This is a genomic window from Mucilaginibacter dorajii (genome assembly GCF_024808255.1).
Taxonomy (GTDB): domain Bacteria; phylum Bacteroidota; class Bacteroidia; order Sphingobacteriales; family Sphingobacteriaceae; genus Mucilaginibacter; species Mucilaginibacter dorajii.
Genome location: NZ_JANTYS010000002.1, coordinates 230686 through 288356, shown reverse-complemented (window position 1 = coordinate 288356; position 57671 = coordinate 230686). Strand labels below are relative to the sequence as shown.

General features: G+C 42.0%; 49 protein-coding genes (2 of these 49 only partly in view). 34 read left to right on the top strand and 15 right to left on the bottom strand.

Annotated elements, in window-relative coordinates:
• From asnB to FHS10_RS03210, 4 genes are all read right to left on the bottom strand, one after another.
• Positions 1-462, bottom strand: the beginning of a protein-coding gene (asnB, locus tag FHS10_RS03225; RefSeq protein ID WP_259087607.1) for an asparagine synthase (glutamine-hydrolyzing). 1326 nt of this gene lie to the left of the window's left edge; 462 of the gene's 1788 nt are visible here — the first part of the coding sequence; the start codon lies at positions 460-462; its stop codon lies beyond the left edge, outside the window.
• A gap of 146 nt (positions 463-608) precedes the next feature.
• Positions 609-1124 (bottom strand): UpxY family transcription antiterminator, encoded by a 516-nt coding sequence (locus FHS10_RS03220; RefSeq protein ID WP_259087606.1) that lies wholly within the window; start codon positions 1122-1124, stop codon positions 609-611.
• A 17-nt stretch (positions 1125-1141) separates the two neighbouring features.
• Positions 1142-3562: a GumC family protein gene (locus FHS10_RS03215; RefSeq protein WP_259087605.1), complete on the bottom strand. Its 2421-nt coding sequence runs from the start codon at positions 3560-3562 to the stop codon at positions 1142-1144.
• Complete coding sequence (locus tag FHS10_RS03210) at positions 3562-4341, bottom strand: polysaccharide biosynthesis/export family protein (protein ID WP_259087604.1); 780 nt, start codon at positions 4339-4341, stop codon at positions 3562-3564. The genes FHS10_RS03215 and FHS10_RS03210 overlap by 1 nt, the downstream gene beginning before the upstream one ends.
• 101 nt (positions 4342-4442) lie before the next feature.
• Here FHS10_RS03210 and FHS10_RS03205 point away from each other — a divergent pair, with 101 nt between their 5' ends.
• The 3 genes from FHS10_RS03205 to gap all read left to right on the top strand — a co-directional run bounded on the left by FHS10_RS03205 (position 4443) and on the right by gap (position 7465).
• Complete coding sequence (locus FHS10_RS03205) at positions 4443-5180, top strand: glycosyltransferase family 2 protein (RefSeq protein WP_259087603.1); 738 nt, start codon at positions 4443-4445, stop codon at positions 5178-5180.
• A gap of 78 nt (positions 5181-5258) precedes the next feature.
• The gene (locus FHS10_RS03200) at positions 5259-6362 is read left to right on the top strand and encodes an MraY family glycosyltransferase (protein ID WP_259087602.1); all 1104 of its coding nucleotides are present in this window, start codon (positions 5259-5261) and stop codon (positions 6360-6362) included.
• Between the two features lie 101 nt (positions 6363-6463).
• Entirely contained in the window at positions 6464-7465 is a 1002-nt protein-coding gene (gene gap, locus FHS10_RS03195) for a type I glyceraldehyde-3-phosphate dehydrogenase (protein WP_259087601.1), read from the top strand.
• Here gap and FHS10_RS03190 read toward each other — a convergent pair whose 3' ends face one another.
• Positions 7466-8065 carry a hypothetical protein gene (locus FHS10_RS03190; protein ID WP_259087600.1) on the bottom strand — a complete coding sequence of 200 codons (600 nt, stop codon included), beginning with the start codon at positions 8063-8065 and terminating at the stop codon, positions 7466-7468. It abuts the gene before it with no gap.
• A gap of 197 nt (positions 8066-8262) precedes the next feature.
• Between FHS10_RS03190 and FHS10_RS03185 the strand changes: the two genes are divergently transcribed.
• The 3 genes from FHS10_RS03185 (at position 8263) to FHS10_RS03175 (ending at position 10483) form a co-directional block, all read left to right on the top strand.
• Positions 8263-8697 carry a GNAT family N-acetyltransferase gene (locus tag FHS10_RS03185; RefSeq protein WP_259087599.1) on the top strand — a complete coding sequence of 145 codons (435 nt, stop codon included), beginning with the start codon at positions 8263-8265 and terminating at the stop codon, positions 8695-8697.
• 100 nt (positions 8698-8797) lie between these two features.
• Positions 8798-9988 (top strand): phosphoglycerate kinase, encoded by a 1191-nt coding sequence (locus FHS10_RS03180; RefSeq protein WP_259087598.1) that lies wholly within the window; start codon positions 8798-8800, stop codon positions 9986-9988.
• Positions 9989-10063: 75 nt separating this feature from the next.
• A complete protein-coding gene (locus FHS10_RS03175) occupies positions 10064-10483 on the top strand; it encodes a GNAT family N-acetyltransferase (RefSeq protein ID WP_259087597.1) in 420 nt (139 codons plus the stop codon).
• A gap of 45 nt (positions 10484-10528) precedes the next feature.
• Here the strand turns inward: FHS10_RS03175 and FHS10_RS03170 are convergent, their stop codons facing one another.
• Complete coding sequence (locus FHS10_RS03170) at positions 10529-11767, bottom strand: endo-beta-N-acetylglucosaminidase H (protein ID WP_259087596.1); 1239 nt, start codon at positions 11765-11767, stop codon at positions 10529-10531.
• A 378-nt stretch (positions 11768-12145) separates the two neighbouring features.
• On the opposite strand from FHS10_RS03170, the gene FHS10_RS03165 reads away from it, so the two are divergent.
• Together FHS10_RS03165 and FHS10_RS03160 are read left to right on the top strand one after the other, a co-directional pair.
• Positions 12146-14011, top strand: a complete 1866-nt coding sequence (locus tag FHS10_RS03165; protein ID WP_259087595.1) for a CocE/NonD family hydrolase — start codon at positions 12146-12148, stop codon at positions 14009-14011.
• 490 nt (positions 14012-14501) lie between these two features.
• Complete coding sequence (locus FHS10_RS03160) at positions 14502-14915, top strand: hypothetical protein (protein ID WP_259087594.1); 414 nt, start codon at positions 14502-14504, stop codon at positions 14913-14915.
• A 3-nt stretch (positions 14916-14918) separates the two neighbouring features.
• On the opposite strand, the gene FHS10_RS03155 is transcribed toward FHS10_RS03160, so the two are convergent.
• The gene (locus FHS10_RS03155) at positions 14919-16229 is read right to left on the bottom strand and encodes a polysaccharide deacetylase family protein (RefSeq protein WP_259087593.1); all 1311 of its coding nucleotides are present in this window, start codon (positions 16227-16229) and stop codon (positions 14919-14921) included.
• A gap of 190 nt (positions 16230-16419) precedes the next feature.
• On the opposite strand from FHS10_RS03155, the gene FHS10_RS03150 reads away from it, so the two are divergent.
• The 3 genes from FHS10_RS03150 to FHS10_RS03140 all read left to right on the top strand — a co-directional run bounded on the left by FHS10_RS03150 (position 16420) and on the right by FHS10_RS03140 (position 20407).
• The gene (locus tag FHS10_RS03150; RefSeq protein WP_259087592.1) at positions 16420-18891 is read left to right on the top strand and encodes a TonB-dependent receptor; all 2472 of its coding nucleotides are present in this window, start codon (positions 16420-16422) and stop codon (positions 18889-18891) included.
• Between the two features lie 71 nt (positions 18892-18962).
• The gene (locus FHS10_RS03145; RefSeq protein ID WP_259087591.1) at positions 18963-20171 is read left to right on the top strand and encodes a PepSY-associated TM helix domain-containing protein; all 1209 of its coding nucleotides are present in this window, start codon (positions 18963-18965) and stop codon (positions 20169-20171) included.
• Between the two features lie 35 nt (positions 20172-20206).
• A complete protein-coding gene (locus tag FHS10_RS03140; protein WP_259087590.1) occupies positions 20207-20407 on the top strand; it encodes a hypothetical protein in 201 nt (66 codons plus the stop codon).
• A gap of 23 nt (positions 20408-20430) precedes the next feature.
• Here the strand turns inward: FHS10_RS03140 and FHS10_RS03135 are convergent, their stop codons facing one another.
• Both FHS10_RS03135 and FHS10_RS03130 read right to left on the bottom strand, forming a co-directional pair.
• Positions 20431-20595, bottom strand: coding sequence for a hypothetical protein (locus FHS10_RS03135; protein WP_259087589.1), 165 nt, complete (start codon positions 20593-20595; stop codon positions 20431-20433).
• A gap of 32 nt (positions 20596-20627) precedes the next feature.
• A complete protein-coding gene (locus FHS10_RS03130; RefSeq protein ID WP_374759820.1) occupies positions 20628-21074 on the bottom strand; it encodes a DUF6934 family protein in 447 nt (148 codons plus the stop codon).
• A gap of 181 nt (positions 21075-21255) precedes the next feature.
• Between FHS10_RS03130 and mraZ the strand changes: the two genes are divergently transcribed.
• The 15 genes from mraZ to FHS10_RS03055 all read left to right on the top strand — a co-directional run bounded on the left by mraZ (position 21256) and on the right by FHS10_RS03055 (position 39175).
• Positions 21256-21720 (top strand): division/cell wall cluster transcriptional repressor MraZ, encoded by a 465-nt coding sequence (mraZ, locus tag FHS10_RS03125; protein WP_259087587.1) that lies wholly within the window; start codon positions 21256-21258, stop codon positions 21718-21720.
• A complete protein-coding gene (gene rsmH, locus FHS10_RS03120; RefSeq protein ID WP_259087586.1) occupies positions 21713-22615 on the top strand; it encodes a 16S rRNA (cytosine(1402)-N(4))-methyltransferase RsmH in 903 nt (300 codons plus the stop codon). Before mraZ ends, rsmH begins: the two co-directional genes overlap by 8 nt.
• A complete protein-coding gene (locus tag FHS10_RS03115) occupies positions 22612-23028 on the top strand; it encodes an FtsL-like putative cell division protein (protein WP_259087585.1) in 417 nt (138 codons plus the stop codon). The genes rsmH and FHS10_RS03115 overlap by 4 nt, the downstream gene beginning before the upstream one ends.
• Positions 23018-25120 (top strand): PASTA domain-containing penicillin-binding protein, encoded by a 2103-nt coding sequence (locus FHS10_RS03110; RefSeq protein ID WP_259087584.1) that lies wholly within the window; start codon positions 23018-23020, stop codon positions 25118-25120. The genes FHS10_RS03115 and FHS10_RS03110 overlap by 11 nt, the downstream gene beginning before the upstream one ends.
• Positions 25117-26577: a UDP-N-acetylmuramoyl-L-alanyl-D-glutamate--2,6-diaminopimelate ligase gene (locus FHS10_RS03105; RefSeq protein WP_259087583.1), complete on the top strand. Its 1461-nt coding sequence runs from the start codon at positions 25117-25119 to the stop codon at positions 26575-26577. The genes FHS10_RS03110 and FHS10_RS03105 overlap by 4 nt, the downstream gene beginning before the upstream one ends.
• Positions 26578-26689: 112 nt before the next feature.
• Entirely contained in the window at positions 26690-27049 is a 360-nt protein-coding gene (locus FHS10_RS03100; RefSeq protein ID WP_259087582.1) for a four helix bundle protein, read from the top strand.
• Positions 27050-27146: 97 nt separating this feature from the next.
• Positions 27147-28391, top strand: a complete 1245-nt coding sequence (mraY, locus tag FHS10_RS03095; protein WP_259087581.1) for a phospho-N-acetylmuramoyl-pentapeptide-transferase — start codon at positions 27147-27149, stop codon at positions 28389-28391.
• An 87-nt stretch (positions 28392-28478) separates the two neighbouring features.
• On the top strand, positions 28479-29870 hold the full coding sequence (gene murD, locus FHS10_RS03090) for a UDP-N-acetylmuramoyl-L-alanine--D-glutamate ligase (RefSeq protein WP_259087580.1): 1392 nt from the start codon (positions 28479-28481) through the stop codon (positions 29868-29870).
• Positions 29871-29959: 89 nt separating this feature from the next.
• Positions 29960-31108 carry an FtsW/RodA/SpoVE family cell cycle protein gene (locus tag FHS10_RS03085; protein ID WP_259087579.1) on the top strand — a complete coding sequence of 383 codons (1149 nt, stop codon included), beginning with the start codon at positions 29960-29962 and terminating at the stop codon, positions 31106-31108.
• A 68-nt stretch (positions 31109-31176) separates the two neighbouring features.
• Positions 31177-32319 (top strand): undecaprenyldiphospho-muramoylpentapeptide beta-N-acetylglucosaminyltransferase, encoded by a 1143-nt coding sequence (gene murG, locus FHS10_RS03080; RefSeq protein WP_259087975.1) that lies wholly within the window; start codon positions 31177-31179, stop codon positions 32317-32319.
• Between the two features lie 53 nt (positions 32320-32372).
• Positions 32373-33728, top strand: coding sequence for a UDP-N-acetylmuramate--L-alanine ligase (murC, locus tag FHS10_RS03075; protein WP_259087578.1), 1356 nt, complete (start codon positions 32373-32375; stop codon positions 33726-33728).
• Positions 33721-34581 (top strand): cell division protein FtsQ/DivIB, encoded by an 861-nt coding sequence (locus FHS10_RS03070; RefSeq protein WP_259087577.1) that lies wholly within the window; start codon positions 33721-33723, stop codon positions 34579-34581. The genes murC and FHS10_RS03070 overlap by 8 nt, the downstream gene beginning before the upstream one ends.
• Before the next feature lies 1 nt (position 34582).
• Positions 34583-35926, top strand: a complete 1344-nt coding sequence (ftsA, locus tag FHS10_RS03065) for a cell division protein FtsA (RefSeq protein WP_259087576.1) — start codon at positions 34583-34585, stop codon at positions 35924-35926.
• A 127-nt stretch (positions 35927-36053) separates the two neighbouring features.
• The gene (gene ftsZ, locus FHS10_RS03060) at positions 36054-37679 is read left to right on the top strand and encodes a cell division protein FtsZ (protein WP_259087575.1); all 1626 of its coding nucleotides are present in this window, start codon (positions 36054-36056) and stop codon (positions 37677-37679) included.
• 248 nt (positions 37680-37927) lie between these two features.
• A complete protein-coding gene (locus FHS10_RS03055) occupies positions 37928-39175 on the top strand; it encodes an aminotransferase class I/II-fold pyridoxal phosphate-dependent enzyme (protein ID WP_259087574.1) in 1248 nt (415 codons plus the stop codon).
• Positions 39176-39469: 294 nt separating this feature from the next.
• Here FHS10_RS03055 and FHS10_RS03050 read toward each other — a convergent pair whose 3' ends face one another.
• A complete protein-coding gene (locus FHS10_RS03050) occupies positions 39470-40093 on the bottom strand; it encodes a LysE family transporter (RefSeq protein ID WP_259087573.1) in 624 nt (207 codons plus the stop codon).
• 267 nt (positions 40094-40360) lie between these two features.
• Here FHS10_RS03050 and FHS10_RS03045 point away from each other — a divergent pair, with 267 nt between their 5' ends.
• Together FHS10_RS03045 and FHS10_RS03040 are read left to right on the top strand one after the other, a co-directional pair.
• Positions 40361-41287 carry a cobalamin-binding protein gene (locus FHS10_RS03045; protein ID WP_259087572.1) on the top strand — a complete coding sequence of 309 codons (927 nt, stop codon included), beginning with the start codon at positions 40361-40363 and terminating at the stop codon, positions 41285-41287.
• Positions 41288-41550: 263 nt separating this feature from the next.
• The gene (locus FHS10_RS03040; protein ID WP_259087571.1) at positions 41551-44127 is read left to right on the top strand and encodes a family 20 glycosylhydrolase; all 2577 of its coding nucleotides are present in this window, start codon (positions 41551-41553) and stop codon (positions 44125-44127) included.
• 269 nt (positions 44128-44396) lie between these two features.
• On the opposite strand, the gene FHS10_RS03035 is transcribed toward FHS10_RS03040, so the two are convergent.
• The gene (locus tag FHS10_RS03035; RefSeq protein WP_259087570.1) at positions 44397-45398 is read right to left on the bottom strand and encodes a DUF8457 domain-containing protein; all 1002 of its coding nucleotides are present in this window, start codon (positions 45396-45398) and stop codon (positions 44397-44399) included.
• A 183-nt stretch (positions 45399-45581) separates the two neighbouring features.
• On the opposite strand from FHS10_RS03035, the gene FHS10_RS03030 reads away from it, so the two are divergent.
• Both FHS10_RS03030 and FHS10_RS03025 read left to right on the top strand, forming a co-directional pair.
• Positions 45582-46154 carry a thymidine kinase gene (locus FHS10_RS03030; protein ID WP_259087569.1) on the top strand — a complete coding sequence of 191 codons (573 nt, stop codon included), beginning with the start codon at positions 45582-45584 and terminating at the stop codon, positions 46152-46154.
• A 169-nt stretch (positions 46155-46323) separates the two neighbouring features.
• The gene (locus FHS10_RS03025; RefSeq protein ID WP_259087568.1) at positions 46324-46698 is read left to right on the top strand and encodes a response regulator; all 375 of its coding nucleotides are present in this window, start codon (positions 46324-46326) and stop codon (positions 46696-46698) included.
• Positions 46699-46842: 144 nt separating this feature from the next.
• Here FHS10_RS03025 and FHS10_RS03020 read toward each other — a convergent pair whose 3' ends face one another.
• Both FHS10_RS03020 and FHS10_RS03015 read right to left on the bottom strand, forming a co-directional pair.
• Positions 46843-49023: a TonB-dependent receptor family protein gene (locus tag FHS10_RS03020; RefSeq protein WP_259087567.1), complete on the bottom strand. Its 2181-nt coding sequence runs from the start codon at positions 49021-49023 to the stop codon at positions 46843-46845.
• A gap of 101 nt (positions 49024-49124) precedes the next feature.
• Positions 49125-49676: a hypothetical protein gene (locus FHS10_RS03015; protein WP_259087566.1), complete on the bottom strand. Its 552-nt coding sequence runs from the start codon at positions 49674-49676 to the stop codon at positions 49125-49127.
• Positions 49677-50268: 592 nt separating this feature from the next.
• Between FHS10_RS03015 and FHS10_RS03010 the strand changes: the two genes are divergently transcribed.
• The 3 genes from FHS10_RS03010 to FHS10_RS03000 all read left to right on the top strand — a co-directional run bounded on the left by FHS10_RS03010 (position 50269) and on the right by FHS10_RS03000 (position 52965).
• Positions 50269-50448, top strand: coding sequence for a helix-turn-helix domain-containing protein (locus tag FHS10_RS03010; RefSeq protein WP_259087565.1), 180 nt, complete (start codon positions 50269-50271; stop codon positions 50446-50448).
• A 238-nt stretch (positions 50449-50686) separates the two neighbouring features.
• Complete coding sequence (locus FHS10_RS03005; protein ID WP_259087564.1) at positions 50687-52624, top strand: alpha-amylase family glycosyl hydrolase; 1938 nt, start codon at positions 50687-50689, stop codon at positions 52622-52624.
• A 149-nt stretch (positions 52625-52773) separates the two neighbouring features.
• Positions 52774-52965 carry a cold-shock protein gene (locus FHS10_RS03000; protein WP_090652398.1) on the top strand — a complete coding sequence of 64 codons (192 nt, stop codon included), beginning with the start codon at positions 52774-52776 and terminating at the stop codon, positions 52963-52965.
• Between the two features lie 294 nt (positions 52966-53259).
• Here the strand turns inward: FHS10_RS03000 and FHS10_RS02995 are convergent, their stop codons facing one another.
• On the bottom strand, positions 53260-54120 hold the full coding sequence (locus FHS10_RS02995; RefSeq protein ID WP_259087563.1) for a sigma-70 family RNA polymerase sigma factor: 861 nt from the start codon (positions 54118-54120) through the stop codon (positions 53260-53262).
• 332 nt (positions 54121-54452) lie between these two features.
• A complete protein-coding gene (locus FHS10_RS02990) occupies positions 54453-56945 on the bottom strand; it encodes an AsmA family protein (RefSeq protein ID WP_259087562.1) in 2493 nt (830 codons plus the stop codon).
• A gap of 489 nt (positions 56946-57434) precedes the next feature.
• On the opposite strand from FHS10_RS02990, the gene FHS10_RS02985 reads away from it, so the two are divergent.
• Positions 57435-57671, top strand: partial view of a contractile injection system cap protein gene (locus FHS10_RS02985; RefSeq protein WP_259087561.1) — the 5' portion only. 336 nt of this gene lie beyond the right edge of the window; the window shows 237 of its 573 coding nt (coding positions 1-237); its start codon is at positions 57435-57437; its stop codon lies beyond the right edge, outside the window.

Below are 57671 nucleotides of genomic sequence, written 5' to 3'. Positions count from 1 at the left end.
TATAAAATAGTAAACCGGTTTTACGCCGGCCGTATCACGTACCAGGTAGGTGAGCGATTTAACGGTATCAAATAAGGCAAATGCAAACATCCCTCTAAGTTTTGAAAACGCGGCAGTACCCCAATGTAAATATGCCGAAAGGATAACCTCGGTATCGGTGGTTGAGGTAAATGTAGCACCTTGTTTTAAAAGCTCACTTTTGATTTCCTGGTAGTTATAAATTTCGCCATTAAAAGTTATCCAGGCTTTTTGCCCTGTATCTGCCATTGGCTGGTGGCCGTTGTTGCTCAGGTCAATTATTGATAGCCTGCGGTGCCCAAATGCAAGATGAGCGGTGTCATCATAAAATATACCTTCATCGTCTGGGCCGCCATGCCGCAACTCAAAGCACATAGCCTTCACTTTTTCGCGAATAAGCTCGGGCTGTAATCGATTATTAATTATTCCCGCTATACGGCACATTTTTGCTTGTATATGTTCACAGCTTCGCCCGGTAAGTCACAAATTTATTTGTAACTTATTGTTTTACAGTGCTTTGTTTTAATGTTAACACTGTGTTCTTGTCTGCTATTCAGGGCAAAACTGCCCTGTTGTATGTTTTAATAAAATTAAAAACGTTCAATATAAGATGCCATAGCGTTAACTATGATAGAGTGTCCTATACTTTCGAGTCGTAATATTAATTGCTTTTGCGATTTATGTGATATAACCTCCCCCGTCATTCCTTTTAGTGGCCCGGCTTTAATAACAATTTTTTCTCCGGGTTGTAAATTTTCTTCGGTTACTTCCAATTCATATGGGCTGGCCATCAATAGCTTTAGTTCGGTTATCTGGCGGGTGGGCATTGTTGCAGGCTTGCCCGAGAAATATAGAAAACGCGCTATGCCTTTTGTCATCAATACATCTGCCTGCTCATGTGGGGCAATGTTAACAAATATGTATGATTTAATGAAAGGTTCTTCAACCCATTTTTTACGATCACTCCATTGTTTTAACTGCCGGTGCAATGGCAGGTATGCTTCGATATTTTTGGTGATCAATGCCTGGTGCGCTTTTTTTTCGGCGCGGGGCTGAGTATAAACCGGATACCATTTTTTAGCTGTTGGCCCTGTCTTAAAATCCATATTTAAATAAGTTCATTTTATTTAAACCACTGCCTGATGTCCCACCATTTATTCTTTTTATCATCCAGGTAATAGCCAGATCCCGAGTAACCATTGTAGTCAGAATAATAATAATACCGCGAACCCGAATTATCACCGGTAAACTTGGTGGTATAATACCTTGAATGTAACAGATCTTCCTCGTAAGCATTTAATACTATCACGGTGTTATCCAGGTGGTACTCCTGCGATATTCGTTGCGGAACTGCTGCCGCATAAAATTTTGATTTACCAGATCGGATCACAAAAACATTAATGTCGCTCATCCTTATTAGTGGTATGGCATCAGATACCAGGCCAATAGGGGCTGTGTCTATCATGATTACATCATATTTTAGTTTTAACTGGGCAATTAAAATTATCATTCTCTCGCTATGCAGTAACTCGGATGGGTTAGGGGGGACAGGGCCAGATACGATGAAATCGAGATTTTCTACGTCTGAACGAAGTATGATCTCGTCAAGGCTGTTTTGGTGCGCAAGGTAGTTGCTTAATCCAAGATCGTTTGGTACATGGAATGTTTTATGCAACCTCGAACGTCTTAAATCGGCTCCAATAAGTATAACTTTTTTATCAATGAGGGATAGTGTGCTGGATAGATTTACTGCAACAAACGATTTACCTTCGCCCGCCACTTCGGATGTTATACAAATAACTTTACTTGCTTTTTCTGACGCCAGGAAACTCAAATTGGTACGTACCGAGCGAACAGACTCTGCAAATATTGATTTCGGTTTGCTAATTGCTAAAACCTGCCTGCTGTTTTCGTCAACCAATTCTGGATACTTTCTAATAACACCAATGATAGGTATAGCAGTAAGACTTTCTATGGTTTCTTTGTCATAAATGAAAGGGTTTAGCACCCGTATAAGTACAATCATACCAAGGCCTATGGCCAGGCCAATAATTATCGCTGTGCGATGAATATCATGTTCATCTGGCGATACCGCGGTAAAATTAGGCTGTGCATATTCAATCACAGTTGCACCCGGTAGTATCCCCGCCCTGCTTATTTGGGCTTCCAGCTTTTTTTCGGATAAGAAAGAGTATACCTTATCGTTTATTTCAAAATCTCTTTGCAAACTTACCATGTCTCGCTGTGCCGCCGGCAAGGCTTGTATGGTTTGGTTTATTTGGGCTAACTGGCTATCAAGGTAAGCTATGTTTTTTTCAAGACCGTTACGAATAGACTTTATATTGTTTAAAGCCGTAAGCTTTGCCTGTAATATTTGCTGATTAACATCCAGCACCTGTTGTGAGGTAGGAATATACGTTTTTAACAGTAAAGTCCTTTGAGATATCAATCCGTCAAGCTTGCTTACCAGGGTATTTAGCTCCGGTAAATCACTTCCGCCTGTAATGAAATTTAAGGTAACATTATCTTTTTCTTTTGTAATTTGATCACTTAACTGATCAAGCGCGATGATCTGAATTTTTAATAACGATCTTTTGGAATCAACTTCTGCAGCTTTTGTTGCTGATGTATTTGACGCAGTTGTTACATCCAATATTTTGGTTTTATTTTTATACTTTTCAATAGAGTTTTCTGAGCCTTTAACCTCGCTGGATAAAAATGAAAGTTGACTGTCAATAAAGTCGATCATTTGTGAGGCCGATTGTGCTTTTTGAATCCGGTCAAAAATCACATATTCCTTCATTATGTTATTAAGAATATCGGCTGCAAATTGCGGGTTGGAGTCTGTTTCCTGTAACGAAATGATGTTAGTATTTTTCCCTGTTTCGCCTGCTCTAAACCCGCCCTGTACCCTGCCTATATAATCTTCAGCGTTGTTGAATTTAAAAAGATAGATAGTGTTTTTGTCAATTGCACCGGGATATCTTATTGTAAAGCTTGTATTGCCAACTGTTACAGGCTCATTATAGTTGTATTTGTTTTCAATTTCCTTTTTTCCTGTCTGGTAGCTAAGGCTAAAGGTTTGCTTGTTAATAGGTTTGTAGGTTAGCAGATCATGATAAAAATTTAAACTGTCAAATTTTATCAATTGAATATTGAGCGGTTTTGATGGATAGGTTTCTGTGGTGCGTACCCTGCCCGATAGGTAAAAGCTTACCCGGTAATCCATATCCTTTATAGCGCTTAAAACAACATTATGGCTTTGTAAAACCGATATAATGCTTTGAATTTTTGATGGGCCGCGCTCTGGTACGGCCATCACGGTAATAAGATCTGACACTTCAGATTTTTTTTCTTCGGCTTTAAGCGTGCCGTATGTTGAATAGGTTTTGGGAGTATACCAAAGGTAGGTATAGGATATAATTGTTGTTAAAGCAACAGACGCAACTATCCAATACCATCGACTTAATAATATTTTACAAATTTTAAAATAATCAATTTCCTGGTTGGGCAGCTTTCTTTGAATTTTTTCTGTCTCTTCCATTAGCGATGGGAAAACGATATGATAAGCAGGGCGGTGTTGATTAAAAGTAACACTGGCTGCGCAATGCTTGTAATGTTTTGTAAGTTTTCGTTACGTATTGAGCGTTTGTTTTGCGCTATGTAAATAATGTCGCCGCTTTGAAGTATAGCCCGGGGATCGTTTATTGAACTAACATCTCTTAGATTAATTACTGTAATCTGCGGATTGCTCTGATCGCCACGTATAATTTTTATATTAGTTTCATTTGCATTTTTAGTAAGGCCTCCTGCCTGACCTATCATTTCAACCAGGGTTGTTTTATCCTTTATGAGCGGGAAGTTCCCTTGTCCTGTAATCTCGCCAAGCATTGTAACTTTAAGATTTGTAATTTTCAATTCAATAATGGGATCTTTTAAAAGATTTTTACGGTAAAGGTCTTCAACAAGTTTTGCAGCCTGCGAGCGGGTAAGCCCGGCAACAGCAACATGCCCTATAACAGGGAGGGCTACAGAGCCATCCTCATCAACCTGGTAAGTTTGGATTGCCCCACCACCTCCAACGCTTGTTCCATTACCTGTTTGAGGCGCATCAACCACATAGCTGATATTTTGAAGGTTTCTGATCTGCAACAGATCCTGGGGTTTAATCCGGTAGGCGCTTAAATCACCGGTAGTTTTTCGTGATGTGGTATCGGTATTAGCCGTTTTTTGTTCAAAAAGAGTTTGGTACTGCTTGCCAGAGCACGATGTTAAAACAAGAAGTAAGAAAATAAAAGAAGAAATATAGGTTAGTATACGCATAGTGACGGTAACTTCTGCTTAATGTTTTTATTTTTGGACATTAAACCCAAAAATACATAATTTGCGGGTATTAAGCCGTTGTATTTTCCATTTGTTAGGGTTTGAAGATTTCATTAATTACTGTTGTTTATAATGCCCAGGATACCATAGCCAGCTGTATCGAGTCTGTCATCGGTCAAAATTATCCCCATATTGAGTATATTATTGTTGATGGTGGGTCAACAGATAATACACTTCAAATCATCGATCAATATCGTCATGTTATTAGTTTAATTATTTCTGAACCAGATCAAGGCATATATGATGCCATGAATAAGGGGCTGAAATTTGCCACCGGCCAGGTTGTTGGTACGCTTAACGCCGATGACAAGTTAGCCGATAGCCAGGTTTTATCGGCAATAGCACAGGCATTTGTAAGTTCAAACGTCGATGCCGTTTATGGAAATTTAAACTTCATAAATCAACAAGGCAATATAACACGTAAATGGGTATCAGGTAAGTGTGTAATAAATTCCTTTAATTGGGGTTTTATGCCCCCGCATCCTACGTTTTACTGCAGGACTGCACTATTTAAAAAAATGGGATTTTATAGCCTTGAGTATGGTTCTGCCGCCGACTATGAGTTAATGGTAAGGTTTATGTATTTGTACAAAATCGATTGCTACTATTTAAACAAAGTTTTGGTGCACATGCTTACCGGGGGGGTAAGCAACAAAAGCCTCAAAAACCGACTAAAGGCCTGGGGCTTTGATTTAAAGGCAATGCGTAAAAACCATATTAAATTCCCTTTATTGACATTGTTGCTGAAGCCACTTAGAAAAGTATATCAATTTTTTTAACTTAAATGATAACTTTTTTTAGGCTGTTGCGTATAAAAAATGGCAATTAAAATGAACTGATTAATACAATACGTTAGTATGATTCAACTTTTACATTCGTCTCATTTTATTTACAACATTTTGATAGTAGCGTTTTCAACGTTAATCACATTATTATCTATTCCTTCTATCCTGCATGTTGCACGCTCAAGGCACCTTTATGATGATGTAGGCCATTTCAGAAAACAGCATGATCACGGGATTCCACGTTTGGGTGGCGTAGCCATTTTTGTAAGTTTTACTATCACTATACTATTATTTAGCATTATTGACAAGGCTTTGCCCATAAGTTATCTTTTAATAGCTTGTATTATTCTGTTCACAATGGGTTTAAAGGATGATTTATCCGGCGTAAACTCAAGTACTAAGTTTCTTATACAGTTTGTAGTAGCTGCTATCCTGGTGTTACTTGGCGATATCCGGATCACAAGTATGTACGGCGTTTTTGGCATCACCACATTACCTTATATCCCAAGCGCAATATTTTCGATATTGTTGATCATGCTCATCGTTAATTCCTTCAATCTCATCGACGGTATAGATGGCTTAGCGGCCATTACCGGTATTATTGTTAATGGTACGTTTGCGGGTTTGTTTATTTATCTTAAGCAATATGAGCTGGCGGCAATTTCGTTTGCTATGGTAGGCGCAATTGCGGGTTTTTTAAGATATAATATTACACCTGCAAAGATATTTATGGGCGATACCGGCGCATTGTTAATAGGCCTTATATCGGCTGTAATGGCTGTTAAGTTTATTGAGGTGAGTAAAATTACACATGCCGGGGTACCTGTTATCAACTGTGTTCCTGCTTTAACCATAGCCATATTAATAGGTCCTGTGTTTGACACTTTAAGGGTTTTTACTTTGCGTATAGCAAGCGGTAAATCGCCTTTTGAAGCCGATAGAAATCATATGCATCACCGCATTTTAGGCCTTGGCCTTAATCACCTGCAAACAACTATATGTTTATCTGTTATAAACTTGCTTTCGATAGGAATGGTGTTTGTTTTCAGCGATCTAAGTAATTCTTTGCTTATTGTGCTTATTGTTTCTGTTTCCATTATTTCTAACTGGATTATTACATTTAGTTTACGTTCAAAAGAGCGTGAGCGCGTAGCGCTTCGTAATTTTTTTGCGTAACATCTGAACTCACCTTTAGTAGTTGAAAAGTCATTACCTTTTCATTACGTCAATAACCACCCATCTTCATTAACTTTGCTGCTGTTATAAAACATGTGCAGATGAAGATTGCTATAAATGGTTTTGGCCGCATAGGTCGTATATTTTTAAGGAATATTTTAGCGCGGCCGGGTATTCAGGTTGTGGCTATTAATGATCTTACCGATACCCAAACCCTGGCCCATTTATTTAAATATGATTCGGTTCACCGGGGCTTTAAAGGCGAAGTAACCTTTGATGCCGAAAATCTTTTCATCAACAGAAAACAGATAAGAGTATTCTCCGAGCGCGACCCACTTGCATTACCGTGGAAAGATCTGGATATTGATTTGGTTATTGAATCAACCGGGAAATTCACCTCAAGACAAGGCGCTCAGATGCACCTTACTGCCGGCGCCAAACAAGTAATCATATCTGCACCATCAAGCGATAAAAGTGTTCCCACAGTAGTGCTTGCTGTTAATGACGAGCAAATTGATTTATCGGCCCCTGTATTATCCAACGCCTCATGTACTACAAATAATGTGGCTGCCATGGTGAAGATACTCGATGAAAATTGGGGTATTATTGATGGCTATATTACCACAGTACATTCCATGACCGGCGATCAAAATTTGCACGATGCACCGCACAAAGATTTGCGGCGTGCAAGAGCGGCATCAGCATCAATTATCCCCACCACAACCGGCGCTGCAAAAGCCATCACCGCTATATTTCCGCATTTAGATGGGCGTTTAGGCGGGGCGGGAATTCGTGTACCGGTGCTTAATGGCTCGCTGACGGATTTTACCTGTAGCCTAAAAAAACAACCTACAATTGATGAGATCAATAATGCATTTAAACTGGCCGCCAATGGCCCAATGAAAAATGTATTAGAATACACCGAGGATCCAATTGTATCAACCGATATATTAGATAATCCGCATAGCTGTATTTTTGATGCACAGCTTACTTCGATTGTTGGCGGCCTGGTAAAGGTTGTTGGCTGGTATGATAACGAAATGGGTTACAGCAGCCGCCTTGCCGACCTGGTGGAAAAGATATCAATACTTGAAAAGGTATAATTAATCGCCCTTTGAGTATACCAATGTCGCGGTGGTAACCACAGTCGTAGAATTTTTCTGATCGTAATAATAGTAGGAAGAAAAGCTGATCTTATCTGTTTTAATAGCCAATACATCGGTCTGCGCCTCGGTTGCTAATTGTGCTAATTTATAGGCTTTATAAAATATAAAGTCGCGTTTTAAAACCAGTTTAGTGAATTTTGTACCCTCAACAGTAACTGTAGAGGCAGTAATAAACGGAACATTATTATTCATGTTGTCGTCAACAGAATTGTAACGATAAACTTGGTCTTCATTCAATATTTTGTAATCATATACAGTTAAACCCGATTTGCTGAAATCTTCTTTTAAATGTAAAGCGGAAGCTTTTTGATAGTCGGTAGGATTGACCAGTAATGTTGCAGTTTCATGAAAAGTTAAATACAATGTATCGTGTTTAATGGTTGTAACTACAGATTGATCTGCAACATCAAATTTAACAGCATATGATCCGGTGGTATTGGTGCCATCTGTTTTTGTTGGCGTTGGGTTATTGTCAGATATTTTGTGACATCCCGAAAAAATGGCAACCAATATTAATAGGCTTATATATTTGTACATGTTATTCATATATTATAATGTTTAATACATGTTGCGACAGGCAATAAGCATGCCCTTGGCTTTAGATAGTAGGAAATAAACATAAAGGTTTTAAGATATTTGTAACAAAAACAATAATCCTTCGTATGGGCGGGCCTTTTTTACTGCGTGCTCAAAATTGTGTGGGGAACTGTTTAGGGAATTAATTACCCCGTTTTATGATAAAATTTATTGAAGTCGAAAATCTATTGCCCATTCGTAACTCGGTTTTACGCGAAGGCAAACTCACATTGGATGAATGCCGTTTCCCTACCGATAAAATTGAAGGAGCATTTCATTTGGGATATTATGCTGATGACCAATTGGCCTGCATTGTGTCATTCCATCCCCAAAATTACAGCGGATTTGGTGAAAGTGGTTATCAATTGCGTGGAATGGCCACCACCGAAAATTACCGCGGGCAGGGGATGGGTAACCAGTTGGTTAATTTCGCGCTTACTTACCTGCGTGGGCAAAAAATAAACTATGTATGGTGTAATGCCCGCAAAAAGGCTGTCCCGTTTTACCACAACACTGGTTTTGAGATCGTATCGCCTGAGTTTGAGGTTCCTGGTATTGGACCTCATTATGTGATGTATGTTAAATTAAGATGAAATCTTAAGGGGCGGTAAACACCTTTTTTACTTTTGTGTTCAGAATTTAGAATAAAATGCTGAATTTGCGCGCCTTACATAAAACGACCCATATAATCATATGAAAACCGTAGATCAAATTAGTTTTGCAGGTAAAAAGGCCCTTATCAGGGTTGATTTTAACGTGCCTTTGGATAAAGATTATAATATTACCGATGATAACCGGATGACAGCCGCGTTACCAACTATAAAAAAGATATTAAAAGATGGCGGTAAAGTTATCTTAATGTCGCACCTGGGTCGGCCAAAAAATGGCCCTACAGAAGAGTTTTCTTTGAAACACCTGGTACCACATCTGTCAGATCTGTTAGGTCAGCAGGTTGAGTTTGCTGATGATTGCATTGGCGAGCAGGCAATTGAAAAATCAAAGAATTTAGGTAATGGCGAAGTTCTTTTATTAGAAAACCTTCGTTTTTATAAAGAAGAAGAAAAAGGTGACGTAGCTTTTGCCGAAAAGCTTTCAAAATTAGGCGACATCTATGTAAACGATGCTTTTGGTACCGCTCACCGTGCACACGCTTCTACAGCCATCATCGCCCAGTTTTTCCCTGATGCTAAATACTTCGGCTATCTGATGGCCGGCGAATTAGCCAATGCCGAAAAAATCCTTAACGGCGCTGATAAGCCTTTTACCGCTATTATGGGCGGCTCAAAAGTTTCCGATAAAATTTTACTGATCGAAAAATTACTGGATAAGGTGGATAACCTGATCATTGGTGGCGGTATGGCTTATACTTTTGCTAAAGCCGATGGTGGTAACATTGGTACCTCATTGGTTGAAGCTGATAAACTTGATCTTGCAATTAGCCTGAGACAAAAGGCTAAAGATAAAGGTGTAAATCTTTATTTGCCTATTGATAACGTTATTGCTGATGCTTTCTCAAACGAAGCCAAAACCGCCATTGCTAAAACAGGTGAAATTCCTGACAACTGGATGGGCCTGGATATCGGCCCCGAAACGGTAAAATTATTCAGCAAGGTAGTTGAAGAATCAAAAACCATTTTGTGGAACGGCCCAATGGGGGTATTTGAAATGGAAACATTTTTAGTAGGTACCAAAGCTATTGCCGAAGCAGTTGTTAAAGCAACAGAAAACGGTGCTTTCTCACTAATTGGTGGTGGCGATTCTGCAGCCGCAGTCGCCAAGTTTAACCTTACCGACGAAGTGAGCTACGTATCAACCGGCGGTGGTGCTTTGTTAGAGTACATGGAGGGTAAAGAGTTGCCAGGTGTAAAAGCAATAAACGAATAACACTTTTTGTTAAATGATAAAAGAAAGTTCGACCGGTAAAACGGTTGGACTTTTTTGTTTTAATGCATTTTTTAAATGATCATCCGGGATTTTAGCGAAGACGATAGGAATGCACTCCGTAATATTTACCTGGTAAGCCGCAGGCAAACTTTTAGCTGGTTTGATACATCTGGCTATACATTAAATGACTTTGATAAAGATACCGAAGGCGAACGGATACTGGTTGCCGATAAAGATGGCGCTATTTTAGGATTTATATCCTGTTGGTTACAGGATAATTTTATCCATCACCTTTTTGTTCATCCGGCTTATATAAATCAAGGTGTAGGGAAAGCTCTTTTAAGTGAAGCTATAGCCATGCTCAATAAGCCGGTTACGCTCAAGTGCCTTAGGCGGAATGAAAACGCGTTAGCCTTTTACCGCACACAAGGCTGGCAAATTGAAGAGAAAGGCGAAGGGAAACCTGGCGATTATTTTTTGATGAGTTATCAATAGTATTTAAAATCGGGGCTTCCTGGTTAAGAAGCCCCGATTTACATTTTAATTTATTTTAACCGATGATACCACATCATTCGCGTTTGGCGATAGCGTGGTGAAGTTGGTGGTGTTTGACGTTAACGTCCATGATGTGCCGGTAAAGTTATCATTGCTATACATGGTTACCGACCACCCGCTTGGGATTTTCATTGACGATGCCCAATCGTTCACAAAGCCATAGGCTTGTAATTGCGCCAGCGTGTAGCTTCCCTTTGGAATAGCGCTTGTGGCGGTGCCTGTGTAATTAATATCCTGGTAAAAATTTACACCTGTAGCCGGTGTGCCCGTATTAAACGTGGTTGCCTTACCGTAAAGCGCGTTAGATACACTGCTCAAATAAGTATGCGAATCGGCATTGGGCAGGTTATAATATAGATATATGCCGTAGCTGTTATTTACAGTTTGTGTGGCCAACGATGCAGCGGTTGACGAGCTGGTGCTTTGAATATCAATAGCTGCCGGGCCAAGGTTGCTGGCAGCAAGCCCTGGTACGCTTGGAACCGAATACGTACCATAAATAGCATTCCAACTGTAATCAACCTTTGAGCCTACTGTAACCCCGTTAAAACTTAAACGCGAAGCTGCCGGACCGTAAAAGTAAAACGAAATTATTTTGGTTGGCATTAACTGGCGCAGCGCGGTAACCAGGTACACAAACGAACTTGAATTAGGTTGCCCCGTACCATTGGTGCCATAATCGGCATACTCATCATCAAAGTCTATCCCGTCAAGGCCATAGGTGGTAACGGCGTTGCTCAGCAGCTGGGCATAGGCGGTAGCCGAAGCCTGGTCTGGAAAATTACTGATCCCTGCCCCCTGGTGGTTGCCTAAAATGGATAGTAACACCTTAATGCCTTTGGCTTGTAAAGGCTGAATATAGGTTGCTTTATTGCTGAGTACGTTGGTAACCTGTGTGTTAAAAAAAAGTTCGGCTTTTTGAGTGGTGGTGTTGTAGTTGATATTGGCAGCAAAAATAATAGAGATATCAAACAGTTGCTGCCCTGTTGATAGATAGTAGTTCCCCACGTTGCGGATATCATTATTGTTAACCTCCACATAGCATACGCCTTTAGGCCCGCTTACGCCAATGGCATTGGTACTTAATTTGGTTGTTGATACCGGATTGACAGCCTCGACAGGCACGGGGGCTTCACCCTTTTTACAGGCCGAGGTAATAAGCAGAAGCCCGCCAAACAGGGCTGATAAGGTTTTGGTAATTGACGAATTAAAACTTGTTCTCATAAGTAATTGTTTTTAATTGATGAATAAATAGAATTGTATAAAGACCTTGTTCAGCGGCCATAAAATGGCTGATAGCTGGTTAAGTTTAGCATCATCTTTTATTTATCTTATTTAGGTAATAGGTTCACAATTTGGGTTTTGTAAACAACAGGTTTATTGGTTTATATAGTTAAGACAATTAAACGGGAGAAATTGCCTACAGGTTTTAATTTTTATTTTATAAAATTTAAACATCGGTTAATGAAAAATAGCTTAATAGTTTATTTTGAAGCCAGTGGCCTGTGCTTTGTAACAAACGCATATGTTTTAACAATTCCGTACGGACTGGGTTGACCATTTTACTTAATTCGAGTACTTTTAGGGAACTATTAACATTTTATGAAAAAAACTTTCCTCATAGCAGTTTGCTTTGTGCTCTCGTTCGTTTTTGTTAAGGCGCAGCCTAAGGGCCCCGATGCCGATTATATCAAAGCCAATTATACCAAGTACGAGTACCAGGTACCCATGCGCGATGGTAAAAAGCTGTTTACATCGGTTTACGTACCTAAAGATCAAACCAAAAAGTATCCCATCATGATGGATAGGACACCGTATAGCGTTGCCCCTTATGGTGTTGAGGCTTATAAAACCGGCCTTGGCCCATCATCATTATTTGTGCACGATGGTTACATATTTGTTTACCAGGATGTACGCGGCCGCTGGATGAGTGAAGGCATTTTTGAGGAAATGACGCCCGAAAAGGAAGTTCATAAAACCAAAAACGATGTTGATGAAGGCACCGATACCTATGATACTATTGATTGGCTGCTGAAACACATCCCCAACAACAGCGGTAAAGTGGGTGTTTGGGGTATCTCTTATCCCGGCTTTTATACCACTACATCTTTGTTGAGCCGTCACCCTGCGTTGGTGGCTGCATCGCCACAGGCTCCAATGGCCGATCTTTATCGCGATGATGCTTTTCACAACGGCGCGTTTATGCTTACGGCTAACTTTGGTTTTTACCCGTTTTTTACTAACCGCCAGGATGATAAGCCTACACAGCGCCGTGGTAACGGCTTTAACGCAGGCACTAACGACGGTTACGACTTTTTTATGCGGATGGGATCGGTACAAAATTCCAACACCAAATATTATAAAGATACCATCCGTTTATGGAACGAGATGCTTGATCACCCCAATTATGATCAGCATTGGAAAGATAGAAATGTGCTGTACCACCTGCACGATATTAAAACCGCGGTACTGGTTACCGGTGGCTGGTACGATGCTGAAGATTTGTATGGTGCTATCAACACCTACAAAACACTGGTTAAAGAAAATCCTAAAACCCCGGTTTACTTTACCATGGGCCCCTGGGTACACGGCGGCTGGGCACGCGGCGATGGAGATCATTTAGGCGATGTAGACTTTGGTGGCCCGACCGGTCCGTTTTATCGTGAAAAAATTGAGTTCGCTTTCTTTAACCACTATCTGAAAGGTGGGGAGTTAAGCCTGGAGCCGATCTCGACCTTTGAAACAGGTGTTAATGAGTGGAAAACCTACAAAACCTGGCCGCCAAAAGAAGCTGCCGAAAAGAACCTGTATATGCTGGCAAATGGGAAGTTATCATTCGATGCGCCTGCTGCTGGCGATAGTTTCGATGAGTTTATATCAGATCCTAACAAACCGGTTCCGTTCATCAATACCATTGATAATGATATGAAACGCGAGTACATGACCGGCGATCAGCGTTTTGCCGCCCGTCGCCCTGATGTGCTTACTTACGAAACTGAGGTGTTGGATAAAGATATTACCCTTGCAGGCAACATTTGGGCAAATCTTAAAGTGTCAACCACGGGTACCGATGCCGATTGGATTGTGAAAGTAATTGATGTTTATCCCGATTCGACCAAGAACAACAAGTTTACCGGCAAGGATGTATACCTGAGTGGTTATCAGCAAATGGTACGAAGCGAGGCCATGCGCGGTAAATTCCGCAATGGTTTTGATAAACCGGAACCATTTGCGCCTGGTAAGGTAACCCCGGTTAATTTCGAATTGCAGGACGTGTTGCACACTTTTAAAAAAGGTCATAAGCTGATGGTGCAGATCCAAAGCACCTGGTTCCCGCTTATCGACAGGAATACACAGCAATTCCAGGACATCATGAAAGCGAAGGATACCGACTTTAAAAAGGCCACACACAAAGTTTATACATCTAAAGATGAACCAAGCTTTTTAAAAATTAGGGTGATAGAATAATAGTCAAAATCCGAGGCCTCTGAAAGTAGAAATGAAGTAAATTGAGGTTCTCTACCCTGTCATGCTGAGTTGTAAAATTCCGCGAATCTCTGAAGGTGGGATGACAATACAAAGCTATGTCATTGCGAGTTGTAAAATCCGCGGACTGTGAAGGTGGAAATGACGTAAGAACTACCCTCTCCACCCTGTCATTCTGAGGCACGAAGAATCTTCTTCACTACGTTCAGGATGACAATATTTTTTATAACTTGTCATGAGGATGAGGAATGCCGAAGCAATCCTCGTGATAAGTTTTAGAACCAGACTTACGAAGTTTTTAAAACTTCGTGAGTCTCTCGTCGTCTTGCCATTTCAACTTTAACAGTCCGCGAGATTTCACGATTCCCAATGAAGTTTTTTTTACGTGAACAACCGCAACAAATTCCCGCGTGCTCTTGTAGCATTTAAACCCTTTGGCCCGTAACGATATTATAACCAAACTGGCCAAGAAATGAAGAAGATTTTACTCGCGCTGCTAATTATATCATGTGTTGCCTGCAATAAAACCCAGCAAAAGCCTGCTTGTTCGGTGGGCGTTTGTACGGCCATTTACGCAACTATAGGTATTAAGTTTGTAAATAGTAAAGGCGCTGGCGTAGTCGTCACAAATTTTACGGCTAAAAACCTGCGTAGTGATTCTTTAATTGTCGCTGTTGGCGTTATTGATCCGGGCTTCTCTCCATCTTATAGAACCATCGCAACTGATGGTAATAAAGCACAGTTTTCAATGGAGGGCGACAATGTACAAATTTCGGCCACCAATCCAGATACACACCAAATTAAAACTACTACGATGAAAATAGCCGGTGGTTGCACCTGCCATATCAACAAAGTTTCGGGACCGGATACGGTAACTTTTGATTGATAGTTATGCACCGGTTATCACAATGGGTTTACCTGCTACTGCTTGGTATAATATGTAAACCCCGTTGGCATCAGTCATAATTTTAAAAATCTGCTTTTTGCCGCCTTGTGTTATACTTGTCTTTTTCCATCCCGCAGGGACATAAGTTTTAAGTGTGAGCGGTATGTTATAAAAGAATTTATCTAAAGGATAACTCAGGGTTACATTAACCCGGTTGTTCTTCAAAACCGAGCTTACTTTAGCACCCTGCCTTTCGCGCATGTATTTGGTAACATCGCCAAAAGTGGCTATCCAAAGTTTATCCTCATGATCTTTAATATAAGTGAAATACTCCGTTAACTCCGTTGCCGGTAGCGCTTCCCAGCCAATGCCCTGCACGCCATGGTGGGTAAGCACCAGCCAGGTATCGTGCCTGTTCATGGTCGTATCAACCCAGGCTTTCATCATGGGTAAAGGCGTTTTGGTGGTGGCGCCACGCTGGTATTGTACATACTCCTTATCGGTATTGCCTGGCGTATCCTTATTACCGCGACTGATCTCCTTAAGCCATGGTTCGGGCATGCGGTTACGCAATGCAGGGTAAACTTTACTTAGGTAGCTTACAGCACGCTCGTTTTCCGTTCCAAAGGGGCCTTCGGCGCTAAAGGTGTATTGCAGGCCAAGGTTATGCAAAATATCCAGTCTGCTGCTCTTCATTTCGTAGTTAATGTTGGCTTCATCAAGGGCGGCCAGGCGGGGGTGGGTTACCATATGGCTGGCAAATTCGTGTCCTTGCGCAGCGTATTGTTTAATTTGTGCCCAGGTGGTACCATGGGCGTCATTGTATTCGGTATTGTGCTCAATGCCGGGTTTGAAATCACCGTGGCGTACTTTGCTGTACAATTCGTCTATAATTTTATAGGCTGCTTCGGGCTTGTTATCGTCAATTAATGATCCGGCCTTGTAGTGATAATCTAAGGTGCCAATCAAGCCTAAATGCCCGGCTGCCGATGCGCGTTCAAAAAAGTTGTTTTTATTGGTAGGGCTGGTAGCGGTTTCGGCAATGATAGCTTTTATTGGCCGCCCTATGAATTTTGCCTGGTACTTTGAACCAGGGATTTGCCCGGTGATAATGAAAAATGTGCTTTTAATGTTCAGTTTATTTAAAATAGGCAGAGCGACTTTAAACTGGTTGATAGAGCCATCGTCCCAGGTGATGGATACGGCCCCATTGCGGTTGTATTGCCAACGGGTTATCTCGGTTTTACCTGGTTGGGCTTTTAAAAAGCAGGCGCACGCAAGCATCAGCAAGGCAGATAGTGAAAGTTTTTTCATAACAGGAGCGGTTTATTGGGCTAATATAGGCAGATGCTTTTGCAATAAAACGCTGTAACAAAATCGTTAACGAGGAAATAAGCGGGTGCAGATGTATATCTTCAATCTTATTTAAACTAATTCTAAATAATATTTGTGATTTAGGTTTGTGTTGTTATTTTTGCGGCTAATTAGACTTAATCTAAATTATATGTCGAAGCACTTACACAACTACCTGCAAAAATTTATACTTCTGATCTCCCTTTTCTTGTCAATAGCGTTTAATGTGAAAGCCGATGATGACGGAAGCAATGGCAAAATAGCCGGCTTTGTAAAAACCAGCGACGGTAAACCCGCGTCATCTGTTAACGTGGCCATAAAAGGTCTTAATAAAAGCACAGCCACTATTGACGACGGATCTTTTAATTTTTTTAACATCAAGCCTGGTACATACACATTAATTACAACCTACATAGGTACCAAAAGTGAAGAACAAAGTGTAACGGTGATAGCTAACCAAACAACACGGGTAAATTTCACTTTAAATGAAAATGCCGCTCAGCTAAATGAGGTGATAGTATCATCTACAAAAACCATTAACCAAAAAAAAATAGCTATCGGTAAAATGAATGTGGCTCCTATGGATCTGCCTCAAAGTGTTACTGTGATTGGCCGGGATGTGCTTGATCAGCAGCAGTCACTACGTTTAAGTGATGTAATCAGAAACGTAAACGGCGTTTACTTATACAGCTCCCGCGGCAACACGCAGGAAACCTTTGCTGCAAGAGGCTACAATTTTTCGAGCACCAATATGTTTAAAAATGGTTTCAGGGTAAACTCCGGCGTTGTACCGGAGGTTAGCTCGCTGGAACGTATTGAAGTTTTAAAAGGCAGCGCGGCCTTGCTATACGGTAACGTTGCACCGGGTGGTATCCTTAATATGGTAACCAAAAAGCCATTATTTGAGCAAGGTGGAAAGGTATCTATGACTTATGGCAGCTATGACCTTTACCGCCCTTCGTTTGATGTTTATGGCCCTATCACGTCAAAGCTGGCTTACCGTGTAAATGGTACCTATGAAAAAGCAAACAGCTACCGCGATAACGTAAAATCTGAAAGAGAATATATTAACCCTTCATTTTTATATAAAGTAAGTGATAAAACCACCATCACCGTTGAGGGCGATTACCTGAACTATGATTTTACCCCCGATTTTGGTACAGGTCAAATTAATAACGTAATTGCCAAGGTGCCACGTAACCGGTATTTAGGTGCATCGTGGTCAAACGGCAATACCAAGCAAAGTACTGCTACAGCTACCATCAATCACCAGATTAATAGTTTGTGGCAAATAAGCGGTGGTGTTAACTACCAGCATTTTAACAGGCAGTATCAAACTACAGAGCGTGTGCTGCCCGATGCAAACGGCAATTGGGGCCGTACCCTTAATCAGGCAAAAACGTTGGAAGATTACTATACCGGCCAGTTTAACGTTACTGGTCAGTTTAATACCGGCGCTATAAAACACAATATTTTAGCAGGTATTGATGCCGATAGGTATAATAATACAGCGTATACCTATGTGGCTACTGTAAATAAGGTTTCGAGCTATTGGGATCAGGGCAGTTCTTTAAAGCCCGCGTTATATGATACCATTAATATTTTTGATGTTAACAAATATAAGCTGCGTACAGACAGGCCGGCGATGAGCCCTTTTTATAATATACTTACAAAAACTAACCGCTTTGGCGCATATTTTAATGATTTGATCAGCCTGTCTGATAAAGTTAAGGTGCTTGCAGGCATTCGCTGGTCGTACCAATACATTGCACCAACGGTGGTTACCAATTATTACCTGCCTGCATTGGTGCAGGCATCGGCAAGTAAAACCGACAAAGCGTTTTCGCCAAGAGTAGGTATCGTTTACAAACCTGTTACCAATACCGCACTTTTTGCCAGCTACTCTAATTCGTTTATAACCAATACAGGTATCGATGTTAATAATAACCCACTTTCGCCCTCATTGGTCGATCAGTATGAAGCAGGTATAAAAAATGATTTCCTGAATGGTAATTTATCTGTTAATGTAACCGCTTACCGCATCATTAACAATAACCTGGCGCAAACAGCACCCTTTTTGGCCGATGGGGTTACAGAAAATACGAATACTAATATTAAGCAGTTGATAGGGCAAACCAAAAGTGATGGTATAGAGCTTGATATAGCCGGACACCCGTTTAAAGGGCTTGATGTGCTGGCCGGCTATAGTTATACTAATGCAAGGTATAGTAAAACCCCGCAATCGTTCGCAAGTAATATAGCCGGACAGCCTTTACTAAATGTACCTAAGCATACCGCTAACGCAAGTGCTTTTTATAATTTTTTTGATGGTAATTTAAAAGGCTTTAAAGTAGGCACGTCTGTTTACTATCTGGGTAACCGTATTGCCGGCAATGCTAATACGGTACCTGCAAAGGGGCAGGCACAACCTGCAAATAAATTAGTCTATGTACCCGGTTTTACCACTGTGGACGCATCCGTTGGCTACACCTATAAAAAGGTTTCTATCATAGCCAAAATTTCAAATATTGGTAATGTGTTAAACTATAATGTACACGAAAACTATAGTATTAATCCAATTGCGCCAAGGCAGTTTTTAACTACAGTTTCGTATAGTTTTTAATACCCCTGTTAACTTAATAATTAAACCGGGATATGTTTTCTAAGCATACCCGGTTTTTGTAATAAAAAGTCATGAAAGTATTTTTCCGCACTATTCACCTTTATCTTAGCCTTGCGGCAGGGATAGTTATTTTTTGTTCGTGCCTTACCGGTACCGTGCTGGTTTTTGAAAAGGAAATAGAGCATACCCTGCATCCCAAACGTTATGATGTGCAGCCACAGCAAACCAGGTTATCTGTTTCACAACTCATCAGTCGTGTTTTAAAGGAGGTGCCGAAAGCCAAAATAGCTACTGCGATGGTTTATGCTGATGCGGGCAGAACGGTAGAAATAGGTGTGATTGTGCCTGAGCGGAAAGATAAAAAAGAGGCGGAAACCCCAGGCGGCAAAAAACACGCTGCTGGCGAACCTGGGAAAAAGGGTAAAAAAGATAAAGATGTCGCCCGCCCCAATTTAACTGTTTTTGTTAACCCATACACAGGGCAGGTAACGGGGCAATATAACCGCAGGCAGTCATTCCTTTATTCGGTAGAGATGCTCCACCGCTTTTTATTGGCCGGAAAAGATAGCGCCGGCGATATGGTAGTGGCGATTTGTACTTTGCTTTTTTTGTTTATCCTGATAACAGGCGTTGTATTGTGGTGGCCAAAAACAAAAGCCGTTATGCGCCAGCGCTTAAAAATAAAATGGGGCGGCAGTACCAAACGCCTGGTACATGATTTGCACATAGTAACCGGCTTTTACACCTCTGTTTTTTTGATTGTGATAGTTTTAACAGGTTTGGTGATGACATTTAGCTGGGCCAACAAGGCGTTGTTTGCCATAACCGGCTCAAAGCTGGTAAAGGAACAACCCGAACAACCAAAATCGGTTTACGTGGCCGGTACAGACAAGTTATCTATCGACGCGGCTATTCAAAGTACACCGACTATTAAAACTGCTGATTACTATACCGTTCGTTTACCACGGGATTCAGCTGCAACTTTCAGCGTTAGTGTTTTGCCGCAGGGAGCCATTGAAACAACCGCCGATACCTACTATATTGATCAGTATAGTGGCAAGGTGGCAGGCTCGCAAACATTTGCCTCCAAAAGTTTAGGGCAGCGCGTAAGGGCCATGGTGAAGCCTGTGCATACAGGCTCGGTTTATGGCTTGCCTACTAAGATTATCAGCTTTGTGGTTTGCTTATTATCGCTTATTTTCCCGGTAACCGGCGTAATGATGTGGCTTAACCGTACCCGGAAAAAGAAGAAACCCGAAAAAAAGCTTGTTATTGCGTAACTGACAACAACCGGGCTACCGGTCGTAGTATTATTATGTCAGGCGCCGACGTTAAATTATCTAACCTGCAAAAACTCATTGCAGAAAGTAACGCTTCAGAATACCATTCATCGGCAAGAATTGCCGCGTCCAATCCTTTAACTTATATCAATACCAATGTGAGCGATTACGGGAAAGTGTATGTTGCTGATGAGGACGACGTGAGAGCGATGGTGGGGATATTGAACAGATTTTAATTAGATACTATTTAAGTTTTGTTTTATTTCTTCAGATGTTCGGGCAATGGGTTTTTCAGCAAAAACTCTTTCGCTTCCTCTGTTTTTTTTACAAAATAAGGATCATTGCCACGATCTTTAACTTTGTCGCTTACAACACCATTGCTGTAAAAACCACTTTCCTTAATTATTTTTTTAACTGCTGGCATAGTTATCAGTCCTTATACTCAAATATACTTTTTTATTTTCTCTTTACCAAGAAAGCCTCATAGTTAACATTCTTTTGAAATGGCTGCCAATCGCCTTTTACAAAACCTAATACCTTAAAATCTTTGCTAATTTCTTCCCACAAACCAGATATTCCCATTTGGTATAGCCTTGTTCTTGAGCTTGTGCTTCCTGTAGCAAAAACGTAATGGTTGCCATGGATGTTTGTAAAATCAATAACGGTTTTGGCTACGGTTGCTAAAACAATATCTCTGTCGTCGTTATTACTTACAATGTTATCATCTATTAAGTCGGTTTCCTGGGAAACATCGCCAAAGCCTAAGTTATAAAAAATAGGCTCTTCGTGAGTCATTCGGGTAAAACGAACAGCTTTTTTAATCCGTCCGTTTGGTCCTTCACTATAAAATTCATAATCCAAATAATCGTTTTTTATTAGGCAGGGGTAACTTTTTAGATTCATTCAGATTTAATTATTCGAATCGGCAATATGCTGAGTTCAAATATAATGCAAAGGGTAACTTAAAACTCTCCCATAGCATCAAAACCCGCCAAAAATGTTGAAAACTTTTTGGTGGTAAAAAGTGGTAATTTGTGGTAAAAGAAAATTACTTTTACCTATTAAATTAAGCCATAGTCTTATAATGCCGCATTTAACCGGAGAATTTGAATGTAAACTGGATGCCAAAGGGCGGATGATGATCCCCGGAGGTCTCAAAAAACAGCTTCCCGAAGCTGTTGGAGAGACGCTTATGATCAATCGCGGCCTGGAGAAGAATCTGGCTATTTACACTAAATCCGAATGGGACAAAAGACTTGATGAACTGAGCAAACTTAACGAATACGACCGGCAAAACCTGCGTTTTATCAGGTATTTCACCGGTGGCGCAACGCCTTTGGTGCCAGATGCGGCCGGCAGGGTGCTTTTGCCAAAGTCGTTACTTGATTTTGCAGGCATTGGCAGCGACGTGGTTTTAGTTTGTGTATTAAACAAAATTGAGGTTTGGAGCAAAGCGGCCCATACCGAAATGATTAATAACGAACCTGAAAATTTTGCAGAGTTGGCAGAACTGGTAATGGGTAGTAAAGCAAGGAGGAACGATGAGTGAGTACCACACCCCGGTAATGCTGCAGGAATGCATTGAGGGTTTAAATATTAAAAAGGACGGCACGTATGTGGATGTAACCTTTGGCGGCGGCGGTCACTCGCGCGAGATCATGAAGCATTTGGGGCCCGATGGCACCTTGCTTGCTTTTGACCAGGACGCGGATGCGCAGCAAAATGTAATTGAAGATGAGCGCTTTGTTTTTGTAGATCAGAATTTTAGGTACCTCAAAAACTTTTGCCGCCTGCATGGCGCTATCCCGGTTGATGGTATTCTGGCCGATCTGGGTGTATCATCATACCAGTTTGACCAGGCAGATCGCGGTTTTTCTATCCGCTTTGATGCCGAACTGGATATGCGTATGAATCAAGGTGGCGATTTAACCGCTAAAGACATTGTAAATAATTATACCAGTGCCGAGTTGCATCGCATTTTTGGTATTTACGGCGAGATTCAGAATGCCAAATCATTAGCCGAAACTATTGTTACCGCAAGGCTTAACGCACCGATTGTAACCATAGCCGATTTGAAGAACGCGATCATTAACCGCATCCCTAAAGGGAAAGAAAATAAATACCTGGCCCAGGTTTTCCAGGCGCTCAGAATAGAGGTTAACCAGGAGCTGGAGGCTTTAAAAGAGTTTTTAGTACAAAGCACCGAAGTATTAGCCGTTGGCGGCAGGCTGGTGGTAATGAGCTATCACTCGCTGGAAGACAGACTGGTGAAAAACTTCATAGCCAAGGGCAAGTTCAGTGGCGAGGTTGAGAAGGATTTATACGGAAATAGTAATAAACCGCTTGATGCAGTTAGTCGTGGGGCAATCACTGCATCGGCAGATGAAATTAGTAACAATAACAGGGCACGGAGCGCTAAATTAAGAATAGCTGTAAAAAGATGACCAATCGTTTACGTACAGAAATTCAGGAAGAAGAGTTAGAAGCTGAAGAGCTTATTGTGGAGGAAAAACCCAGGAAAAGGGAGATACCTGACAATTTCTTTACGCAGCTTTTTACCAAACGCTTTATTACAAGCGAGAAGGCAACTAATGCCCTTCCGTTTGTGCTGTACGTGGCATTGTTGGGCATGATATATATTGGTAACATGCACCTGGCCGAAAAAAATATCCGTGATATTGACGATCTGACAAAAGAGGTAAAGGAGCGCAGCTGGGATTTTAAAACTACCAAGGCCGATATGGCCTTTAAAAGTACCTTAACAGAGGTAGCTAAACGTGCCGATACATTGGGGGTAAGGCAATCTATTGAGCCGCCAAAAAAAATAACTGTGAAGGAGGATAAGGATGAAAATTAGAACTAATATACTTTTAAGAGTATACATCGCCTTCGGGTTGGTGGTGTTTTTTTCGTTCGCGGTGGTGGTGCAACTTTGCAGGGTACAGTTTGTACAGGGAGCCAAATGGAAAGCTAAGGCTGTAAATATGGCTGCCCAGTTTAGGGATGTGGAAGCGGCAAGGGGTAATATTTTTTCTGTGGATGGCAGTCTGCTGGCTACATCGGTACCTGAGTACGAGTTGCACATGGATATGCTGGCCGGCGGTATTGCTGCCGATAGCGTGTTTAATGATAATATTGATGTGCTGTCAACTAACCTGTCAAAAATGTATGGAGATCGGTCGGCACATGAGTATGCGCGCATCTTTAGGGAGGCCCGTAAAGATGGCTCACGCTATCAGCTTTTAAGGCGCAAAGTTACTTACCAGGAATTAAAACAGATCCGCGAGTTCCCGATTTTTAAAAGCAGGAAGACAAAAAATTGCCTCATTGTTTTACAGCAAAACAGGCGCATTTTGCCATTTCATTCTTTGGCGGAACGTACAATAGGTTATAAAAACGAAAACGTTAAAAACCCAGTGGGACTTGAAGGGGCATATTCATCGTACATCAATGGCGAAAACGGCAGGCGTTTAATGCAGCGCATCCCTGGTGGTACCTGGATGCCGGTAAATAACGATGAGGATGAGATAGCCGCTAAAGACGGTGCCGATATTATATCAACCATCAACGTAAACTACCAGGAAATTGCGCAGGCTGCTTTGCTGAATCAACTGGATTCAAGCGCTGCCGATCATGGTTGTGTGGTTTTAATGGAAGTAGCTACCGGAGAGGTAAGGGCTATTGCCAATTTTACCCGCACCAAAACCGGTACTTACAAAGAGAGCTTAAACTATGCCATCAGCAATTCTATCGATCCCGGTTCAACCTTTAAACTGGTATCATATATGACTTTGCTCGATCAGCATAAAGTTGATACCAGCACTATAGTAAACGCTGAAGGCGGTAAATATAAATTCGCTAAAGGGCCAACTATTACTGATACCGAGCATGATAATTACGAAATGTCGGTAAAAAGGGCTTTTGAGGAATCATCAAACGTTGCGGCTGCTAAACTGGTTTATAATAATTATAAAGATAACCCATGGGAGTTTATCAATAAGTTATATAGCTATCATCTGAATGAAAAGCTGAATTTACAGATAGCTGGTGAAGGCAGGCCGGTAATAAAAAATCCATCAAACCGCAGCTGGAATAAATATTACACCCTGCCCGAAATGGCCTATGGTTACGAAATGAACCTTACGCCGTTGCAAATGCTGGCCTTTTATAATTCGGTAGCCAATAACGGCCGGATGATAGCACCCATTTTTGTGCGGGAAATTCGCCGTATGGGCAATACCATTGAGCAGTTTCAGGCACGTGTTATTAACGAGCATGTATGTTCTGATGTAACACTGGGCAAACTAAGGGGAATGTTAGAAGGTGTGGTACAGGAAGGTAACTGCAGGCACGTGATCAAGAACTCACTTTATACAGTGGGTGGTAAAACAGGTACAGCACAGGTAGCAAACGGAACAAAGGGTTATAAGGATAAAAAATACCAGGCGTCTTTTTGCGGTTATTTCCCCGCCGATCATCCTAAGTACTCGATGATCGTAGTGGTTAATAATCCAACCAGGGGTTCATACCTGGCGGCAAAAGTTGCTGGTCCTATTTTCAGGGCTATTGCCGATAAGGTGTATGCCAATGATATGGAGATCAACCAGCCAGCCCCGGTAAGGTTTGTGGGTAATACATCGATGCCTAAAGTAAAACAGGGTAACCTGAAGGCCTTAAAGCATGTGTACAATACCCTTGGTGTAAAGCCACTGTATGCTTCGGCATCGGCGGGTGTTGATACCAGTAACGGCATTCCGTTTGAAGATGTAAGAGTTAAAGAAGGTACTGTTCCGCCTGTTACCGGAATGGGCCTTAGCGATGCCTTGTATGTATTGGGCAATGCAGGATATAAAGTAACGGTACGCGGCAGCGGTACGGTGGCCACACAATCGGTTACCGGCGGCAGTTTGATACCAAAGGGTTCACGCATAACAATTGAGTTGCAATGAGATATTTAAGCGATATATTGGATGGATTGGCCTTTACAGAACTGCAGGGCAGTGCCGATGTGGAAATTACTTCCGTAGCGTTTGATTCGCGGGCGGTAATCCCCGGTTCACTGTTTGTTGCCATAAAAGGTACCCTGGTTGATGGGCACGATTATATTGACCAGGCCATAAAAAAAGGTGCTATCGCTATCATTTGTGAAGACTTACCGGCACACACAGCCGGTGAGGTCGACTTTTTGATGGTGGCCGATTCTGGCAAAGCATTAAGCCTGGTTGCCGCTAATTTTTACGGTAATCCATCGGCGCAGCTTAAACTGGTTGGTGTAACCGGCACCAATGGTAAAACTACCATTGCAACACTGCTATACCAACTGTTCAGGGATCTGGGTTATAAATGCGGTTTGCTGTCAACGGTAGAAAACCAGATAAACGGCCAAATTATCCCATCAACCCATACCACACCCGATCCTATTGAACTTAACCGTTTGATGGAAGAGATGGTGGCACAAGGTTGCGATTATTGCTTTATGGAAGTTAGTTCGCACGCGGTTGCGCAGCATAGGGTGGCTAATCTGAGTTTTTCGGGAGGTGTATTTACCAACCTCACGCATGATCATTTAGATTATCATAAAACCTTTGATAAATACTTAAAGGCTAAAAAGCAATTCTTTGATGGCTTGCCAAAAAGCGCGTTCGCACTTACTAACATCGATGATAAGAACGGTAATGTAATGTTGCAGAATACCCTGGCCCACAAAAAAAGCTACGGTTTAAAAAGCATGGCCGATTACAAAGCCCGCATTTTGGAAAACCAGTTTGGTGGCTTGCTGCTGCATATTGATAACGAGGAAGTATGGTTTAAAATGGTAGGCACCTTTAATGCCTATAACCTGCTTGCTGTTTACGCGACTGCCATGTTGTTGGAGCAGGATAAATCAAAAGTGCTAACCAGCCTGAGCAAATTAACAGGTGCCGAAGGCCGTTTTGAATACATTGTTGCACCAAACAAAGTGATAGGTATAGTTGACTATGCCCACACGCCCGATGCTGTGCAAAATGTACTAAGCACCATTCATGACATCCGTAAAGGGAACGAAAAAGTGATCACCGTAATAGGTTGCGGTGGCGATAGGGATAAAACCAAACGCCCTATTATGGCCCGTGTAGCCAGTGAATGGAGCGATAAAGTGATTCTGACATCAGATAATCCTCGCTCGGAAGACCCGGCGCAGATTATCAAGGACATGATAGAAGGCGTTGATCCGGCATTTAAAAGACACACGGTAAGTATAGTAGACAGGAGGGAGGCTATCAAAACCGCCTGCATGCTGGCTAACCCCGGTGATATCATTTTAGTTGCCGGTAAAGGCCACGAAAAATACCAGGATATCAACGGAGTGAAAAATCACTTTGATGATATGGAGGAGTTGGAAGAGCAATTTAAATTATTGCTTTAGATGTGCAGATTTCAAATGTGCAGATATGCAGATGAGGTAATTAGATGTGCGGATTTTAAAACTGCAAATATGCAAATGAAGGGGAATTGTACGAATAATGAATTGATAAAGAATGAGTGATAAACCGAACCTGATTGTTGATTTAACTTTTGAATTTTCTTTGAAGATCATAAGCTTCACCGGGAAACTTGAAGCACAACGAAAATTCAACATGGCTAATCAGCTTTTCAGAAGTGGAACATCAATAGGGGCGAATGTTTGTGAGGCGCAGGGCGCGCAAAGTAAAAATGATTTTAAACATAAATGTAAAGTGGCTTATAAGGAAGCCGAAGAAACAAGGTACTGGTTACTGTTATGTCAAAAAGCAGAGAGCTATCCATTTGAACCATCGATGCTTGATGATATACAATCAATTATAAAGGTTTTAGGAAAGATAATTTCATCGATAAGAGAAGTAATTAAAGAGAATTAAAAAATCAAAACATAAATCGCAAACGTGCTTAGTTCGATAGTTGCAAATCAATCATTTGCACATCTGAAATCTGCATATCTGCACATCAAGTAAGAAGATGTTATACTATCTGTTTAATTATTTAAATAAAAACTACAGCATACCGGGGTTAGGGGTGTTTCAGTACATCACGTTCCGTACGGCTTTGGCTGTGATAACATCGCTGTTGGTTACTACGGTGTACGGTCGCCGGTTAATTGATTACCTGCGCTTTAAGCAGGTGGGCGAAACGGTAAGGAACTTAGGCCTTGAAGGGCAGATGCAGAAATCTGGTACACCTACTATGGGTGGTTTGATCATTTTGCTGGGCATCCTGGTACCCACATTGTTATTTGCCAAGCTGGGTAACATTTATATCATTTTGATGATTGTAACCACCGTTTGGTTGGGCGCTATTGGCTTTTTGGATGACTATATTAAGGTATTCAGAAAGAACAAAGAGGGCCTTGCAGGCAGATTTAAGATTGTGGGGCAGGTTGGCTTGGCGCTGATAGTTGGCTGGACAATGTATTTCAATACTAATATTGTGATCAGGCAGGAAGTGAAACTTCCTGTAAAGGCCGATGTTCCTGTTGATTTTCACCTTAATAAAAGGAATGTACCTGTATACACGCAGGATATACACTCTACCAAAACCACCATGCCGTTTTACAAAAACAATGAGTTTGATTACGGCAAGGTGTTAAAGTTTATTGGTCCGGGTTATGAGTATTACGCGTTGGTGGTGTTCCTGTTTTTTGTGATCATCATTATCACTTTTATCTCCAATGGTGCAAATATAACGGACGGCATAGATGGACTGGCAACAGGTACCTCGGCCATTATCGGTATTACGCTTATTATACTGGCCTATGTATCAGGTAACATCGAGATAGCAGATTATCTCAATATTATGTTCATCCCCAACTCGGGCGAGCTGGTGATTTTCGCCGGCGCCTTTGTGGGCGCTTGTGTAGGCTTTTTATGGTATAACTCGTACCCGGCGCAGGTATTTATGGGCGATACAGGTAGTTTGGCCATCGGTGGTATCATAGCGGTTTTTGCTATCGTGATTCGTAAGGAATTATTGCTGCCGGTACTATGCGGCGTGTTCGTGATCGAGAATGTATCTGTGATTATGCAGGTGGGTTGGTTTAAGTATACCAAGAAGAAATTTGGCGAAGGCCGGCGCGTATTCTTAATGGCACCGTTGCATCACCATTATCAAAAGAAAGGTTTTCACGAAGCCAAGATCGTAACCCGCTTTTGGATCATCGGGATCCTGCTGGCGATCATTACGATCATAACGTTGAAGCTGAGGTAGGAGGCCCCCTAACCCCCTAAAGGGGGAACAAATAGTGGATATAGATAAAGTAATAAAGAATAAGGACAAAAGATTACAAAAAAGACGATGAACGAGAACAACAATATACCCAATCAAAAGCTCCCCCTTCAGGGGGCGGGGGGGGCTTTGCCTCTTGTTGTGCTTGGTGCCGGCGAAAGTGGGGTTGGGGCGGCATACCTGGCCCAACAGCAGGGGTACGATGTTTTTGTGTCGGATTTTGGGGCTATCGCTGATAAATACAAACAACAACTTCAGGACTGGAATATCAGCTTTGAAGAGAAACAACATACAGAAAAATTGATCCTGAACGCGGTTGAGGTGATCAAAAGCCCGGGCATTTCCGATAAGGCTCCGATCATCAAAAAACTGAAGGAAAAGGGTATCCCGGTGATCTCGGAGATAGAGTTTGCGGGCAGGTATTGCGATGCGAAGATCATTGGCATAACCGGGTCAAACGGTAAAACTACCACCAGCAGCTTAACCTATCACATTTTAAAAAATGCCGGGTTAAATGTTGGCCTGGCCGGTAACATTGGTAAAAGCTTTGCTTACCAGGTAGCTACCGAAAAGTTTGATCTGTACGTGTTGGAGCTAAGCAGCTTCATGCTTGATGATATGTTTAAGTTTAAGGTTGATATAGCGGTACTGCTCAACATCACCCCCGATCACTTAGACAGGTACGACTATAAGCTGGAAAATTACGCGGCATCCAAATTCAGGGTTACGCAGAACCAGACGGCAGCCGACTACTTCATTTACTGCGCCGACGATCCCGAAACCATCAAAGGAATGACAGATAGGACGTTTGCAGCACAACTGTTGCCCTTTACCATTGAAACTAAGATTGAACCGGGAGCATATCTCGAAAACGACAATATTGTCATTAACATCACACAAGAGCATTTTACAATGTCAATTCAAGAACTGGCCCTGCAGGGCAAGCACAACATTTACAACTCCATGGCTTCGGGTATTGTAGCAAGGGTGCTGGAGTTGCGCGAAGGAACGATCAAAGAGAGCATGGGCAACTTTAAAGCCATTGAGCACAGGCTTGAGTTTGTGGCCAATATCTCGGGCATCCGGTTCATTAACGATTCAAAAGCTACCAATGTTAACTCAACCTGGTACGCCCTGGAGAGCATGAGCGGCGAAGTAGTGTTGATATTGGGTGGTGTTGATAAAGGCAACGACTACGGCATGCTTAAGGAGCTTGTAAGGAAAAAAGTAAAAGCGATAGTTTGCCTTGGTAAAGACAACAAGCGTATCCATGATGCTTTTGAAGATGATGTGGATGTAATTGTAAACACGTTCTCGGCCCAGGAAGCAGCCCAGATCGCGTTTCACCTGGCCGAAAAAGGCGATACAGTACTATTATCACCCGCCTGCGCCAGTTTCGACTTGTTCAAAAATTACGAAGACAGAGGCGATCAGTTTAAAGCAGCGGTGAGAGAATTATAAGAGATTTGAAAATTTGAGTATTTGAAGATTTGAAAATGGATCGTGAATCGGTGAAATCAATCTAAAAATCAGAGTAATCATAAAACAAAATGCATAGGATATTAAACAACACAAAAGGCGACCGGTGGATATGGCTTATAGTCATATTGCTTTCTGTTATATCCTTGCTGGCGGTATACAGTTCAACAGGTACGCTGGCTTATAAGCGTGGCGTAGGGGTCGAGTCGATATTGATGAAACACCTGGCCATGATGGTAGGCGGCTTAATGCTGATGTATATTTCGCACAAGCTGGATTACCGGTACTATGCTGGTCTGTCAAAAATTATGATGATTGTTACCATACCGCTGTTGGTGTACACACTGGTATTTGGTAGCCATATTAATAATGCAAGTCGTTGGATTAGTATCCCGGTTATCGGCTTAAGTTTCCAAACATCCGATTTGGCCAAACTGGCTTTGATCACTTACCTGGCGCGCACTTTATCGCGCAAGCAGGAAAATATCAAGGATGTAAAGGAATCGTTTTTGCCAATCATGGGTTCGGTTTGTGTGGTGTTTATTTTGATCGCGTTAGCCAACTTATCAACCGCGTTGATGCTGTTTGGGGTAAGTATTTTGTTATTGATCATCGGCCGTATAAGCATTAAGCAAATTGCCATTGTGTGCGCGGCCGGTTTCATATTGTTAATGGGGGTAATATTTTTAGGGCCCAGGAGGCATACGTATGTATCACGTGTACAAACGTTCCTGCACCCCGATTCAACCAAAACAGATAAATCATTCCAGGCCGATCATGCCAAGATTGCCATAGCCAGTGGCGGCCTTTTTGGTAAGGGTCCCGGTAATAGCACCGAAAGAAATTTCTTGCCGGAGTCGTACTCCGATGAGATCTATGCCATCATCATCGAAGAGTATGGTTTGGTAGGCGGTTTCGCGCTGATAGGTATTTACCTGTTTTTGCTGTATCGCTGCATAAAAATAGTAACCAAAGCGCCAAAAGCGTTTGGCGCATTACTGGCCTGCGGCTTAAGTTTTAGCCTGGCTATACAAGCCTTTGCCAATATGGCTGTAGCCGTAGGGCTTGGCCCGGTAACCGGTGTGCCGCTGCCGTTTGTAAGCATGGGTGGTACATCTATATTATTTACAAGTGTGGCTTTCGGTATCATACTATCGGTGAGCCGGGATATAGAGGAACCGAAAAAAGTAGTTGTAGGGGAGATAAGTGTAGCCCCCTAACCCCCTAAAGGGGGAACAGAAAATAAATAGTTCGAATAAAATAGGAAATGAAAGACAGTAGCAGGAATATGAAAGAAGCCAATCAAAAGCTCCCCCTTCAGGGGGCGGGGGGGGCTCGTATTATCATAAGCGGAGGCGGAACGGGTGGGCACATCTTCCCGGCTATTGCTATTGCCAATGCTTTGAAGGCTATTGATCCTAAAACCGAGATCCTTTTTGTTGGTGCATTAGGCCGTATGGAAATGGAAAAAGTTCCGGCGGCCGGGTACAAGATCATCGGGTTAGATATTCGGGGAATTCAGCGCGATTCTGTTTGGAAAAACGTGATGTTCCCGGTTAAACTGGTTAACAGTGTGCGCAAGGCCCTGCAAATTATAAAAGATTTTAAACCCGATGCCGCGGTGGGCGTTGGTGGGTATGCTTCTGGTCCGCTGTTGTATGCGGCATCCATGAAAAAGATCCCGTACCTCATCCAGGAGCAAAATTCCTATGCAGGTATCACCAATAAATGGCTGGGTAAAGGCGCCAAAAAGATCTGTGTTGCCTTTGATAATATGGAGCAGTTTTTCCCTGCCGGTAAGATCATTAAAACAGGAAACCCTATCCGTAAGGATGCGGTGAACATTGCCGGCAAGCACATGCAGGCGCTGGAGCTATTTAAGCTATCAACGTTTAAAAAAACCATCCTGATAACAGGTGGCAGCCTTGGTGCCCGTACTTTGAATAACAGCATTATGGCTGGTTTAGATAAGCTGATAGCGGCCGATGTGCAGGTGATATGGCAAACCGGCAAGTTTTATTATAAAGGAATTATTGAAAAACTGGGCGAAGACCATCACCCGGATATTAAAATAAGGGAGTTTTTAACCCGTATGGATCTGGCCTACGCTGCCGCCGATATCATCATATCAAGAGCGGGCGCGGGCACCATTGCCGAGTTATGTATGGTTAAAAAGCCGGTGATCCTGGTACCATCGCCAAACGTGGCCGAAGATCATCAAACCAAAAATGCCCTGGCATTGGTACAGGAAGACGCGGCCGTTTTTGTAGCCGATAGGGATGCCGAAGCCAAACTGGTTGATAGGGCGCTTGAATTATTAGAAGATAAACATTTACAAAAAAAGCTAAGCACCAATATTGGTAAAATGGCCATGCCAAATGCCGATGAAGTGATAGCTAAAGAACTTTTACAAATAACAGTTAACAATTAAAGTTATGGCCCTCCTTCTCCCAAAAGGGGAGGGCCTTTTTTAAAAACATTACAATGGAACTACGCAACATACAAAGGGTTTACCTGGTGGGTATAGGCGGCATCGGGATGAGCGGCCTGGCCCGTTATTTCCATCATTTGGGCTGTATTGTTTGCGGTTACGATAAAACGGTGACGGATTTAACCAACGATTTACATAACGAAGGCATCCAGATCTGTTTTGAGGATAATGCCGATTGTATTCCATTGAGCTTTCAAAAGCCAAGCAGCGATACGCTTATTATTTATACTCCGGCCATCCCTAAGGATTCGGCCGTATTAAGCTATTTCAAAAACCATAGTTTCGAGTTGTTTAAACGTTCGCAGGTTTTAGGTTTAATCAGCAAAAGCTCATTTACTATAGCTGTAGCGGGTACGCACGGTAAAACTACCACTTCAACCATGGTAGCACATTTGCTAAAGGCATCGGGTAACGATTGCTCGGCATTTTTGGGTGGTATTTCATCCAATTACCAAAGCAATGTGTTATACGGCAAAAATAAGGTAATGGTGGTTGAAGCCGATGAGTACGACCGTTCGTTTTTAACCTTATTCCCGGATGTGGCCATCATCACTTCAATGGATGCCGACCATCTGGATATTTATGGTGATCATGAGCATTTAACAGAATCGTTTAAGCTGTTTGCTTCGCAGATCAAAAGTGGCGGCACGCTGGTACATAAAAAAGGCCTGCCTTTAGATACCGGTTATACCTATGCGCTTGAAGATGCAACCGCCGATGCGCACGCGGCAAACATACGTATTGAGGGTGGCGATTTTTATTTCGACTTTATCAATGCCGATTTGAGTATCCTCGATATCAGGATGGGGATTGCCGGTATGCATAATATCGAGAACGCGGTTGCCGCTATCGAAGCTGTTTTACGCCTGGATATCCCTGCCGAATCAATCAAGGATGCACTGGGCTCGTTCCGGGGTGTTAAACGCAGGTTTGAATATATTGTAAAAACGCCGGAGCATATTTATATAGACGATTACGCACATCACCCCGAAGAATTGCGGGCAGCTATATCATCGGTAAAAAGATTATATCCCGATAAAAAGTTGACGGCTATTTTTCAGCCACACTTGTACACCCGCACCCGTGATTTTGCCGATGGCTTTGCCGAGGTGCTGGATATGGTGGATGAACTGATACTGCTGGATATTTATCCGGCCCGTGAGTTGCCTATTGAAGGTGTAACGTCGGCCATGTTGTTGGGTAAAATGCAGCTGCAAAACAAACGGATACTAAGCAAGCAGGAAACGCTTGAAGCGGTTAAAAATGAACAGCCCGAATTGCTGTTAACCGTGGGCGCAGGTGATATTGATACATTGGTACACCCTTTAAAAGGAGTATTACATGGATAAAAAACTCATATGGAAGCGCCTGCTTACAGGTGGTGCCTGGGTAATATGCCTGGGTGGCCTGGTGGTGCTTATGAGTTTTATCGAAAGCAAAAAAGCTTCAGTGCTGTGTACCGCGGTAAAAGTAAATATCCCCGGTAACCAGTATTTTATAGATAAACAGGAGGTTGACCAGATTTTGCAAACCAACAGCCATACGCTGATTGGCCGCAAACTGGAAAACATAAATATCCAGGATCTGGAAAACAAACTGAAGGCAAATCCATTTATTGAGTTTGCCAAAGTATATACCGAAATGGATGGCATTTTAAGGGTAGAAGTTAGTCAGCGCCAGCCGATATTAAGGGTAATGAACCATTATGATATGGATTTTTATATCGATCAGCATGGTTTAAAAATTCCGCTATCGTCAAACTTTACCGCAAGGGTATTGGTGGCTAATGGGTACATAGATGAATTGTTTACCAACCATGTAGATTCATTGCATACCCAACTGGCAAAAGACCTGTACAAAACGGCCGACTATATCCGTAAGGACTCATTATGGGACGCGCAGATAGCACAGATCTATGTAAATGTAGATAGGGAAATAGAACTGATCCCAAGGGTGGGCAGCCAGCGTATTTTGATAGGTAATGCCGATTCGCTGAACGTGAAATTAAGAAACCTGGTAGCATTTTATAAACAGGTGCTGCCGCAGGTAGGCTGGGATAAATACAGCAAAATAAATATTAAATATACCAACCAGGTCATCGGTATAAAAAATCAATTGACCAAGGCAGATTCGGCCAAAGCAAAAGCGCTGAGGTTAGATTCGCTTAAAATGAAAAAGGATACATCTCAAATAAAAATGTAATATGGACAAAAGCTCAACTCAAGAAAAAAGTTCACCAATTGTAGTAGGATTGGATATCGGGACTACAAAAATATGCGTCATTGTGGGTCGCAGGAGCAAGAATGGGAAGATTGAGGTATTAGGAATTGGTAAAGCCGAATCCGCGGGCGTAACGCGCGGCATGGTGTCAAATATAGATAAAACCGTACAGGGTATTGCCCAGGCAGTTGAAATTGCCGGCGCGCAATCAAATGTGGATATAAAGGTAGTGTTTGTTGGTATTGCCGGTCAGCACATCAAAAGCTTGCAGCACCGTGGCTTAATAACCCGCAGGGATCTGCAATCAGAGATCAGTCGTAAGGATATCGATAAACTGATTGAGGATATGTACAACCTGGTAATGCCTCCGGGCGAGGATATCATCCATGTATTACCGCAGGAATTTACGGTAGATAATGAGCCGGGAATTAAAGATCCTATTGGTATGGCAGGCGTGCGTTTAGAAGCCAACTTTCATATCATATCGGGCCAGGTTACCGCTATTAAAAACATTGTAAAATGTGTTAACAAAGCTGGCTTAGACAGCCAGGACCTGATCCTGGAGCCGCTTGCATCTTCTGAATCTGTTTTGAGCGAAGAGGAAAAAGAAGCAGGAGTAGTGTTGGTTGATATTGGTGGTGGTACTACAGATGTGGCCATATTCCACGAAGGTATCATTCGCCATACCGCGGTTATCCCGTTTGGTGGTAACAGCGTAACCGAGGATATCCGCGAAGGCTGTTCAGTAATGCGCAACATTGCCGAGCAATTGAAAGTGAGGTTTGGATCGGCCCTGGCAGATGAAAATAAAGAAAACGAGATAGTTTGTGTACCGGGCTTACGTGGCCGCGAACCAAAGGAAATCAGCGTTAAAAACCTGGCATACGTTATACAGGCCCGTATGGAAGAGATTGTTGAGCATGTATACTATGAGATCAAATCATCCGGCTACGAGAAAAAACTGATTGCCGGTATAGTAATTACAGGTGGTGGCGCGCAGTTAAAACACCTGCGCCAATTGGTTGAATTTGTAACCGGGTTAGATTGCCGCGTGGGTTACCCAACCGAGCATTTGGCAAAAAACGAGGTGTTGCCTAAAAACATTTACGAAGAGCTGCAAAGCCCAACGTTTGCCACCGGTATTGGCTTGCTGATAAAAGGGATCCAAAAAACAGAATACATGAATGCGGATATCCCGGCAGCTACCAAAATTGAGAAGCCCAAGTTTGAGGGCAAAGGTAAAGAGGGTGGTTTGTTTGATAGGTTGTTAAAGAAAAGTATCACTTTTATTAAGGATGATATAAACGACGAGGACTTTTTGAAATAATTATACACAATAGTTAAGGTTTTCCACATTGTAGACATTTGTGGAAAACTATTGTGGAAAAAGCCCTATTATTACGATGGTTAAATCTAAATGTTGGTAAAATCACATATAGCTGAAAACGAAGATTATGCAGTTTGAGATGTTAAAAGAAAAATCGTCAATCATCAAAGTAATTGGTGTTGGCGGTGGTGGTGGTAACGCCGTAAACCATATGTACAGGCAGGGAATTACCGGTGTGGACTTTATAATTTGTAACACCGATGCCCAGGCATTAGAGCTTAGCCCTATACCTAATAAGGTACAATTGGGTGCCAGCCTTACCGAAGGGATGGGTGCAGGTTCGATACCCGAAGTTGGAAAAAACTCTGCAATTGAAAATATCGACGATATTAAACAGATGCTTGGTGTTAACACCAAAATGCTGTTTATTACCGCGGGCATGGGTGGTGGTACCGGTACAGGCGCAAGCCCTATTATTGCCAAAGCCGCCCGCGAAATGGATATACTAACGGTAGGTATTATTACTACGCCTTTCTCTTTTGAAGGTAAGCGTCGTAAAATGCAGGCCGATGCCGGTATGGAAGAATTGAAAAAATATGTCGATTCGTTTCTGGTGATCTCAAACGATAGGTTACGCCAGATTTTTGGTAACCTAACCATGAGTTCGGCATTTGGCCAGGCCGATGATATATTAACTACAGCTGCCAAAGGCATTGCCGAGATCATAACCTTACCGGGCTATATCAACGTTGACTTTAAGGACGTGCGCACAGTAATGAAAGACAGTGGCGTATGTATTATGGGCAGCAGCACTGCCGAAGGTGAAGGTCGCGCTTTAAAAGCTGTGGAAGGTGCTTTATCATCGCCGTTATTAAAAGATAACGAAATTGAGGGTGCACGTTACATATTGCTAAACATTAGCTCGGGCCTTAAAGAGGTTACTATGGATGAGGTGAGCATTATTACCGATTACATACAGGAAGAAGCCGGTTTGGCCGCCGACCTGATTTGGGGTAATTGTGTTGACGAAAATTTAGAAGATAAATTATCAGTAACCATCATCGCTACCGGTTTCCAAACCAAGGATGAGCGCGAACTGGAAAACAGCAACAAAAAGATCGTATCGATGCTGGTTCCTGAAAACGCGCCATTGGTAAAACCGGTGGTTAATGAGTTTATTAATGCGGTTAAGGCCAATGCGCCTGCGCAGCCATATATTAAACACCAGAAAGAAGAGCCAAAACAAACTGGTCTTTTTGATATGTTTGGCGGCAGTGTTACCGGAGAAAAGGAAGAAGCCGTAGTAAGGTTTAACCTGCACGAAGAAGAACAGGAAGAAGAACAAAGCGAGCCGGATATGGCAGGCTTCACTTTTAAAATGAGTGAGCCCGAAACTTATGCTGCCCCGGTACAGGAGCCACGCAAGCCAGAACCTATCCCCGCGCCGGAACCTGAACCAGAGCCTGTTGCTTTGGCTGGTGCCGATGATCATAAAACAAATGAATCGATAGAGGAGCAGCTGAAGAAATCGCGTGAGCGGATCATGCGTTTAAAAGATCTGAGTATGAAACTGCGTACCGGCAACATCCAGGAATTGGAAAATGTACCTGCCTACAAACGCAAGGAAGTGGCACTGCAGGATACCCCAAAATCTGACGAAAGCGCCATCTCCCGTTTCAGCCTGATGCCCGATAACGAAGGCAACACCGAAATAAGAAGAAACAACTCGTTTTTGCATGATAATGCGGATTAGTATCAAGTAGTAAGTATCAAGTATCAAGATAAAAAGGCAAAGCCGTTATAAGTAACTTACCATTCTTATAGCGGCTTTTTCTGTTGTAAAAGTCCCAATTCCATCGGCAAAAAAAGTCTTACTACTTGATACTTACTACTTGATACTATTCCTCAAGTTATAACCTATTCTAAAAAGTTATAGCTATTGTGATAAGCTGTAAATACGGCTATATTTGTACTTTATTAACTTTTAAACGGTAAATTATTTTGGATTTATTTGATAAAATAACAAAAAGCTTAGGTGGGCCATTGGGGCAGCACCAAAAATGGTCACATGGTTATTTTTCATTTCCTAAACTGGAAGGGGAAATTGGGCCGCACATGCAGTTCAATGGGAAAGAGCATTTGGTTTGGAGCCTTAATAATTACCTGGGTTTAGCCAATCATCCCGTAGTAAGGGAGGCCGATGCTAAAGCCGCTGCAGATTATGGTATGGCTTACCCGATGGGTGCCCGTATGATGTCTGGTAACTCTATCCACCACGAAGAACTTGAAAACAACCTGGCTGCCTTTGTAGGCAAACAAGCCGCGTTTTTACTAAACTACGGTTACCAGGGTATGGTATCCATTATAGATTCATTGGTTGATCGTAACGATGTTATAGTTTACGACGCCGAATCACATGCCTGTATTATTGACGGGGTTCGTTTACATATGGGTAAACGCTTTGTTTACCAGCATAACGATATTGAAAGCTGCAAAAAACAGCTGGAACGCGCTACCAAATTAACCGAACAAACCGGCGGTGGTATCTTGCTGATCACCGAAGGTGTTTTTGGCATGTCGGGAGCACAGGGTAAGCTAAAAGAGATTGTTGACCTTAAAAAGGATTTCAACTTCCGTTTATTGGTTGATGACGCGCATGGCTTCGGTACCATGGGTAAAACCGGTGCCGGTACACATGAAGAACAGGATGTTATTGATGGCGTAGATGTATATTTTGCCACCTTTGCCAAATCAATGGCGGGTATAGGCGCTTTTGTTGCCGCCGATGAGCAGATAGTACACTTTTTGCGCTACAATATGCGTTCGCAAACATTTGCGAAAGCTTTACCAATGCCGATGGTATTGGGTTTGAAAAAACGCTTTGAACTGTTGGTGTCGCAACCAGAACTGCGTGAAAAATTGTGGCTGATCTCATCAACCTTACAAAAAGGTTTAAGGGAACGCGGGTTTAATTTAGGTGTTACCGATACCATGGTTACCCCTGTATTTTTAGAGGGTGACCTTTACGAAGCCACCAGCTTAACCCGCGACCTGCGCGAAAACTACGGCATCTTCTGTTCTATTGTGATTTACCCGGTTATCCCTAAAGGCTTAATCTTATTAAGGTTGATCCCAACTGCTATGCACTCATTAGAAGATGTACAACGCACCCTTGATGCCTACACCGCCATGGGCGAAAAACTGAAAGCGGGCTACTACAAAGAAAATAAACTGGAAGTAGCGGTTTAGATGTGCAGATTTCAGATGTGCAGATTTTAAATTATAAAAGTAAAAAGGCCTCAATTGAGGCCTTTTTACTTTTTATATTAGCCAGGCACTTGCTCGTATCTATCCAGACAAATACACCATGTCATTGCGAGGAACGAAGCAATCGCGAACTATGCAGATTTGCCCTGTAGAGCATGAGATTGCTTCATTTCTCGCAATGACATAGCTTTATATTGCCATTGCAGCTTTTACAATTCGCAATAAGGTTAACATTCATCTGCACATTTGAAATCTGCATACCTGCACATCAAAAAATCAGTGTTTAAAAAACGTAAGGTAAACCTGCTTAACAATGTGATAAGCCGCGAAAGCGAAAAACAGTATAGCGATACCGGTATTGATGACCCTGTTGCTCAGGGCGAATTTGTTTTGCATGTACCGGGCAAACCGGGCGTACAAAAACAGGCATAAGAAAGCGCCTGCGGCCGAGCCAATACTAAAGATCACCAGGGCTACTTTACCGGTAAGGATCCACTCGTGGGTAATCAGGTAGGTGCCGGTTATCATCCAGAATGGTACCTGCACCGGGTTTAAAAAGCCAAGCAAAATACCGTACTTAATACTGTCGTGCTCTGATTTGCGGGGCTCGGGTGGTTTTTTGCGGTTAATCCAGGTAATGGTTCCCATTACGCTAAATAACACAACCATTATCCAATCAATGATCACGCTTAGGTGCAGCTGACCAGATAGCCAGTCGGCCGCGTGCATAATAAAATAAGTAAAGAAAAATTCAACACATGAAAAAGCGATGATGAAGCGTAAAGCTTCTTTCATGCCGCGGTTTATAGTAAGCTGTAATAGTGCAAGGTTAATGTTGCCGGGTGGTATATAACCAATAAAGTTGGCTATAAGCCCGATGAAAAAGGTTAGAAATATCATTGGCGCAAAGATAGGTTGTTGATGTGCAAATTTCAAATGTGCAGATTTTAGATGTGCAGATATGCAGATTTTGGATGTCAGATTTCAGATTTTGCCTGAACCGCAATTAACCTGAACCGCGATTAAACAGATTGACGGATTTTTCTGATTTTTAAGTCAAATCCTGTTATTCCTTAAATCGTATAAATCCCGGTTCAGACAAAATCTGCATATTTGCACATCTGAAATTTAAAATCTGCATATTTGAAATCTGCACATCCGAATAACATGTCAACTCTTAAAATAGTTTCCCTGCTGCCATCCGCTACCGAAATCCTATGCGCCCTTGGGCTCGAAGATAATTTGGTTGGCCGCTCGCACGAGTGCGATTACCCCGAATCTGTGAAGCACCTGCCGGTTGGTACCGAAGCCAATTTCCCGGATGGGTTAAGCAGTGCCGATATCGACGTAAAAGTAAAAGAGATCCTGGCCGACGCTTTATCGGTATATACCGTAAAACGCGAAGTGATCAAAAGCCTGGCGCCCGATGTAGTGATCACCCAGGACCAATGCGAAGTTTGCGCCGTATCGTTAACCGATGTGGAACTGGCACTGGATAATTACCTGGATAAAAAAGCACAGATCATATCATTACGACCAAACAGTTTGCAGGATATCTTTGATGATATCAGCACCATAGCGAAAGCCCTGGATGCAGAAAAACCAGGGGAGGACTTACTGGAACTATTGAACGAGCGGGTTGATATCATTAAACACAAGCTCAAATTTGCCGATGATAAACCAACGGTAGCTTGTATTGAATGGCTGGAGCCGCTAATGATATCAGGCAATTGGGTACCGGGCTTGGTAGAGATTGCCGGCGGCACACCTATTTTGGCCAAACAAGGCGCGCATTCACCCTACGTAAGCTGGGAGGATATCCGCAAGCAAAACCCCGAAATTATAGTAGTAATGCCTTGTGGTTTTTCTATAGAGCGCACGCTTAAGGAAATGGACCTGCTGATGCAGCAACCCGGTTTTGCCGATCTTAAAGCGGTAAAAAATAACCGCCTGTATATTGCCGATGGCAATCAATACTTTAACCGTCCCGGTCCGCGTGTGGTTGATTCTATCGAAATTCTGGCCGAGATCATCCGCCCTAAGCAATTCGCCTTTGGTTATGAAGGTGAGGGGTGGATTAAGTTTGGGATTTAGGATTTTTGGACTGGCGGACTTTGGGACTGGCAGCGTATAAGACTATATGACTTTTGGCTGCTGTTGCGGTTTTGTTGCACTTTGTGAAATATGACAATTTGTAATTTGTTGATTTTTAGTTAGATGGTGTTTTTTTGCTGTTTCACTTGTTGCGCAACGCAACACTTTTTGATCTCAGGCCAACAATAATACTTCAACTTATTAAAATTATTTAAAAAGTTGTATATATTTACGTTTCCTATATTATCATAACACAAAATCACATGCGCAAAATTCTTACCTTGATGCTGGTTTCGGCATTTTTTATGAGCACTGCTTTTAAAACTGATCCCGTAAAATTTAGCCCCGCCGACCTGCACATCGCCTGGGAAGTAATGGATAATAACTACCAGGGTAAAAATGAAGCCTTAACTGCGCTGGTGATCACCAACAAGGGTAAGGAGGTTTTGCCTGCCGGCGGATGGAAGTTTTACTTCAACTCGGGCAGGGGTTTTACCGAAAACGCGGTGAGTGGTAATGCCAAAATAAACCAGGTAAATGGCGATTTGTATAGCATCAGCCCAACCAATGGTTTCAAGGATTTAAAACCCGGTGAATCGACCCGTATTGAATACGTAAACGATGACCCGGCTGTAAATGTAACCGATGCCCCCGAAGGTATTTACCTGGTATGGGACGCCAACCCGGAAAAAGGCTACAGCATCGGCTCGTTCAATATCACCCCGTATAAACCAACCTATCAGGGATTGATCACGCCGGAAATTGTATTTGACAGGAACAAAGTGGTAACCGATATCCCGGCAGATCAATTGCCGAAGATCTTCCCTACGCCGATGAGCTACGTTGAAAACACGGGCTCATTTATCCTGAATGAAAAAACAGTTATTGTTGCCGATGGAGATTTTACCAAAGAAGCCTCTTCGTTAGCCGAAAGCCTCAACAGCTTAACAGGCAAACCAGCTAAAGTTGTAGCGACAGCAACGGGCGCAAATATCTACCTAAAAAAAGTAAGCGGAGTAGGGGCAGAAGGTTATGAATTGAATGTAACGCCACAGGGTATCACCATTAAAGCATCTACCCCGATTGGTGCTTTTTATGGTATTCAATCACTAAAAAGCCTGGCACCGTTTGCTGCCTTAAATAAAAAAGAAAAATCTATCCAATTGCCTTGTGTTGCTGTAAAGGATGAGCCCCGTTTCCCGCACCGTGCGGTAATGCTTGATGTGGCCCGTAACTTTCAGCCTAAAAGCCAGGTGTTGAAACTGATTGAGGCGATGAGCATCTATAAGCTTAACGTACTGCACCTGCATTTAACCGACGATGAAGGCTGGAGGATAGAGATCCCATCACTGCCGGAATTAACTACAGTAGGTTCAAAACGCGGCCATACTCTAGATAGTAAACACAATTTGCCGGCCTCGCATGGTTCTGGTCCCGATGTAAATAATGCTACGGGTACTGGGTTTTATACCAAGGCAGAATATATAGAGATCCTGAAATATGCTAATGATCGCCATATTACGGTAATTCCTGAAATTGAGACTCCCGGCCATGCCCGTGCATCTATCAAAGCCATGGATGCTCGATATGACCACCTGATGGCCGAAGGCAAAAAAGAGGAAGCCGCCAAATATTTGCTGCGCGATCTGGATGATAAATCTGAGTACCGGTCGGTTCAGTATTGGAACGATAACGTGATCAACGTATCGGTACCGTCAACCTATACCTTTGTAGAAACTGTTGTTGATGATTTGATCAGCATTTATAAAGAAGCGAGTGCGCAGCTGCCAACCATACATTTTGGTGGCGATGAAGTGCCACCACACGTATGGGAAAAGTCACCTGCTTACCTGGCCTTAAAAGCTACTCACCCGGAGATTCAAAATACCGGCGACCTTTGGTATTACTTTTACGGTCGTGTTAACCAGATCCTGAAAGCAAAAGGTATTTACCTATCTGGATGGGAAGAAATGGCCCTTCGCAAAACCAAGCTTGATGGTAACGATACCTACGTACCCAACCCCGACCTGGCCGGCGAGCACCTGCATGCCGATGTTTGGAACAACGTATTAGGCGGCGCACAGGAAGATCTGGCCTACAAGCTGGCCAATGGCGGCTACAAGGTAGTACTTACCTGCGTTACCAACCTGTACTTTGATATGGCCAACTATAAATCATTTGATGAGCCGGGTTACTACTGGGGAGCGTTTTTAGGGATCGATAAATTTTACTCCTTTATCCCTTATGATTATTTTAAAAATGCCGATGTAGACCGGAACGGCGCACCGATAAATCAAAATATATTTTTAGGTAAGCAACGCCTTACTGATTACGGTAAAGGCAATATCATAGGCTTGCAAGGCGCGCTATGGGCCGAAACGGTAAAGAGTACCGAGCGCATGGATTACATGATTTTCCCGCGTTTACTGGGCCTTGCAGAGCGTACCTGGGCGCAGGACCCAACCTGGGCTACAGAAAAGGACGGGATAAAAGCCAAGCAGGATTATCAGCAAGCCTGGTCGGTATTTTTAAATGTATTGGGCAAACGTGAATTGCCAAGGCTTACCTACTTTAATGGCGGCTATAACTACCGTATCCCTAAACCGGGCATTAACCTGCAGGATGGTAAGTACTCATCAAACGTAGAGTTTCCGGGTTTAACCATCAGGTACACCACCAACGGTAATGATCCGGACACCAACAGCAAAATATACACAGGTCCGGTTGATTACAAAAGCGGCATTATCAAATTCCGCGCGTTTGACCCCAAAGGCAGGGGGGGCAATATAGCCACAGGAGGCGAGACTGCTGAAGGAAAGAAGCAGGGAGCTACCTTATAGGGGGCAATACTCCAATAATTAGCTATCAAAAGTACATCATGTCATTGCGAGTAACCATCAGGCGCAACTGAAAAAAATAGTGATGACGTTATTTATTGAATCGTCATTGCGAGGAACGAAGCAATCCCCAATAGGCAGGTGCGCTTGCAGATTAGGGGATTGCTTCGTCGTTCCTCCTCGCAATGACATAGTTTTATATTGTCATTTGCTATTCAAAATCCATTGATTTTCTATCCTGGATGACGTTATGCGTAATGCTTTACCACAAACTAAACAGTTGGGTATCTTCTTTTCAATAACGTATAAAACTTCTCGGTAGTTGCTGGTTTGCTCTCCCAGTTGTTTTTGGCAACATAGTTGGTTTTTAAAAAGCGTTCGGCTTCTTCAAAAGTGTTAAAGCGGTTCACTATTTCAATAGCTTCACTGTAGGCCAGGCTGTAGCCGTTAAACAGGTCTTTAATATAAAGCAGCTTATCGTTCAGGTTAATGGCCGATTTCAGGTCGGTTATAGGTAACACATTTGCCTGTGTAGTTGAACTATTTTCCTTTTCGGCCCTTTGTGCAAATAATTTTTGGTTAAACGTAAGCACCTTCTCGCCTTCGTCTTTCACCGGCTCGGCTTTAGGCACCATTGGCTTAAATAGCTCCGACTGGGCAGCTGGTTCAATTACCGGTTTTGCTTCGGCAACTACTACAGGCTCTGGTATTTCAATAACCGGGACTGGCTCAGTGGCCTCGTTCAATTCAATTACCTGTATTGGGGCTTCCTGCTCTTCCAGTTCAAAAGAATAAACGTCGTCAGAATTCGCCGTGCTAAGTTCAATTTCTGGTTGTGGTTCTTCTTCTATAGCCTCTGGCTCGGGTGCTTCCACTTTTACCGGGTTAAAGGGTACCTGTACAATTGACTCTGGCTCTGTGCTTAGTTGAAGTTTGGTTTCAACAACAGGCTTTTGCTGCACAACCGGTTCAAAAAAACGACGTTCGTGTATGGGCTCCGGTTTATTTGCGGGTTGTGGTATTATCGGTTTGGGTTTTTCAACAACGGGCTCAGGTATTACAACAGGCAGTTCCTGCTTTTCAATAACAGGGGTTTCGCGCTCGTGCATTTTACGGAGTATTTCGGCGTGATCTCTTAAAAATTGGGCGTTGGCTACAAAAAGCTCCAGTTCCAGTTCATTCAAATCGCTGCTTTCGGCTTTTAGGTAATCATATTGGTCATTAAGCTCTTGTAAAATACCACCGATCTTTTTAAATACATCCATTTGCTTCATGGCTTCAATGTTAGGAAAATGCTTACCAAAAATAGGATAAAATTCTGATATTTGACATCCCGTTAAGGTATGGGTTACTGTTTGGGTATACAATAAGCATAGTCCATTTTTTGTTTTTACCGGGGCTGCTTTAAATTAACAATTTAGAGTTTAGTATTTATCAGTTAGCATTTAATACAAAGAATGGTTTATCACGAGGATGTTTTCAGGCGTAAAAGTGAATCTGGCGGCAGTATTGAACTGGTTTGCGGATCAATGTTTTCGGGCAAAACTGAAGAGTTGATCAGGCGGCTTAACCGGGCCAGGATAGCTAAACTGAAAGTAGAGATCTTTAGTCCGAAATCAGATACCCGTTATGGAGAAGATGCTATTGTATCGCACAATGCAAACCGTTTTACCTCAACCCCGGTGGATAGTGCTTCTGCTATATTGTTATTGACAAATGACGCCCATGTGATCGGCATTGATGAAGCCCAGTTTTTTGATGATCAACTGCCCGAAGTTTGTACCATACTGGCCAATCGGGGGATCCGTGTAATTGTAGCCGGTTTAGATATGGATTTTAAAGGCCGCCCTTTTGGCCCCATGCCGGCCATTATGGCCATTGCCGAATCTGTTACCAAACTACATGCGGTTTGTGTACAATGTGGCAATCCGGCGCTATACTCGTACAGGCTGGTGCCCGATAATGCCCGTATCCTGTTAGGCGAAAAAGAGAGCTACGAACCCCGCTGCCGCATTTGCTATAATAGCTAATCATCTTTTCTGTAATATTTTACATTATCTGCTGCTTTTGCCAAAACAAAAGAGGGCTGCTTTGTTATTCTGTTATAAACGCAAGCACATAATTGACGGATAAATTATAGGTAAATTATGTAATTATTAATTAATATTTATTATATTCGTTTCGCACCGATAAATACCTATGGCCAAAAAAATTTTAGTGATCGAAGATGATAAGGACATCAGGGACACCATTGTTTATGTTCTGGAAGAGGAAAAGTACGAGGTAGTATCATCAGATAATGCCCGCATCCTAAAAAAGTTACATGAAATCAGCCCGGATTTGATCCTGTTGGATAACTGGCTTACCGATTGGAGCAGCGATGCCAGCGGGCAGGAAATTAGTCGCGGCCTCAAAAATAACCCGGCTACCAGCCATATCCCGGTAATTATCATATCAGCAGTAAATAATATTGAAGAGATCACAAAAGCAGGCAATGCCGATGGATACTTGAAGAAACCGTTCGATTTAACCGGACTCATTGCTATTGTAAAGAAACACGTGGTTGTAGAATAAGGATTTTTAGAGTAAGGACTTTTGGACAAAAGACAAAGGACTTTTAGAATAAGGATTTTTGAAACAAGGAGCAAGGATTTTTGAAGCAAGGTCTTTTATCCAAAAATCCTTGCTCCTTTGTCCAAAAGTCTAAAAGTCTTTTATTTATAGTTTGATACCAAAGCCTACGTTAAATGTACGGCCATCGGCAGGAAGGATGCCGGGGCCGGGGTACATGTTAATGCGGCGGGTAAAGTATTTGGCGTTTGCTATGTTATTGATATTTGCGCTGATGTGGTAGTTTTTAAGGAAGCTGTAGTTAAATGCCCAATCAAACACATGGTAGCCGGGTACCACGCCTGTGGCACCGGTTGCATTGAATACCGTGTTGTTGGCATCACTGAAGCTTTTGCTGGTGTAACTTAACTGCAGTGTGCTGCTCACCGGACCGCTTAAAAACGTAAAACCACTACGGTTAATCCAATCCGGTACGTTCTCTAAATGATTACCCACAAGGCTGATGTTTTTACCAGATGCATTGATAGCCCCGCTAATGTAACGGCCATGGGTATAAGCCAAAGAGTTAAATAAACGGATATCGCTGCCCGCGTGCGAGTCAAATGAGCGTAGCAGAGATACTTCGGTATAAGCCTCGATACCTTTTGCTGTACCGTTACCAATGTTGGTTAAATACAAATGACTTACGTTTTGAGCGTCAACCTGGGTTAAAGTGCCCGCACGATTGTTGTAACGCACGTAAAAGCCACCTATATCATAATTAAAAATGTAGCTGATGTGCCCGCGATAACCCAGATCGAAGCTGTAGCCACGGCTATCTTTAATGTTAGGGTCAATAACGGTTAGGTTATCTGCCGGAGTAACGGCCGCGTACAAATATGGGCGATACGCTTGCGACGCGTTGGCATATAACTGGCTGCCATTGTTAAACTGGTATTGCAAACCGGTGCCAAACAGCGGGAAATTACGGTTGCCTTTGTAACCAACCGGAACGGCACCGTTGCTGATAAAGCCCGAAGTAGTTGAGTTGATCACCTCGTACCTTACACCCGGGGTTATGGTAAATGCCGGTGTAACCTGGAAAATATTTTCGGCAAAGGCTGCAAAATTGAACGAGTGTAACCTTAAGTCGATGGCATAAGGTTTTACCAGGCTCAGGTCAAAATCAGATGCAATGGTACCTACGCCTTTTTGTTTGCGTTTGGTAGTTTCCTCAAAATAGCGTATACCTGTAGTAAAAGTACTCTTCAGGTCGCCCAATTTATAAGCGTGCAGTAAATGGGCTTCAGTAGTAAAACCGGCATAGTAATCCCTATCTACCTGGCGTGGGTTAAAGGTTTTCAGGCTGGTGTTAACCGTATCCTTGATGTTGGGCGTGTTAATAAACTGCACACTGTTGCGCTGGCCAATCAACGCATGCGAAGTAACCTCCAGTTTTGTATTTGGGTTGAAAGCATAGTTGAATATTAATGCCGGGATGTTGATCTCGGGGTTGAAAAAATTACGCGCCCTGAACGATTGGCGGTTGTTCTCGTCAAATTGCGCATCTGTTAAACCGCCGGCAATCTGCTGAACATAGTCTGATCTTGAAAATTGGAACGCGATGCTGCCTTTACTGTTAAACTGGTATTTAATGTTTGCATAATAAGAATGATAATCAAACGCCGCGTCTGGTCGCCAGCCATCGCCCCTGCGGGTAGAATAAAAGGCATAATAACTTACCTTGCCAACTTTACCGCCAACGGCATTGTAAGAGTTAAAAAAGTTGTTTGATCCCGCGGTTTGCTCGCTTTCAAAGCCAAAAACTTTGGTACTGTCGCCCTCTTTGATCTTGTAATTAACCATCCCTCCAAACTGCGGACCGAACTGTAGCGCAGCCGAACCGCGTACATATTGAATTTCGGCAACTGCCTGGAATGGTACATTGTAATGGTTTTCAGGATAGCCAAACGCGTCTGAATTAGTGTTATAACCGTTCTGGCGCATATTCATTTCAATAGAACGGTGCGGATCGGTACCGCGGGTGCCAATGTTTAATTGCAAACCGGCACCATCCATTTCCCATACATTAAAGCCCGGTATTTTGGCTAAAACCATGCGGGCGGTATTATTGGCCAGGTTGGCTTTGCCAGCATCCGGGTACGTTACAAATGTTTTTTTGCCGGCAAAAATATAAGTGCCCTGCACATTAGGAAGGTGTTTTGCACGGCCTTCTTCAATAATTACGCTATCAAGGTTTAGGGTATCCTTTACGCTTTTTTGTGCCTGGGCAAAACCCGATGCAACAGTAAACAGGGCAAGGAGAGATATTCTATAAAAATTATTCATCAGTTTTAAGTTAAGAGCTAATACTTAGCTGCACGGCAAAACATAGTAATGCCGGTTAGCAGCGCTGTTTAATCAATGCATTAATAAGATAAGGTATTTGATCAGGCAGCAAGCTCTGGCGGTCGGCCATCTGTTGAGATAAATGGCTGGTCGATATTGATGATAATAGGAGTGCGGTAGTTTTGGATAATAAAAAACTGCGGAACAAAGCTATAAGCTATTACCGGGTTATTGTAGTTATTGTCGATCCCCGATTTTTTGCCCGACGATTCATGCGATTTTTTGCTTACCGGGATATCGTTAAGCTGTTTGGCATTAATTACGTTTTGGGTAAGTAATTTGGTGGTCTGATAATTGGGGATACATTGCACGTACAAGGTATCCTGGGTAACCTTAAGCTTTACATAATTATAAGCAACACCCTTTAATTGTATTTGTCCCGATACCTGCGCATACGATTTCCAATTTTGGATTTGCGGCATTTGCTGAGGTACCTTAATCTCGATAAGATTGGCGTTGTCATAAACACCTTTGCTGATTTGCTCGGCGGCAAATTTATCCGATTTATAAACCATGTATTGATTCAATAGCATATATCCACCTAAATTAAAAAGGTGGGCAATGAGCAATACAATGGCAAAGGTTTTTTTCAATAATGGTTCTAAATAGCTACAATGCTAACTATAATTTTCTAATTATCCTATCAGAATAGCAAAGATTTGACTACTGCTTTAACTCTGTATAAATTCTGTTTTTTTAAATCGAATGTTATATTTATTTGGATTGAATCTAAATAACAACTTACTTTGCGACAGCTATTAATCAAATGTTCACTATGAAGAAATTTTCGCAAAAAATTACGCTGTTAATTATATTGAAGGTAAGGGCTCTTTTCTTACAGCCTGTCAGCTATCCGGTTATTCGTTATGCAATAATTGCGTAAGTGGATTTAAATAAAAAATACCCGGCGTTCCGTCGCCAAACATCACACCGGGTTAATGTTAACAGATCCTCGAATCAAATTAATCATTTTATCAAAATTATGTATTCTTCCCGATTAATCAGTCAGCCATTATCCACAAAAACATCAAGTCCAAATAAACCATTTGATTCGGTCGACACATCAATGTCCGATGGCAGCTTTAACAATAACAAACGTGTTTGATTAAATGTGATCCTGCCATGTATCATCAAATCAATGAAATAAAATTAAGGCCTATTTCAGAGGTCATTTTAAAATATTTAATGGATAACCGCAACCCGGTAGATGCGGAACGCATTTGGCTGGATATTAAAGCCGACGGCGCACCATTTAGTATTGGTTCTGTTTATGGTCATTTAAACAAATTGGTGTACGCCGGGCTGGTAGTGAAGGTACAGGGTGCATCTAACAAAAAAGCGCTGTATCAATATGCATCGCATTGATAACTTTAACCCGCAAATCATTGATTCGTGGTCAGGGTGAGCAAACACAACTGTTAGCCTTTTTCCGCCCAAACAATATCTTGTTTCTTAAAACCTAAATATATACTTTTGTAAACGCCTGATATTCATTGTGTATTTCTTTCTTTTTATACTGATGAAATTTTATTTTGAGTATTCCTGTACTTAAATAGAAAAAACCGGCTATTTTTATAGAACCAATTTTATAAATGCAAAATATATGATAATCAAAAATGTTTACTTTTTGGCGGTCACCTTGTTGGTGATTGGATCTGCTTCATGCAAGAAATCTTCTCCTGTGGATAATTCCGGGAACGTTCCCGGAGATACTACCACGACGGTGACCGGGGGGAAAGACTTACCCGCCGGGGCTGTTGATGGGGTTACTTATATCAACTCCGGTAAATCTGTTATTCTTAATTTGTATGCACCCTCAAAAACGTCGGTAAGCGTAATAGGTGATTTTAACAGCTGGACTGTTGATGCCAAATATGCCATGAATCATACTAAAGATGGTAAACGCTGGTGGATACAGATTGATGGCCTGGACCCTAATACCGAGTACGGCTACCAATACTTTATTGACGGCACCCTGCGCGTGGCCGATCCATATACCGAAAAGGTGCTCGATCCGGATAACGATAGCTACATAGGTGCCGATACTTACCCCGGCTTAAAAGCTTACCCAACCGGCAAAACCACCGGTAATGTGAGTGTACTACAAGCCAACCAGCCGGCTTATACCTGGAAAAACACTTCATTTACCCGTCCGGATAAAAAGAACCTTGTAATTTATGAGTTACTGGTACGTGACTTTACCGCGGCACATAATTATCAAACTTTAAAGGATACACTTAACTATCTGTCAAATTTGGGTGTTACCGCTGTTGAGTTGATGCCTGTTAACGAATTTGAGGGTAATCTTTCATGGGGTTACAACCCATCATTTTATTTTGCACCCGATAAATATTATGGTACTAAAAACGCTTTAAAGGCCGTGATTGACGAGTGCCACTCAAGGGGCATAGCCGTTATACAGGATATTGTGCTTAATCACTCTTTTGGTCAATCGCCAATGGTACAAATGTATTTTGATAAAACTGCCGGTAAACCAACATCAGATAATCCCTGGTATAATGTTAATCCTACACACCCTTATAATGTAGGGTACCAGTTTAATCATGAAAAGGCCGAAACTAAATATTTTGTAAAAAATGTACTTAAATTCTGGATGCAGGAGTACAAAATTGATGGTTTCAGATTTGACCTTTCTAAAGGATTCACGCAGGTTAATTATGGCACCAGCGATGCCGCTGTAGCAGCATGGAACCAGTATGATGCCAGCAGGGTAGCCATCTGGAAAGATTACAACAACTATATTAAAAGCATAGATAACAATAACTTTTACGTGATCCTTGAACACTTTGCTGTCAACCAGGAAGAAAAGGAACTGGCCGGCGAAGGCATGATCATGTGGAACAATTTAAATTATAACGCTAACCAGGCTACTATGGGTTATAACACCGATTGGAATTTTCAGGGCCTTTTTTATGATCAGCATACCTTTACACTGCCAAACCAACTGGTTGGGTATTTTGAAAGCCATGATGAAGAACGCCTGATGTTTAAAAATGAAACTTACGGAAATTCATCGGGCAGCTACAATGTAAAGGATATTCCTACAGGTTTAAAACGCCAGGAGATGGCTGCAGCGTTCCTGTTTGCAGTGCCTGGCCCTAAAATGTTTTGGCAGTTTGGCGAGCTTGGCTACGATATCACCATTGATAACAACGGCCGTACGGGTAACAAGCCCATTTTATGGAACTATAATAGCGACCCTTTACGCAGGCATCTATATAGTATTTATGCGCAGCTAATCAAAATCCGTAAAAAGAACGCGGTATTTGCAACCACCAATTACTCTTATGATTTAGGTGGCTATATCAAAAGCATCCAGTTAAAAGATGCCAGCGCCAACGTGGTTGTGGTGGGCAACTTTGATGTGGCAGCGCAAACCGGTACCGTTACCTTCCCGTCAACGGGTACTTATACCGATGTTTTAACGGGGGCCAGCATTATTGTAGCCTCAGTTAATTACTCCATATCGCTTGCACCGGGCGAATATCACATGTATAGCAGTACCACTTTAGCCCACTAATAAAAGGGCTAACTTGCTTACAATAAAGGCCCCGGATAATTTTCTGGGCCTTTATTGTAATGGTGTTTTTTGAGTAAAAAAACTTAATTGCCTTATTTATAGTAGATTGTTGATTTATTAAGTGTAACTTCGCCTAATTAAATAAAAATATAATGCAAGGAACAGTAAAATTTTTCAATGAAAGCAAAGGATTCGGATTTATCGTACCTACAAATGGTGGTGCCGAAGTTTTTGTACATGCCTCAGGCCTTATCGACACTATCCGTGAAAACGATAGCGTTACCTACGACGTAGAACAAGGTAAAAAAGGCTTAAATGCGGTAAATGTAAAAGTAGGTTAATCAAAATAAACTATTATTATAATCGTACAAGCATCTGTTCTGAAAAGGGCAGATGCTTTTTTTGTGGAGTTAAAAGTTATGCTATAACTCCGTTATTTTTCTTAACGATGACAGTGCCACTATGTCATTGCGAGGAACGAAGCAATCTCGTCGCTATGCATATTCGCCCTATAAGGCTACGAGATTGCCGCGCTACGCTCGCAATGACATAACTTTATGTTGTCAGTTAACCCACAAAAAAAGCGCGAATAACTTTTCATCATTCGCGCTTTTTATATTTGCTGTTAAAATCGCTTAGTTCAAGTATGATTGTAACAGGTTTGATTTTGAGTTATGACGTAAGCGCATTAAGGCTTTGTCTTTTAACTGGCGTACACGCTCGCGGGTAAGGTTAAATTTCTCGCCTATTTCTTCTAATGAATGAGCGGCATAACCACCTAAACCGAAGAACAGGATAATTACTTCACGGTCACGCTCGGCAAGGATCCCTAATGAACGTTTGATCTCTTGTGATAATGAATCCATCATCAGTTCGGTATCAGTTGCAGCATCGGTACTTTGTAAAACATCAAGTAAAGTGTTTTCTTCACCCTGGATGAAAGGTGCATCCATAGAGATCTGACGGCCGGCATTGCTCAATGAATCAGCAATTTTGTCAACAGATATCTCCAGGTCCTCGGCCAGTTCTTCTGGTGTTGGCTGCCTCTCAAATTCTTGCTCTAATTTTGATGCCGCTTTGTGAATTTTGCTTAATGAACCAATTTGGTTCAAAGGTAAACGCACAATACGTGATTGCTCTGCAACGGCTGATAATATTGACTGACGGATCCACCATACAGCATATGAAATGAATTTGAAGCCTTTGGTTTCATCAAAACGTTTGGCCGCTTTAATAAGGCCTAAGTTTCCTTCATTAATCAAATCGCCTAAAGTAAGGCCCTGGTTTTGATATTGCTTTGCCACAGATACCACAAAACGAAGGTTGGTTTTAGTTAACCTTTCTAATGCGGCCTGGTCGCCCTCACGGATCTTTTGCGCCAGGATCACTTCTTCCTGGGCAGATATTAAATCTACTTTACCTATCTCGTGAAGATATTTCTCAAGTGACTGAGATTCACGATTGGTAATGGATTGGGATATTTTGAGTTGTCTCATTTTATTGAATAGATTTTTTTACAGCTATATACTTCCGATAAGATTTCACAAGGTTGGTTTAACCTGCAATAAAAAATATGATGAATTAAACGGTGCTCCTATAATTTTCTTAAAACCCGGGATATTTATAAAACGAGGGTTGGCTCTTGAAGTGGCGTTAGGACGCGCGGCATTTACAATATTGAATAATGCAGTAACCGGTAATTGTTTAATCAAATTGTGATATCTCTTAAATGGATGCACAAAGATACGGATTTAATTGCTATTATTGTGTCAAAAATACAAGTATTTGATATAGCTAAAATGAGGCTAATATAGCTTTTATTTTATAACTAATTGCTTCCTTTTTCTTCTCCTGTAATATTGTCGTTACCCTTCTTGTCTTTGTCATCTTTTTTATCCCTGTTTTTGTTCCATTTGATCTTTATTTTACCATCATCGCCATCGGCTGCTAAAATGTGCAGTACAATGCCTTTCATCCTTTTTTTATTTTTTTCGGTTTGATCAACTATCGCGGTATCACCTTTTGGGTTACGCAAGGGAATATCCAATGCTATATTGGTTCCCTTGCCCATGGAGTAAACCCCAGCCACATCCATATTAAGCACGCTTGAATTGATCTGCATAGGGCTGATGTTGATCTTATCTCCGTCTACGTCAAACTTCATGTTAAGGTTTTCAAACTTAATGTTTTTAAGATCGCGAAATGGAAACGCGAATTTGCCCACACTGGTTATCGGCGTAAAATTCAATAACGAACCTTGTTTCAGATCAACAGTAACCAAACCTTTTAATGATCGCGGCACAATATTGCCGCCGCTATTTATTTTACCGGTAAGGTGTGCCTGTGCCGATAAAAAGCCGGTTAGGTTTTTGGAGGTGAAGTTTTGCATGCCAAAATTATTAAATGCTGCAAAAAAGCCACTGGTATTCACATTGTCAATTTTTGTGTTAACGGTAAAGTCATTAACAGCGCCGCTTTGTACAAAATTGCCGTTGAGTTTTAACGAGCCGCCGGCATGTTTCACGCTCACATTATTAACCTTAATAACATTGTCGGCCATCAGGAAATCGGCAGTGGCATCTGTTGCCAAAAAGTTCTTGTAGTATACCTTATCAACCCGTAAATGAATTTCGGCGCGGCCTTTTTCAAAGGCGGTACTTAACGCGCTATTGATATTGGTTTTACCACCGGCCACACTTTTAACAGGCTCTGCCGGTTGCCTGCTGTTTAAAAAGCCCAAAAACTCGGCCAAATGCAATTGCGGGCTGCGTACCTGCCAGCTAAGCAAAATCTTTTCGGGCGCGGTGTAGTACAGGTTCAAAAAATTATTTACCCGCCCTTCCATAAATACAATGCTATTACCCGTTTGCAGGCGAATACCGTTCAGCAGCAAATCGTCGCCAGCAAATTTGATGGTGACGGCTGTGTTTTTAAAATTAAGGTTGCGGGGCACATAGCTTACGTCGGCGTTTTTTACGCTAATGGTACCCGCCAGTTTGGGTTTCGAGATTTTGTAGTTAACCAAATCGGCTTTGTAGGCCAGTTTTAAATCGGCGTAGCCTTTGGTAAACCTAAGGTCATCATCGCCAATGGCATGGTTAAGTTTGGCAATATCAAAGTGCGATTTGAAAATGCCCGTAGCCACAGGTACGTTTAAGTTGTTGATGAAAGCGGTATCTATAGTAAAGGGCACCTGTTTATACGTACCGTTAAAATGATAAAGTTTTATAACGGAGTTATCATCATTAAAGCCCTTACCGTTAACATAGTTGTTTGAAAACACGCCCTTAAAACTGCAATTTTCAATTTTATTACCGGGTATGGTCACCACATTATCTTTCACATTGGCTGTAACAAATATGGATGGATCGCCGCCACCGCCAAACGATCCTGCAATATTGCAGGTTACGGCAAAGGGCTCATCAATATTAAACTTGTTTAAGCTTTTGGTAATATTGGGCGAAAGCAGGTGTGAGGCACTTGTCCACAAAATATTATCATCGGCGATGTTTAAAACAAAATCAACATCCGGCTTGGCCAGGTTAAACTTGCCGCCAATGGTAAAAGCGTCGTCGCCAATATTTAAAACTTTTGGCGCAACGGTAATGAGTTTAGCCGGCTCATTGTAGGTAATATCAAAAGAGCCGTTGAGCTGTTTGTCTTTCATAAAACTACCTTGCCGGGTATTGAAAGCGAAACTTTTAACCAGGGTTTGCAAATCAATATAGGCATGCCAGCCTGTTGAAGGGTATTCCATTCGCCCGTCAACATCCTGTACTTCAAATTTAAACAGCTTAAAAGCTTTGCGGTCATCAACCACAAAATTCACCTTGTTAAGCGTAAAGCGTTTTATTTGGGTTGATGAGCTGCTGGTATCTTTAGGAGCATTTTTGTCTTTGGGTTTGCTTTTAAAAACAGATGTGTTGCTGTAGCCGGTGCTATCGGTAAACAAATCTATATTGGCATCGATAATATCTATTTTGGTAATTTGTACGCTGCCATGAAACAGGGCGGCGGCGTTAACAGATACAGCAAAGTTTTTTGCATCCAATAAAGTATGATGGTGCACGCTCCACTGCGCGTCTTTAATAACTACGTCTTTAAGCGTAACGGATACCCCAGGAAAACCTTTAAAAAAAGTAGGATCGAGTTTGCCTATCGTAAGCGTACCGTTCAGGTTTTTATTAAGCGCGGTGGTCATCATTTTAAGTACCTTTTCCTTGTTAAAAACAATGTACATGGTGATGCCCAAAAAGGCAACAATTACCACGGCTGCCAGAGCCCCAATTACCTTCAAAATTATTTTAATCCACTTAGGCATTGCATGTTATTTAGTGATAAAAGGGTTCAGGTGTTTATTTGTTTGATTTTTAAATATATAAACATTTTGGTTGTGAAGGAGGGAGTGGGTTTAATTACAGCTTAAATCCCTTGTTAAACAGAATAAGGTATGGTTGGGTTTTGCACCTACGGAGCAAAATACCCTGTCTTAAAATTTGCTACAAAGCTTTTGCTCCGCTGGAGCAACTTGTCATTACAACTTAATGATATAATCGATTTTAATTAAAATGACTGTCTCGTAGGGACAAAAGCTTTGTAGCAAAAAACAAAAATCTATTTTGCTCCGTAGGTGCAAAACTTCTGCATTAATATGAGATTTATCATCACCATCAACAATTCCCTTACATAACTTCTTTTATACCCAACATTCGCGTAAAACTACGCATCAACTTACGTACCCGCCCTGACTGTAAAAAATCTGTTTATTATCAATTTTACTGCCCAAGATAACGCACTAAAATTCATCAATATGATATACCAGGCTGTAAACTTTTTGGCGCAACAGTTAAACGAACACTTAACAAGTACAGACGCCAACCTGCCTGCAGATTTTACCCAGTTGCGCAACGTGGCCCATTTAAGCGATGAAGAAGTACGCAACCTGAACAACATATTGGTTACGCTGGTAAATGTATCTGAAGATAACGTGATGAAAAACATTGCCGAGAGCCTGCGTGGCAGTATCGGTAGTAAAACCGCTCCAAAA

Bases quoted from the DNA above. Each gene is read 5' to 3' on its own strand.
- FHS10_RS03220 (WP_259087606.1), bottom strand. From the start codon at position 1,124: ATGGATTTTAAGACAGGGCCAACAGCTAAAAAATGGTATCCGGTTTAT.
- FHS10_RS03215 (WP_259087605.1), bottom strand. From the start codon at position 3,562: ATGGAAGAGACAGAAAAAATTCAAAGAAAGCTGCCCAACCAGGAAATT.
- FHS10_RS03210 (WP_259087604.1), bottom strand. From the start codon at position 4,341: ATGCGTATACTAACCTATATTTCTTCTTTTATTTTCTTACTTCTTGTT.
- FHS10_RS03200 (WP_259087602.1), top strand. From the start codon at position 5,259: ATGATTCAACTTTTACATTCGTCTCATTTTATTTACAACATTTTGATA.
- gap (WP_259087601.1), top strand. From the start codon at position 6,464: ATGAAGATTGCTATAAATGGTTTTGGCCGCATAGGTCGTATATTTTTA.
- FHS10_RS03190 (WP_259087600.1), bottom strand. From the start codon at position 8,065: ATGTACAAATATATAAGCCTATTAATATTGGTTGCCATTTTTTCGGGA.
- FHS10_RS03185 (WP_259087599.1), top strand. From the start codon at position 8,263: ATGATAAAATTTATTGAAGTCGAAAATCTATTGCCCATTCGTAACTCG.
- FHS10_RS03180 (WP_259087598.1), top strand. From the start codon at position 8,798: ATGAAAACCGTAGATCAAATTAGTTTTGCAGGTAAAAAGGCCCTTATC.
- FHS10_RS03175 (WP_259087597.1), top strand. From the start codon at position 10,064: ATGATCATCCGGGATTTTAGCGAAGACGATAGGAATGCACTCCGTAAT.
- FHS10_RS03170 (WP_259087596.1), bottom strand. From the start codon at position 11,767: ATGAGAACAAGTTTTAATTCGTCAATTACCAAAACCTTATCAGCCCTG.
- FHS10_RS03165 (WP_259087595.1), top strand. From the start codon at position 12,146: ATGAAAAAAACTTTCCTCATAGCAGTTTGCTTTGTGCTCTCGTTCGTT.
- FHS10_RS03160 (WP_259087594.1), top strand. From the start codon at position 14,502: ATGAAGAAGATTTTACTCGCGCTGCTAATTATATCATGTGTTGCCTGC.
- FHS10_RS03155 (WP_259087593.1), bottom strand. From the start codon at position 16,229: ATGAAAAAACTTTCACTATCTGCCTTGCTGATGCTTGCGTGCGCCTGC.
- FHS10_RS03150 (WP_259087592.1), top strand. From the start codon at position 16,420: ATGTCGAAGCACTTACACAACTACCTGCAAAAATTTATACTTCTGATC.
- FHS10_RS03145 (WP_259087591.1), top strand. From the start codon at position 18,963: ATGAAAGTATTTTTCCGCACTATTCACCTTTATCTTAGCCTTGCGGCA.
- FHS10_RS03140 (WP_259087590.1), top strand. From the start codon at position 20,207: ATGTCAGGCGCCGACGTTAAATTATCTAACCTGCAAAAACTCATTGCA.
- FHS10_RS03135 (WP_259087589.1), bottom strand. From the start codon at position 20,595: ATGCCAGCAGTTAAAAAAATAATTAAGGAAAGTGGTTTTTACAGCAAT.
- FHS10_RS03130 (WP_374759820.1), bottom strand. From the start codon at position 21,074: ATGAATCTAAAAAGTTACCCCTGCCTAATAAAAAACGATTATTTGGAT.
- mraZ (WP_259087587.1), top strand. From the start codon at position 21,256: ATGCCGCATTTAACCGGAGAATTTGAATGTAAACTGGATGCCAAAGGG.
- rsmH (WP_259087586.1), top strand. From the start codon at position 21,713: ATGAGTGAGTACCACACCCCGGTAATGCTGCAGGAATGCATTGAGGGT.
- FHS10_RS03115 (WP_259087585.1), top strand. From the start codon at position 22,612: ATGACCAATCGTTTACGTACAGAAATTCAGGAAGAAGAGTTAGAAGCT.
- FHS10_RS03110 (WP_259087584.1), top strand. From the start codon at position 23,018: ATGAAAATTAGAACTAATATACTTTTAAGAGTATACATCGCCTTCGGG.
- FHS10_RS03105 (WP_259087583.1), top strand. From the start codon at position 25,117: ATGAGATATTTAAGCGATATATTGGATGGATTGGCCTTTACAGAACTG.
- FHS10_RS03100 (WP_259087582.1), top strand. From the start codon at position 26,690: ATGAGTGATAAACCGAACCTGATTGTTGATTTAACTTTTGAATTTTCT.
- mraY (WP_259087581.1), top strand. From the start codon at position 27,147: ATGTTATACTATCTGTTTAATTATTTAAATAAAAACTACAGCATACCG.
- murD (WP_259087580.1), top strand. From the start codon at position 28,479: ATGAACGAGAACAACAATATACCCAATCAAAAGCTCCCCCTTCAGGGG.
- FHS10_RS03085 (WP_259087579.1), top strand. From the start codon at position 29,960: ATGCATAGGATATTAAACAACACAAAAGGCGACCGGTGGATATGGCTT.
- murG (WP_259087975.1), top strand. From the start codon at position 31,177: ATGAAAGAAGCCAATCAAAAGCTCCCCCTTCAGGGGGCGGGGGGGGCT.
- murC (WP_259087578.1), top strand. From the start codon at position 32,373: ATGGAACTACGCAACATACAAAGGGTTTACCTGGTGGGTATAGGCGGC.
- FHS10_RS03070 (WP_259087577.1), top strand. From the start codon at position 33,721: ATGGATAAAAAACTCATATGGAAGCGCCTGCTTACAGGTGGTGCCTGG.
- ftsA (WP_259087576.1), top strand. From the start codon at position 34,583: ATGGACAAAAGCTCAACTCAAGAAAAAAGTTCACCAATTGTAGTAGGA.
- ftsZ (WP_259087575.1), top strand. From the start codon at position 36,054: ATGCAGTTTGAGATGTTAAAAGAAAAATCGTCAATCATCAAAGTAATT.
- FHS10_RS03050 (WP_259087573.1), bottom strand. From the start codon at position 40,093: ATGATATTTCTAACCTTTTTCATCGGGCTTATAGCCAACTTTATTGGT.
- FHS10_RS03045 (WP_259087572.1), top strand. From the start codon at position 40,361: ATGTCAACTCTTAAAATAGTTTCCCTGCTGCCATCCGCTACCGAAATC.
- FHS10_RS03040 (WP_259087571.1), top strand. From the start codon at position 41,551: ATGCGCAAAATTCTTACCTTGATGCTGGTTTCGGCATTTTTTATGAGC.
- FHS10_RS03035 (WP_259087570.1), bottom strand. From the start codon at position 45,398: ATGAAGCAAATGGATGTATTTAAAAAGATCGGTGGTATTTTACAAGAG.
- FHS10_RS03030 (WP_259087569.1), top strand. From the start codon at position 45,582: ATGGTTTATCACGAGGATGTTTTCAGGCGTAAAAGTGAATCTGGCGGC.
- FHS10_RS03025 (WP_259087568.1), top strand. From the start codon at position 46,324: ATGGCCAAAAAAATTTTAGTGATCGAAGATGATAAGGACATCAGGGAC.
- FHS10_RS03020 (WP_259087567.1), bottom strand. From the start codon at position 49,023: ATGAATAATTTTTATAGAATATCTCTCCTTGCCCTGTTTACTGTTGCA.
- FHS10_RS03010 (WP_259087565.1), top strand. From the start codon at position 50,269: ATGGATAACCGCAACCCGGTAGATGCGGAACGCATTTGGCTGGATATT.
- FHS10_RS03005 (WP_259087564.1), top strand. From the start codon at position 50,687: ATGATAATCAAAAATGTTTACTTTTTGGCGGTCACCTTGTTGGTGATT.
- FHS10_RS02995 (WP_259087563.1), bottom strand. From the start codon at position 54,120: ATGAGACAACTCAAAATATCCCAATCCATTACCAATCGTGAATCTCAG.
- FHS10_RS02990 (WP_259087562.1), bottom strand. From the start codon at position 56,945: ATGCCTAAGTGGATTAAAATAATTTTGAAGGTAATTGGGGCTCTGGCA.